A 53,753-nucleotide genomic window follows, 5' to 3' on the forward strand; every position below is an offset into this window, starting at 1 on the left:
TTGATGTTTCCGTAAGCCGTTTCATTCGGGATTTCATTCACATCATTATCTGCATCTTCTGGTGTTTCGTGATAGGTCACTGTTACCTGACCTGGCAATACACCTCCCGTGATTTCACTCTCAGCATTGGTCAAATCAAAGATTCCGATTCCATCATTGTCTGTGTCACAGTATTCTAATGGTGTTGCAGGGAAAACTGCCGGCGTATCATTGATATTTACCGTTAATTGCGTTACTACATGACATCCTGTATTGATATCTTCTACACGTACAAAAACAGTATAGGTTGTTGGTGTCGCTGTATTATCATAAGGCATTACAAGTGCGTTCATATCACCATCAGCATCTGCTGCTGTTAAGTGATAAGAAACATTTAAATCTGGATTCGATAAGGTAATCTCATCATTTTTAACCGTTAAATCTGTAAGTGCAATTCCATCGGCAGTATCATCATCACAGGCTTCTAAGTCTGTTGGAACAGCTATTAATGGCAAAGGTTGTACTTCCAAAGCAAAGCTTCCTACTTGCACACATCCTAATAAATTCATGGCACGAACCCAAATAAGCTGTCCATCCGTTCCTGTAAGATTTGTGATTGCTCCAGCATTTGCATCAGCGTCTGCTTCACTAAGGTGATAACTAATCGTTAATCCTACCTGCCCATTTTCCACCACAGTGGTATGCGTAGTCAAATCAAACATTTCCATCATATCACCAGGATTATCAACATCACAGGCTATTAATGAAGGAATATTGTCTAGGTTTGGAAGTGGATCTGTAATTAACGTTACTTGCACCACATCTGAACAACCTGTTATATTATCCACAACTTGAGCAAATATGACCTGAACTCCTGCAGTAGTTGTAGTGTATATCGTTGGTAATGGTGTCGCTAACGCCGTTGTTTCATAATATGTTACTGTAGCAGTTCCTGCTAAAGCACCTAAAATTTGAGCATCTAACGTTGATAAATCAAACGTTCCTAAACCATCTGTATCATTTCCATTGGTATCATCACAAACACTGTAATTTGCTGGTGTATTTGCAATAATCGCTGGGTTTACTTGTAAATTTAAGATTGAAGTATTTGCACATCCAGTCACTGTATTTTCAATACGAATAAATACCGCATCATTCACAGCCACCATATTCGTGTATGGAGAGACTAATGCCGTTCCAACACCTGATTGTGCTTCTGCTAATGTTTCATAGTATGTGATTGCCATTGCATCCGTAGATGTCTGACCTGCCAAGATTTCTGCATCTGCATTGGTTAGTGTAAATCCAACTAATCCATCTGTATCATCGTCACATTCTTCTATGGTTGTTGGTACAACTGGAACTGGTAATGGGTTTACAGATAACGTAAAGTTTGTTGTAGCAAAACAAGTGTTTCCTGGTTCCGTGCTATCTATTCTAACATGTATTATTTCCATGTCTGTTCCTGTATACGCTGCTGGAGTAAGTATTGGATTTACATCCATTGTCGCATCTTCTGGTGTATTGTGGAAAGTAATATTAAAATCAGCTGGATCTTGTGTATCTAATATTACTGCTTCTTGTGTTGTAAGATCAAAATTTTCATTCCCATCTCCATTATCATCACAAGCTGCCATATTGGTAGGCAGATTTGCAATAGGTTGCGTATTTATTTGAATATCAAATTGTCCAATATCGTTACAAGAAGTATTTGCGTTATTTTCAATCCTTACGTAGATTGTTTGAGGATTTGAAGTGTTTGTAAATGCAGGACCTAAAGGAGTTACATTATTTAATGCATCATCCATAGAACCATGATATGTTATTGTAAATAGTGTTGGATCTTGTGTCCCTAAAACCTGCACATCATAATCTGTCAATGTAAAGTTTGCTACATCATCATTTGAGTCATCGTCACAAATTATAACATTTGCTACTGGATTTGCTACAGCTAGTTCATAAACTTCTAAATCAAAAGTGGTCGTATCAAAACACATTCCAGATAAATCTTCTATTCTTACGAATATTGTTTCTGGGCTCACACCATTCGTGTAAAGTGTTGGCAATGGATTCATATCCATTTCTGCATCATCGAGTGTACTGTGATAAGAGATGTTAAACATTGTTGGATCTTGCATAAGCAATACATCATTATTCACTAATGACAAATCAAACTCTACACTCGTAACTCCAGCTGCCGCACATTCTAATAAATTACCTGGCTGATTAGCTACTGGAACAGGCGCAAATTCGATCACAATACTATCTTGCGTACTACAGTTTGAAGAGATTGAAACAGTTACTGAATAAGTTCCTGGTATAGTTACATCTAATGTTGGGTTTGTTTCTCCTGTAAGTTCGACACCATCTCTAAACCATGCATACGTTGCTGTATCTAAAGGTGATGTTGCATCTAATGTTATAGATTCTCCTTCACAAATTGGATTTCCCGTTGTTAACAATCTATCTTGACCTAGATCAAAAGCTCCAATATCAAAACTTCCTCCCTCTAAAAATACAGCAGAATCAAATGAAGAATCAATATAATCAGATATTACTAATTTGATTGTATATGTTTCTCCTGGTATTACCGTTGCTTCTGCTTTTAACGGAATTGTTTGTCCATCAAACGCTGTAGAACCATTATTACTTCCTGGCGTATCATAATATTGAGGAAATGCAAATTGTCCCAATCCTGGACCACAAGTAAATGTATGAATGTTTGTGATACTTGCAGGAATGTTTGAATTTGGTAATAACGCAATATTTCTTCCTCCTAAATCTATATCTAGATCTGGAGTTGCAGGGTTTGCATCATGATCGTACAAGTTTGAATCTGCAATTCCTGGTCCGCTTAATATAAACGCAAATGTATCTGCAAAACTACAAGGGTAGTTTGACGTTGTTGTATATTCTTCTGAAGCTAGTATGTATCGAAAGCTAATTTGATCTGATAAGGGCACAAATTCAAATTCGATAGCAGTCGCATTAAATGTATTTCCTCCTCCAGCAAGTAATTCTAAATTGGCATCTCCTTCCCAGCTTGTTCCTCCAAAACTCATAAAAGCACCGCCATTATCTGGAATTGCTACTATACTTGAACTACTTAAGATAATTCCTTCTGTAAATGGAAAGGCTGCTGCGCCAGTGTCAAAATAGCCATAACTTTCAAAACCTAGGTTAGCTCCATTTGTTTCTCCTGCTAGGTTATCTGCTCCACTATGGTTTGTTACTTGGATGTTAGTAGGTTCGTTTCCGCAAACATCTTGAAAAAGAACATTTACAACTAATTCTTCTGGAGTCATTGTATCATCTACGGTGATCGTCTGAGAATATGCTTGCTGCCCAATAAAAAGCAGTAGAACAAGTAATATTTTTGCCCTCATAAAAAAAGTATTTCTAGTTAGTTTAGGTATAGTTAATCTCAAATATATTAATAAGAAGATTAATCTTCTATTTATTTAACAACAAACAAGCAAAAAACCCTATCACTTGTTGATATTTTTAACGGTATTTACAACAAAGCCGAAGTTTTTATATACTTCGGCTTTGTTATTTCTATTCATATTTGCTTTTATTTCGATAATTATTTCAAATTACCTCTTTAAAGTAAAGTGATTGATAAATTCTTTTGGCGAACCATCAAACGGATCTACATATTCCACTCTAAACCAGTAATCCTGTGATGGCATTGGTGAACCATTGAAGGTTCCGTCCCAACCGATTCCCGCTGGACTGATCTGTTTTAATAGTTTTCCATATCTGTCAAAGATGTAAATCTTAGCACTTGGTTGGTTTCTAAGTCCTATGATGTTCCATGTTGGATGGTACTCATCTCCGTTTGGAGTGAAGAATTTCATATAATCAATCAGTTCAAAGGTTCTTACCAGTTCCCCACAACCATTGGTGTCTCTCACAGTAACCGTGTGTTCTCCTGGTTGTAAGTCTAAGAACTCTCCTGTCTCTTGCCACTCTCCATCATCTAATTGGTATTCATACACGCCTGATCCTCCTGTTGCAGTTGCTATTACATTGTGTGTGTCTGCAAAGGCTGGTGTGGTAATCTGTACATCTAAACTAGCTGGTGCTGAGGATGCTTCATACGTCACACTATCACTATAACTACAGTTTGTTGGGAAGTTGTTATCAGTAATCACTAAACTATAGGTTCCTGCCGTGGTTACTTGCACTGTTGCGGTGTTAAAGATTCCATTTGGAGTATTCCATAGATAAGTAAAGCCTGCTCCTTGATCTTCTCCGATGAATGGTCCATCTTGAGTAGTTCCTGTAGCTGCATCTACACATAAGATATCATCTGCTGGTAATGTGAAGACTGGTAATGGATTCACCTGTAAGTTCACTAGTACTGGATCAGATAGACAGCCTGTGATGGTTTGTCTTACCCTTGCATACAAGGTCTGTGGATTTGCTGTGTTGGTATAACTCGTTGCATTAGCAATCGCATTGATATCCGCATCTGCATCTGTTGCTGTTTCATAGTAAGAAACCGCCATGTTCAATTGTCCATTAATGATATCTGCATCTAAGGTTGTTAGATCAAACACTGCTGTATCTTGATCTGCCTCATCTACTGCACATAGTTGATACGTGTCTGGTGCTGTTGCCGTTGGGATTGGCTCTACACTGAGTTCTAAACTAGCAATATTGTTGGTGTTTACACATCCTGTTGCTGTATTCTCCACTCTGATAAAGATTGTCTGTGGATCACTCATATTCTCAAAACCGTTTACTAAAGCTCCTGTGCCTGCTAATGCCTCTGCCACTGTTAAGTGATACGTCACTGTAAAGTCAGCCACCATCTGTGGAGCAGTTAACAAGTCTAATGAAGCTGTCACTACATCCCATTCAAATTGTCCTACATTGTCATTGTCATACTCACAGAATACATAAGTAAATGCCGTTGCTGTAAGTTCTGGTAATGGATGTACAATTACAGGCAGCTCTACCACCTTGTAACATGGTAACATATTGCTATCAATCTGAATATCACTCTCTACTCTTACATAGATAATTACTTGTCCGTTCACATCTGCTGTTGCCATATCTACGGCATGCATCGTTGGGTCAGCTATTGGATTGGTATCTGCGTCTGCGTCTTCCTGTGTGGTATGGTAACTTACCGTTACATTACTCTCATTGTTGACAATCTCTGCTTCTGATTGTGTCAGATCAAAGATTAAGATTCCATTGGTTGCATCTCCATCTGTATCATCATCACAAGCCTCTAAGATTGCAGGCATTGTGTTTGGTGTTGGAATTGGAAGTACACGAAGTGTCATCGTGATATCGGTAGTACATCCTGCGGCATTGGCTGCTCTGATGTATAATACTTGTGGATTGCTAATGTTTTGATAAGCCGTTGGATCAGCTATTGGAGTATCTGCGTTTAAGTCTGCTAATGAAGCATAGTACGTAAGTGTTAAACTAGTATCTCCTCCTGTGATCTCTGTGTATTTATCCGTTAGATCAAAACTACTGATCTCATCACTCTCATCGCCACTCTCTAAATCATCACATAGTGAGAAAGGTGTTGGTTGTACCAGCACTGGTGGTGGCACAACTATGATATCAAAACTTCCGATAGCATAACATTCTGTAGCATTGTCTTCTAAACGTACCCAGATCGTTTGTTGATTCACTGTAATGTTGATATAATCCGTTAGATTCACTATTGGAGATACATCATCGATTGCATCTTGTTCACTCTCGTGATAAGTTAGTGTTAAAGCTCCTGGTGTTTGTGTGCCATAGATCTCCATTTGAGTCTGCGTCAAATCAAACATCGCAAAACCATCCAAGCTCGCTGCATCATCACATACTTCTAAATCAGTGATGTTGATTGGAACTTCTGGAATTGGAATCACATTGATCTGTAATGGTGTCACTGTAAAACAGCCTGTAACCGTATTGGTGGCTAACACATATAATGTTTGACTATCCATTACAATGTTTGTGTATGGACTTGTTAGTGCATTTAAGTTAGCAATCGCTTCTGCTTCTGTTTCATGGAAGCTATAGACTACATCCGGCTCCATGTTCACAATAGCAGTGACAAGTGCATCTAAATCTGTACCTACAAAACCATCATTGTCATCATCACAGGTATCTGCTAAAAGCAGTCCATTTGGATCTAAGGTTGGACTTGGTAGTGGATTTACACGAATATCAAAGGTAATGGTGTTTTGACAACCTGTCGTATCATTAGTAGCCAATACAAAGATCGTTTGTACTGCCACAACCGCATTTGGATAGGCTGATGGATTGAGGATTGGTGTATCACTTGCTAAATCTGCTGCACTTCCATAGTATATCAAGCTAATGCCTGGTACATTGTTCACTAAGTCTTCTGCTAATGAAGTTAAATCAAATACTTCGATTTGATCATCTAAAGTAATCGCATCACACAGTTCTAAGCCTGGTAATTGAATCAGCACTGGAAGTTCATTGACAATCAGTGTTAAATTCGTAATACTAAAACATCCTGTTACTTGATCTTCTACTCTTACCCAAATCACTTGTGGACTTGGTGGGATGTTGCTATAAGCATTTGGATTGTTAATCTCTCCAACAGTTGTTCCTACCACAGCATTGGCTTGCGTGTTATAGTAACGAACCGTGTGTGTGGTTGGATCTTCTCCGTTTAAGATATCCATCTCTGCTTCTGTTAAATCAAATTGTGCAATCTGATCAGCAGTTACATCATCACATTCTGCTAAACTTGTTGCATCTAAAGCAGCAATCTCTGGAGAATCATGTACGATTAAATCTAAAGAAACCACATTGAAACAACCTGTTAAGACATTTTCAACACGTACATAAATGGTTTGATTGTATGGATTGATGTTTCCGTAAGCCGTTTCATTCGGGATTTCATTCACATCATTGTCTGCATCTTCTGGTGTTTCGTGATAGGTCACTGTTACCTGACCTGGCAATACACCTCCCGTGATTTCATTTTCAGCATTGGTCAAATCAAAGATTCCGATTCCATCATTGTCTGTATCACAGTATTCTAGAGGTGTTGCAGGGAAAACTGCCGGCGTATCATTGATGTTTACCGTTAATTGCGTTACTACATGACATCCTGTATTGATATCTTCTACACGTACAAAAACAGTATAGGTTGTTGGTGTCGCTGTATTATCATAAGGCATTACAAGTGCGTTCATATCACCATCAGCATCTGCTGCTGTTAAGTGATAAGAAACATTTAAATCTGGATTCGATAAGGTAATCTCATCATTTTTAACCGTTAAATCTGTAAGTGCAATTCCATCAGCCGTTTCATCATCACAGGCTTCTAAGTCTGTTGGAACAGCTATTACTGGCAATTGAGGAACTTGCAATTCGAAGTTTCCTACCTGAACACATCCAAGAGGATTTACAGCACGAACCCAAATAAGTTGTCCATCCGTTCCTGTAAGATTTGTAATTGCTCCAGCATTTGCATCAGCGTCTGCTTCACTAAGATGATAACTAATCGTTAATCCTACTTGCCCATTTTCCACCACAGTGGTATGCGTAGTCAAATCAAACATTTCCATCATATCGCCAGGACTATTAAAATCGCAGGCAATCATTGGCGGAATATTATCTAAATTTGGTAATGGATCTGTAATTAACGTTACTTGCACCACATCTGAACAACCTGTTATATTATCCACAACTTGAGCAAATATGACCTGAACTCCTGCAGTAGTTGTGGTGTATATCGTTGGTAATGGCGTTACCAATGCTGCTGTCTCATAATATGTTACTGTTGCCGTTCCAGCCAACGCTCCTAAAATCTGAGCATCTAACGTTGATAAATCAAACGTTCCTAAACCATCTGTATCATTCCCATTCGTATCATCACAAACACTGTAGTTTGCTGGTGTATTTGCAATAATCGCTGGATTTACTTGTAAATTTAAGATTGAAGTATTTGCACATCCAGTCACTGTATTTTCAATACGAATAAATACCGCATCATTCACAGCCACCATATTCGTGTATGGAGACATTAATGGTGTCCCAACACCTGATTGTGCTTCTACTATTGTTTCATAGTATGTAATTGTCATTGCATCCGTAGACGTCTGACCTGCCAAGATTTCTGCATCTGCATTGGTTAGTGTAAATCCAATAAATCCGTCTGTATCATCGTCACATTCTTGCAATGTAGCTGGCACAACTGCAATAGGCAATGGATTTACTGTAACATCAAAACTTGTAGTTGTAGCACAGATATTTGTTGCATCTGTACTTGTTACACTTACATATATTGTATCTGTTCCATTTACATTTGTATATGAAGCTGGATTTAATATTGGATTTGAATTAGTATTAGCATCTGCTTGCGTTGTATGGAAATTGATATTTACATCTGCTGCGTTTTGCGTTCCTAGAATTACTGGAATTTGCGCTGTTAAGTCAAATGTTTCTGTTCCATTATTAGTAGCATCATCACAGACTACAATATTTGCAGGTTGTACCGCTGTAGGTTGATAATCTACACATATTTCAAAGTTCGTTGTATCAAAACATGTTGCATTGTTTATGGTTTCAATACGCACATATATTTGCTCACATGCAGCTGTATTATTGTATGGACTCGCCAATGGATTCGTTGCTGAATCCGCATCTGCTTGTGATAAGTGATACGTAATTGTAAAGAGTGCTGGATCTTGTGTTCCTAATACTTGAACATTTAACGCATTCAAATCAAAAGTTTCTGTTCCATCATTTGAATCATCATCACAAACCGTGATATCTGCTACTGGATTTGCTATTGGCAATGCATCTACTACTACATTGAATTGTACTGTAGAAACACAGTTTGTAGTATTATCTTCAACTCTTACTACAATTAAATCAGTAGAATTTACATTTGAATACATTGAAGGTAACGGACTTGCATTCGCATCAGCATCTGCTTGAGTCGCATGGAAACTGATTGTAAAGTCTGCTGGGTTTTGTGTTCCTAAGATAATTGGAATTTGCGTTGTTAAGTCAAAAATTTCCACTCCATCATTCGAAGCATCGTCACAAACTACCATATTTGGCGGCGTTGTTAACGTTGGTTCTGGATTTAACACCAAATTAAATGAAGTCACTGCAAAACAAGTTGCACTGTTATTATCTTGAACTCTTACATATATATCGTCTGTAGGGTTCGTTGTATTCATGTATAAACATGTAAGCGGACTAACATTGTTGTCTGCATCTGCTTGTGTATCATGATATGTTACTGTGTAATCTGCTGGATCTTGTGTTCCTAATACTAATAAGGTTTGTGCACATAGATCAAATTCTTCTACACCATCATTTCCAATATCACAAAGTACTAAATCTGGAACTACGTTTGCAGTAGGACTTCCAATGTTTAATGTGAAAGATTCTGTTTGAAAACAGTCAATTGCTGTTGTTCCTGTGTATGAGATTCTTATAAAAATTTCTTCTCCATCACTTCCTGTATACGCTTGTGCTTGTGCTAATGTTAATGCTCCTGTGTTTGCATCTGCATCAGCTTGTGATAAGTGATACGTAACCACCATATCAGTAGTATCTGCGATAGGCGCTAATACTTGTGCTGTATTTACAGTAAGATCGAAAACTTCTGTAGTATTCGCAGAACATACAGATAAGTTTGAAGCTGGTGCATTGTTGATTTCTGGAGTTACATCAATACAAACTGTTTCTGTATATGTACATCCTAAATCATCTGTCATTTCATACGTATAACAGTGCTGTCCTGCAGTTGTAGGCAGTACTGTAATTACATTTCCTGTAGTATTTGTGATAGATGCATCTGGCTGCCATCCTTCTGAAACTACAACTGGTGTAAATGATTCATCTGCAGGTAAGATTGATGGATCGAAATCTAATTTCCAATTAAATATATATCCATTATCAATTGCTAAGTTATCTGTAACTCTAATCGTCCAGTTTCCATTTAATGGACTTCCGATAAGGTCATCAAATCCATTTGAATCTACTGGTAAATATGTACCAGGTTGCCATGAGTTTCCTGGAGGATTTGAACCCGCTGTGATTGTTGGTGCATTTGCTAAAGTTACCGCTCCACTTAAAGAGAAACAGTAATCAGCTCCGACACCTGGTGTTGTTGATCCGTCATCATTGGCACCTCCAAAGTATGTTCCTCCACCAGCTTGCACAAATAAATCTGCTTCTTGTCCATTTGGACTGATGATGGTAATATCTAAATCTCCAGAGAATGAGTGCTCAATATTTAAACATACTTGCAATAATTCTGCTCCAGCTGTTAATACTTGATCAGACTCAAAACAATCTACAGGAATCGAAGTTTCATACGAAACTCCACTTCCATCTGGTAAGAATGTTTGTCCACTAACAGGCGGCGTACATTCTACGATAAATGGTACTGGATTTACAACTCCAGTTATTGTTGTATCATCTCCAAAACATATAAATGGATCTGTAGCTTCTGTCCCTGTAAAATCTGGTGTGGTAGAAACACGCACTACTTGATTAATTAAGTTGTCGTTGGTACAGTTATTTGTATCTGTTACATTAAGATTGACAATAAACGCTCCTGGATTGGCATACGTATGCGTTACGGATTGACCGTCTGCTGAATTTCCGTCTCCAAAATCCCATTGATATTGTGCGCCAGTACCATCGGAAGTAAATGTTGCACTTCCGTTAAACGTTACCGTATCACCTTGACATATTTCTATAATATTGTTTCCATCTGCAGCTGGCACTGAAGAATCTAATTGAGAAACAATGGTTTGACATGGTGTTACACACGAAATTTCTGCTGCCCATCCAATATTTACACCGGCGGCATCAGAGATAAATTCTATCGTAAGACAGCCTGAAGCATTATCATTGGTAGCAATTACAATTCCTGGACTCGCTGTTCCTGTAAATGTACCAAAAGCAGTTGCTGCAGTACTATCACCATTATATATGGTCATGTTATCAGACATGTTTTGTACAGCGAAAGAGGTAAAATCTAACTGTACTTTGTCTCCTGGGTTGTTTGGACAAATCGTCATTACGATATTTTCGTCATTTGAGTATTGTCCTGCTCCGCCACCTCCAGTATCTAGGAAAGTACCTTGACATATATTGAAGGTACCGTTTTCGATGAGAATATCTTGTCCGAAACAAAATATTGGGGCGATAAGAAGTAAGAGAAATATTTTTTTCATCTCTATATTTTTAGTTTTGTAATTTAGGTTGTGGTTGAATAATTAAAAGATATTCAGTGTTGTCTATTCGATACGCTCTGAGTGCATTGATATCAAAAAACTCAAGATTGTATTTTAAAGGATTGAATGTATTTTTGCTGGTAAAGCCTTCGTGCTTTAAACTTTTATTATACATGTTTAGCATTCCTCCATCAGTGATTTTTGGATATTTTTTACCACGTACTTCAGCTTGTCTCACGATTTGCATTCGCTCAACAATCAACTTTCTTAAAGTTTGGTAACGTTTCTGATTAGAAAAGACCAATTTTTGAGCTTGGTCTCCATAAACTTCCTTGATGAAGTTATCTACTTGATGTTCCTTAAATTTGTATGAATCCTTTTGAGATTGTGCATTCATACATAGCCCTATAAATAGGAACATCATACATACATAGATTTTACGCATAATAGTCATGTTTGTATCTAACATTATTAATTTGAAATGGAGTTGTTACTATTTTGTTAAATAAAACCTCCTTTTTCCTTACATTATATATAACAACAACATCTATAAAAATCCGACATTGTGTTAAAAAATTTATTTTGAATCGCGGAAAATTAAGAAAATTTTGTGATATACATAGTTCTTTAACACATTTATTTACGGCACGTTCAACCAATTCATATGCAATATTTAATTATCTTTGCAGTCTTGTTAAATTTTGAAAAAAATCAAGTCCCGATTCTTTAGTACAACGGAGTTTTACATCTTACATTATTGTTAAATATTTGGACTACATTTTTTTTAGATAAATGAAATACAAAATCGATGAAAATAGATAAAGCGCTTGAAGAAGAAATACAAACAATAGGAGACGATCACATCATGACTTCCTATGACACGCCATTGCGTGAAGATGCTTTTGACATAACTGATGAGGAGAAAATAGCAAGCATCAAAAAAGATGTTGCAAATATTATGGAAACTTTAGGATTAGACATGACTGATGATAGTCTTAAAGGAACTCCTAATAGAGTAGCCAAAATGTTTGTGAAAGAAATTTTTGGCGGATTGCATCCTGATAGAAAACCAAAAGCCTCTACTTTTGATAATAAGTATAAGTATAATGAAATGCTGGTAGAAAAAAATATTACCGTCTACTCTACTTGCGAACATCATTTACTTCCTATAGTTGGTAGAGCACATATTGCTTATATTTCTAATGGAACCGTGGTTGGACTTTCCAAAATGAATCGTGTGGTTGATTATTATGCAAAACGACCACAAGTACAAGAACGTTTAACGATTCAAGTGGTTAAAGAGTTGCAAAAAGTACTCGGAACCGAAGATGTTGCCTGTGTTATTGACGCCAAACACTTATGCGTCAACTCTCGCGGAATCAGAGATATAGAAAGCAGTACTGTAACCGCAGAATTCGGCGGAAAATTTAAAAATGAAAAAACTCGCCTAGAATTCCTAGATTATATTAAATTAGATACAAAATTTTAATACATACATTTTTTTATTAATTACCATGAAATTATATCAAGAACAAGAACTAAAAATATACAATTCCCTCACAAACCAAAAAGAAGTTTTTAAACCTATTAATGAAGGTCACGTTGGAATGTATGTATGTGGTCCTACGGTGTATAGCAATGTGCATTTAGGAAACGTACGAACGTTCATGTCATTTGATATGATTTTTAGATATTTAAAACATCTTGGATATAAAGTACGCTATGTACGAAATATTACCGATGTCGGTCATTTGGTAGATGATGCTGAAGAAGGTGAAGATAAAATTGCTAAGAAAGCACGTTTGGAACAATTAGAACCTATGGAAATTGTTCAAAAATATACACTTGATTTCCATGAAATTTTACAAAAATTCAATTTTATACCACCAAGTATTGAACCTACTGCTACGGGACATATTATTGAACAGATTGAAATCGTAAAAGAAATCATAGCTAATGGATATGGATATGAAGTGAATGGCTCGGTGTATTTTGATGTACATAAATTTAATGAAACAAATGAGTACGGCGTACTTAGTAAGCGCAACCTAGAAGATCTCGTTAATAATTCACGTGAATTAGATGGGCAAAGCGATAAAAAGAATCCACAAGATTTTGCTCTTTGGAAAAAAGCCGAAGAAACTCATATTATGCGTTGGCCTTCACCTTGGAGCGACGGTTTTCCTGGCTGGCATTTAGAATGTACAGCAATGAGCACAAAGTACTTAGGGAAACGATTTGATATTCATGGTGGCGGAATGGATTTAAAATTCCCTCATCACGAATCTGAAATTGCTCAAAATGAAGCTTGTTGCGGAACCACTCCTGTAAATTATTGGATGCACGCTAATATGCTGACAATGAACAGTAAAAAAATGGCGAAATCGACAGGAAATAATATTCTTCCTGGTGAAATTTTCACTGGAGACAATCCAAATATATCGAAAGGATTTGCTCCAAGTGTTGCTCGTTTCTTTATGATGCAAGCACACTATAGAAGCATTCTTGATTTTAGTAATGACGCGTTATTAGCTTCTGAAAAAGGTTTCAACAAACTCATGGAAGCTATTAAAACTTTAGATAATTTAAAACCTGTAGGCGATACAACTAGTTTTAATTTTGACGTTTGGAAACGCAATTGCTACAATGCGCTGAATGACGATTTTAACACACCAATTTTAATTGCAGATTTGTTTGAAGCTGTCAAGTACATCAATCAGTTAAAAGATGGAAAAGCAACTATTTTACCTGAAACTTTAGTTGAACTTAAAAAGTACATGCATACATTTGTATTTGACATTTTAGGTTTAGAGCAACAAACAGGTTCATCTGATGATGGCGATGCACTTACTGGCGTAGTTGAATTGTTGATCAATTTGAGAAATGAAGCGCGCGCCAATAAAGACTTTGCGACTTCCGATAAAATTCGTGATGAATTATTAGCTTTAGGCATTCAGTTGAAAGATGGAAAAGACGGAACTTCGTTTTCGGTTTCATAAATTTAAATAGATTCGATCTAAAAAAAACAGTCATAAAAAAGATTCTAACATATCCTTTTTTATTAATCATCCGTTTTTACCAAGCGGCCATTTCACCGTACACACCAGCAGCCTGTAGATATACACCTACTTGCTCGCATTATGCAGCAGAAGCCTTGCAAAAACACGGTTTGTTTCGCGGTGGAAAATTAGCTGTCAAACGTATTTTTAGCTGTCATCCTTTTGGTGGAAGCGGTCATGATCCTGTGCCTGACGAGCTGCCTAAAAAATAACATTCCTTTATAATTTACATCCTTTGATTTCCGTTTGGTTTGTCTATATTTACATTTTATAAACTATACCATTTATGCACCTACTAAGTATCAACTGGAATCCTAGTGAAGTTTTATTGAATTTAGGGCCAATTCAAATCAGATATTATAGCTTAATGTTTATCATCGCATTCAGCTTAGGATACTACATCACTAAAAAGATTTACGACAAAGAAGGCATTGAAACAAAGTTATTAGATTCCTTATTTATGTATGCCGTTATTGCAACGTTGTTAGGTGCGCGTTTGGGAGAAGTATTCTTTTATAATTGGGATTATTACCAAAACAATTTAATCGAAATATTACTGCCAATCAAAGCAGATGCAAACGCAACTTTATTTGGATTTATTGAAGGATATAAATTTACAGGTTTTGCAGGTTTAGCAAGTCACGGAGCAGCAATTGGAATTATTGTTGCCATGTATTTATACCGAAGAAAATACCAATATAAAAGTTTACTTTGGATTTTAGATCGAATTGTAATTGCAGTTTCGCTTGGTGGTATTTTTGTACGTATAGGAAACTTTTTTAATTCTGAAATTGTTGGAAAAACAGTAGCAGAATCATTTCCTACAGCTGTTCGTTTTATTCGAAATGCAAGCGACTTACATCCAAAAACTGCGATGAATATCACCAATTTACCAACAAGTGATGCCGCGTATGAAGCAATTGCCAATAACCCACAATTTGTCGATACATTAAACGATATACCTTTTAGACATCCTGCGCAATTGTATGAATCTTTTTGTTATGTTTTCGTGTTTCTGATTTTGTGGTATGTTTACTGGAAAACAGAAAAGAAAAACAAGCAAGGATATATTTTCGGATTGTTTTTAGTGCTTTTATGGACTGTTCGTTTCTTAGTCGAATTCGTAAAGGAAAGTCAAGGAGGATTTGAAGACAAATTTGGAAATATCTTAAGTACTGGGCAATGGTTGAGCATACCTTTTATCATTGCTGGATTCTACTTTATGTTTAGAAATACAAATAAGACAGATGTAAATACATCTAAAACGACTACTTCGTGATGAAAAGATTAATCATACTATTGTGCATTGCTACCGCACTTGTTTCTTGTGGAGAATCTAATAATAACGCAAAAGTTCAAACGGCAGATATTGCATTTACCAAAGAAGGTGAATTGACTTTAGCAAAAGTAAGCGGTGAAGATATTGTAACGCTCGATATTGAATTTGCAGAAACTGATTATGAAATTCAAACTGGATTGATGTACCGTAAGTCTATGAAAGAAAATCAAGCCATGCTTTTTATCTTTCCATATTCACGTCCGCAGAGTTTCTACATGAAAAACACATACATTCCTTTAGATATTATTTATCTGGATGAAAATAAAAAAATAGTGAGCTTTCAAGAAAACGCTGAACCTTTAAATGAAGCTGGATTACCGTCAGAAGTTCCTGCAATGTATGTTTTAGAAGTAAATGCTGGTTTGGCTGAAAAATGGCTGCTAGAAATTGGCGATACAGCTACGTTTGTAAAGTTTTAGATTCATCTTATTTTAAACTGACAATATTTCCATGCTTGGGATCAACTCTCCCATTCAACATATCGGAATATAGTTTTTCTAACTCTTGAATTCCTACGTATTCTTTAATCGAAATTGTTGATTGAATTGCCTTTATAGTTTGTTGCCAAGCGATGCCAATGTTTTGCTGAAATCCTGATATTCCCCATTCTTTTTTACGTTTTTCTGCATGCGATGGAGCAAAGAAAAATTCACCCTTTTTAGGAAGTGGATTTTCACCTTTTAGATGTTGCCAATCAACAAGTCCTACCAAACAATTATATACCAAATTTTCCTGTAATAATGTTTGCAATTGGAATTGAGTATTATGATTCCCAGCAAAGTCTATGACTATAAATTTTTCATTCGTATTTAATTGTGCTATTGAATCATAACTCATCACTTGATCATACCAACCTAACTGTTCCACAAATTCCATATTCTTTTCTGAGGTAAGTCCTATAAGATTCCACGACAAATCATTTTCTTTTTTACGATGCGCCAATAGACAGGCTAACACTTGCGCCGTTTTACTGGAAGCGCTTGTAATTAGTATTCGAGAAGCTTTATAAAAATGCTGTTCTGCTAAATATGCATCAATCAAAAAAGAGGTCACAAATAACGGACGAAATATAGAAATTAACTTTTCTGTTTCTGGAGTAAATACTGAATCTTGCGCTGTATTCGTATAAAAATTATAGATTGGAGGCAGCGCTTGTCTATGCGAAGAACTATCCACAAAACCTTTACTACTAGCCTTCTGAATGGTAACCAATACATGAGAACTCATAGGATAATAGCCATAAAATCGCTCCCCAACATGCACATCGGGATGATTGGAAGCCACAACATTGGCAATTCCCCAAGCAGGAATGATTCCATAACCAGGTTGCGTTGGAAAAAAGTCCCAATAATTCATTTGCGTTCCTACAACACCATAAGTAATATTATTAGAAGTAAATGAAAATTGATCAATTTCTAAAAGCACTTGATTCGCTAATAGTTCATCCGTATACATTTTTTCTACCAACTTCACCTGTTGAAGATTGTCAATTTTTACCGTAAAATCTAAAGCTTTAATAGTTATCACGTTGAAATGAGTTTTGATAAATATAAAAATTATCTAACAAAAAACGCTGCTCATATGAGCAGCGTTTTTCTATATTATACAAGAATTAAGAAATGCTTATGCTTTCGCTTCACCTTCTTCTAATCCTTTGTTGACATCTCCTTTTTTGATCGTATCATACATGATTGGAGTTGCAATAAACATCGATGAATATGTACCTACAATTACACCAATGATTAAGGCAAACATAAATCCTCTAATAGATTCTCCACCGAAAATAAAGATCGCCAATAATACCACTAACGTAGTTAATGATGTATTCAACGTTCTACTTAAGGTACTATTTAAGGCAGCGTTTACAACTTTGCTAAATTTCCAATTCGCATTTTCATTCATAAACTCACGGATTCTATCAAATACAACCACGGTATCATTCAGCGAGTATCCAATTACCGTTAATATCGCGGCAATGAATGCTTGATTGATTTCCATTGTAAATGGTAAATATTTCCATGCTAATGAGAAGATTCCTAATACGATTAATACATCATGGAATACTGCAGCAACTGCTCCAAGAGAGAACTGCCATCTTCTGAATCGTAATAAGATATATAAGAATACTACTACTAACGAACCTAATACTGCCCAGAATGATGCTTTCTTGATATCATCCGCAATCGTTGGTCCTACTTTGATAGACTTCATGATTCCGACTGCTTTGTCTTCTGCTCCATCAACAAATTTTTCATAATCCATTGCTGCAGGTAAGTAAGACGCTAAACCTTGGTGTAGCTTATTTTTAATTTCGTCATCAATATCAGTTCCTGTTTCATTTACTTTATAGTTCGTAGTGATTTTTAACTGATTATCATCTCCAAAAGTTTTTACTTCTAACGATACTGCATTTTCTCCATCTACAAATACATTTTGCAACGAAGCTTTAACATCTTGTGGACTTACTGTCTTTTCAAAACGTACTTGATACGAACGCCCTCCAACGAAGTCAACTCCTTGATTTAATTTATTTCCAAGTGTAATTGACCATAAACCAATAGCAATTATAACTCCTGAAACGATGTATGCAATTTTACGCTTCTTCAAGAACTCAATATTCATGTTTCTGAATAAGTTCTTTGTAACACCAGTAGAGAATGCTAATATTTTTCCTTTGGCAGTATACCAGTCAATTAATAATCTTGTGATAAAGATTGCAGTAAATAATGAGGTAGCAATACCGATTAATAAGGTAGTTGCGAAACCTTTAATTGGTCCTGTACCGAATAAGAATAAGATTAAAGCCGTTAAACCTGTTGTAATGTTGGCATCAAAAATAGAAGACATTGCTCCTTTCCAGCTAAATGCATGGTTGATTGATTCTTGTAACGATTTTCCTTTGGCAAGCTCTTCTCGAACTCTTTCAAACAAAAGTACATTCGCATCCACCGACATACCAATGGTTAATACAATACCGGCAATTCCAGGTAATGTTAATACAGCTCCTAAGTTCGCTAATACACCAAAGATTAATAAGATGTTAAACGCCAAAGCGACATCTGCAAAAAGTCCAGCTCTACCATAGTAGAATACCATCCAAACTAATACCAAAGCTAAGGCAATTAAGAACGACATTAAACCACTGTTAATCGCTTCTTGACCCAATGAAGGTCCTACTACTTCCGATTGTAAGATTTCAGCTTTTGCAGGTAATTTACCAGCTCTTAATACGTTTGCTAAATCTTGCGCCTCTGCAATTGTAAAGTTTCCAGAGATTTCAGTATTTCCACCAGAAATTGCTCCTCTAGTTACACTTGGTGCAGAGTATACAATATTATCTAATACTACCGCAATGTTTCCATTTTCTTCATGTACTTCTCCTGTTAGCTTTTCCCACTGCTTAGCACCAATACCATTCATTTGCATGTTTACGTTTGGCTTATTGTCATTTCCATAGCTTTGTGATGCTGCATCTACTACATCACCTTTCATTTGTGGCGTAGCTTCTCTTCCTTTACGCTTTCCGCTCAATGCATACATTTGTATTCTCCCGTTTGCATCTACCTCTTTTCCAAAGGCAAAACGCACATTACGTAAGTTTGCAGGCAATACTTGCTTTAAGATTGGATTTGCAAGTAATTTTGTAATTTCAGCTTTATCATCTTCTTTAATCGAAGCAACAACACCACCATTGTTTACTCCAACACGAGAAGGAATCATTTTACCTAATAATGGTCTAATTACATCAATAGAATCTTGCTCTGTAGAAGTAGTCAAATCTCCTAAGTCAACATCTGTAGTATCTTTTTCTTTTTCTACAGCAAATTCAGGAAGCTCCTTTAATTTTGCATCAGCTGCAGCTAAATAAGAAAGTAATTCAGCAGTATTGTTATTTGTTTTCCAAAACTCTAATTCTGCTGTAGTTTGTAATAATTTTTCAATACGAATTACATCTTTCGCTCCTGGCAATTCAATCAAGATACGTCCAGAAGTTCCTAAACGCTGAATGTTTGGTTGTGTTACCCCAAATTGGTCAATACGCTTGTTTAATACTTCTTTTGCAGATACTACTGATTGATCTACTTTTCTTCTAATTACATTCTGAACAACATCATCTGGCGTGTTGAATGTTTCTTTCTTTAATTCTTCTTGTAAAGATGCTGTATAGAAAATACTTGGATCCGCTAATTTTAAACCTTCTGGCTTTAATTCGTCAAAAGCTCTAAAGAAAGACTCTACATAATCTTCTTGCGCATCCTTTTGTAATTCGTCAGCTCTATCTAAAGCTTTATTGAATGTTTCATTTTCTGTTTTGTTTGCCAATCCAGAAAGGATGTCTCTTACCGAGATTTGAAGAATTACGTTGATTCCACCTTTAAGGTCTAATCCTTTGTTTAATTCTTTTTCTTTAGCCTCATCATAAGTAAACTTTGTAAATCCAAAGTTGATTGGCTCATTTCTGTTAATAGAATCTAAGTATGTTTTTTCTACAAGACTTCTAGCGTCTGCATTTTCTTTTGTGTCTGCACCTTCTGTCGGTTTCGGCACTTGCGATACCGCATAGGTTTTTGCATCTGTTTCAATTTTATTCGTGATAAATGTGAATGACAATTGGTAAATACTTACCAATCCGAATAAAATCGCAAATAATTTTACGAGTCCTTTGTTCTGCATTATTCAGTGTTTTTGGTCAAATTTTTTAAACGGGCAAATATATCATTTACCGTCATATTTGACAATTATTTTTTTTGTGATTTGATTGTGATTTTAAGTGCTTTTTCATCTATGACAAAACAACACTATTTGACATGTTTATACACTATTTTGAATAGTTTTTTGACATGTATATACGGTGAGATACTTTCGTAAATCGAAAATCAAAGTATGATTAAAAACTTAGGAAAGTGTAGTTGTAGAAGGTCCTGCGCGAACATCAGGAATTTCATAAGGTGTGTTTTCTTTAAAAATTACCGTATAGCCAGATTCGCTATAGGTTAATGCTATTGAAATGGTATTCACATCTCCAGCAATAAACGAATTGGCATTCGCAAATGAATTTGGAGATGGAGATTTATCGAATTCTTTTTGTAAGTCTAAAATGAATTTTCCATGCGTACCAAGAAATGAATCGGCAGTCGTTTTTAACTCGTAGATATCTAACTTATAGCTATCAACTGTAGCATACGCTTGAAAATTTTCTGTTTGATCTTCTGTTGGTATTTGTGGCAATTGCTTTTTGGAAGCAAAACCTTTTTCCACTAGAAGCTCTTTGATTGCTGATACATCTTCATTACTGTAATATGCAATGGCAAGCGTATCATTTGCTAATTGACGTACTTGAATATTTGCAACACCTAAAGTTTGCAACTGCTGTTTGATTGCCTGAATTACTTCCTCCGTTTGTTGAGAAACAGAAGCACCTTGCGCAAATTGAAGTTCAATTTCTTGATTTGGCGCAGGTGTTTGCTCCTTGTAAAAACCAAGCAGCGTTAAGAGGATTATTAAAGCACTAAAATACTTTTTTGCAATCATGCGCCAAATATAAAAATAAAGAAGAGACTTACGCAGTGTTTTGGTAATTAATTTTGATTTAAGTAATTGGATTTTATCATACTATCCTCAGAAAATTTTAGTTTTACTGCTTGTATGACTTCAGAATACTTTCTTGTAAAATTTTCATTTTTGGAATGGAACCTGAACGAATAACTGCTGCTAAAGTTGTCGCTTGCTCCTTACTTAGATTTGATGAAATTTGAGACATTCCTCCTGTAATTTTCCCAACCGATACAGATGGAGCACTATACACCAAATTATCAACTACCACTGCTATGTTTCCTTGATTCATATGAGCTTTCTCTGTCATTTTTTCCCAAATCTTTGCTCCTTCTTTATTTTTTTGGATACTTACCACATACGAATCACCATAATTTGACTCTTCAGCATACGCGTCAATTACATAACTGCCATCAATAGGCGCTTTATTTTCTGAGCTTACATATACCGCATATATTTCGTGCTGATTTTCACGATTACTTTTCCCAAGCAAAAATTTAACTCTTTGTTCTAATCCATGTATTGAAACTGGTTCTTTTTTTAATAATTTTTCAATTACTATATTTTTATTTTCTCTGGAAACCGTTGCAAAAACAGGACCTGCATAACCGCCTAACACCCTAATTCCCAGAATATCATCAACGGTTTTTATATCTTCTGTTACTTCAGAAAGCAAATCCCCTCCTTTTTGATTCCCGTGTATTTCACTCAAATAACGATAAAGGATTTCATGCTCATTACATACTTCAAAAAACTCTAATTTCCCTGAAACAGCAAAGCTTCTACGCAATTTTTGAGGTTTTATTTTCCCATGAAAATTAAACGTAACTTTTTGCTCTTCTTGCTCCGTAATAGTAATATCCTTTGCTCCGGCAGATTCCAAACGATTTTGAATATTTGCTATAGCACGCGTTTTTTCGTCTTGTGTCAAATTAGCTTCTTCTATTTGAATCTGAATACTATACGTAGGTTTATGAGAAACTGTTTCACAAGCCATTGTGATATAAATTAAGACTAAAAATAACGAACGAATAAGGTGTTTTTTATACATAACTAAGACTGAATTTAATGAAAAAAGAAAGGCTACAATGTAGTACATTGCAGCCTTGTATACTTTAAAGGATCAAATTTTATTGACCTTTCATGTTTTTGTATCCTTCTGGTGGAGTTGTACTAAATAACTCAGAAGAAACTGATTGTGGCTCAATTTTAGTCACTTCAGTAGTTACTGTCATGTCAATTCCCATTTGGTTCATTTTCATTTCAGCATATAAAGGAAATCCTTTTATTTTATCTCCTAATGCTGTTGTTTGTTGTGAAACTACTGGAATAGCTTCTGTTGTGTATAATATCATTTCTACTTTAACACCATCTTTCGTAATAGATGTTGTGTATTTTTGACATGTATATCCTAATACCGTTTTAGTATCACTTCCTTTGGTAACTGTAACACTTTTTAAATCTTCTTCGCTTAATGAAATATCATCTACACTATACATTTTTCCTAATGCTGGATTGTCCATTAAAACTAACATCTTTTTTGTATCAGCATTGATAACTGTTGTTACATTTCCAGACATTGGGTTGTCTAATTCAGATCTTGAACTTTGCCCTTTGAATAATGTAATTGTTTCCATATCACCAAGCATTGCTAATTGTGCTTGCATTTGCTCATTATCTGTAGATATTGTTTGCTTAGAAGTAATTTTTCCTTCTGTGATTGCTTTTTGAGCAGAAACCATTACACTGAATGTCAATGCTACAAGTACTAATATTTTTTTCATGTTTTTAGTTTTTGTTTATTTACAACTATTAAGGTTTGTATCTATTTGTGCAAATATGTTACATTTTTATGGATATAAAAAAACCTCAAAGTGATTAACGATGAGGTTTTAGGGTATTTTTTATAAATAACGAGTACTATAATTCTAGTAATCCGTTTGTTTTCTTAACACCTTCTGCACTTGCTTCTAAGTGTGCTTTTTCTGCTTCACTTAAGTCAATTTCTACGATGCTTTCGATTCCGTTTTTCCCTAAGATTACAGGAACTCCGATACATAAATCGTTTAATCCGTATTCTCCTTCAAGCAATGTTGAACATGGGAACATTTTCTTTTGATCACAAGCAATTGCTTGAACCAATCCTGAAACTGCAGCTCCTGGTGCATACCAAGCAGAAGTTCCTAATAATTTTGTCAATGTAGCTCCACCAACTTTCGTGTCTTCTTTTACTTGATTTAAACGCTCTTCTGATAAGAATTCAGAAACTTTGACACTGTTACGTGTTGCATGTGCCGTTAATGGAACCATACCTTTATCACTGTGTCCTCCAATTACCATTCCGTCTACGTCAGAAATTGGCGCTCCTAAAGCTTCTGCTAATCTGTACTTGAAACGAGCACTATCTAAAGCTCCACCCATTCCAATGATTTTATTCTTTGCCAATCCAGTTGTTTTGTGAACTAAATAAGTCATTGTATCCATTGGATTACTTACTACAATGATGATTGTATTTGGAGAATGCCCTATTAAGCTTGCAGAAACTGATTTTACGATTCCAGCGTTGATTCCGATTAATTCTTCACGTGTCATTCCAGGCTTACGTGGAATTCCAGAAGTAATTACACAAATATCGCTACCAGCTGTTTTTGAATAGTCGCTTGTACTTCCTGTGATTTTTGTATCAAAACCATTTAAAGAAGCTGTTTGCATCAAATCCATAGCTTTTCCTTCTGCAAATCCTTCTTTGATATCTAATAAAACGACTTCTGAAGCAAAATTTTTGATTGCAATATACTCTGCACAACTAGCACCTACTGCTCCTGCTCCTACAACTGTAACTTTCATATTTTTATATTTTTTTGATGTATTGTTTTTAAAGCTGCAAAGTTCATATTTTTTACAGTGAAAAACAATGTTATTTTGAATTATTTACACCAAAATTATTATCGAATACTTACAGCCAATCCAACACTTAATGTATTGAATTTCTGAAAAGTGTAGTCGCCAAAGATTTTTATTGGTCCCAAATTGAATCGTGCTCCCAAGGTTGTGCGAATTCCGTTGGCTTCAAAATCGAGATTCACTGGATTTGAAATGGTTTCACTTATCGTAGAGACTACATTTCCACTGGAATCTTCCACATCATAACTAAGGTTGTAATCTCCTTTGATGTTGATTTCAGATTTCCCTTGATTGTATCCAACGCCACCATAAAGTGTGATAACCGTAAAATCTAAAGAACCTAAAGCTTGAATTGTCCATGCATTCATGGTAAAGTCTGCTTCTCCATTTTGGATGCTTACATTGTCCGAAAAACTATCATCATTGATGGCATAGGTTGCATTTAATCGTGTAAAGGCTGCCAATACCGAAATATGTATAGGCAATCTATCAATTGGACCTAAGTACTGTGTGATGTCATGCTGCAATCCGACTCCAATAAGACTTGCCTCAACATCGTCGTCGAAACTTAATTTTGGCACATATCTTAGTTTTACATCTGTATTCGTTGGCAATCCAACTCCAACTTGAATCATTGGTGTTGGCACAGCATTGATAGGAAAATCTTCTGCAATTCCACCAGGCATTTCAAAGCTTCCTACTTTGAATGTATTGGTTCCATCAATGGGAATTCGGACATCAATGGTAGTTTGCGTACCGTTTTCACTCATGACTGTAGGTATTGATGTTTCGCCATTGGCTGTCGCTAAAAATTCATAATCTGCTGGATTGAATATAAAGTTTAAACTTGAATTCGGAACAAAACTCGCACTTGCTGAGATTGTCACATCAAAACCAAATTTTTTATGTGTTTTTGCGGTAGAATACCAACCTCCATTAATACTATACAACGCTCCTTTCATCAACGGATTCATGTAGTTCTCAGTAAGTTTACTTGCATCGTCGCCAGCCAGCAAGAGGCTTTCTAATTCTTGAGCTTGCAATACAGAAAAGCACAGCACAAGAAGTAATGTAATTGTTTTTTTCATTTTAAGTGTAGGTTTGTTTATTGTTCTAAAATAATGAAATCATATAAGATTATTTACAGGAAATAGCCCCTTTTTTTACTCTTTTCCCATAAATAATTAATAAAGTATCAGATAGTGCAAAGGCATAAAAAGCAGCTTGTCAACAATTATTTTTCCTATATTTATGTAAAAAATTTATGACATGAAGAAAATTACACTATTAATTTGCGCATTTTTCGCCTTTCACCTAGGGTTTGCGCAACAAGATTTACTGAACAATGAAAACAAGTGGCTCTTACATTACATGGTTATTGACGGAACTACAATTGATGTTCCTCAAGCACCGTTACCTATGTACATTCCAGGAATTCGATTTATAGGAACCGATGCTAGTAATTATAGTTTTACTGCTAATGTAGCTGGTATTAACAGTGGTTTTGATTTAGCGCCTCCACTTGTCATCTCTCCAACTTCGTTTACAATTCAACAACCAAGTATAACGCTAGGAGATTGCTCTCCAAATTGCCTTCTTGAAAGTCAATATTTATCTACAATTATCTTAGGAGATCTGAGTCCTTCAAGAACGTTAAATTATGAAATTGTAGATGAAGGCAATAATAGGAAGACGTTAACAATTACTTCACCAGAAGGAGACATTGCCGTTCATGGAAATTATATTTTATCTGTAAAGAAATTTGATAAGAAACGAATTCTTATGTATCCAAATCCTGTGAAGAAGAAATTACATTTTGACTTTAAAGGATATTCTATAGAAAAAATGAACGTTTTGTCATTAGTTGGTGCTAGTATTTTTGAAGCAAAAATTTCGCCTCAACAAAACTCCTTAGATTTATCATTTTTAAAACCAGGCATCTATTTTATGAAGACTACTTATAAAGATGGAGACACAATTCTTTCCCGATTTATCAAACAATAATATTATTTTGGACACTATAACGCATAAAAAAATGCCTCGTAAAAGAGGCATTTTTTATTTTTATGTATAACTTTTTATGCATCAATATTTGCATACACAGCATTCTTTTCTATAAATTCTCTACGTGGTGGCACTTCATCTCCCATTAACATTGAGAATACTCTATCTGCTTCTCCTCCATTATCGATCATTACTTGACGTAAGGTTCTAAACTCAGGATTCATTGTAGTATCCCACAATTGTTCTGCGTTCATCTCTCCAAGACCTTTGTATCGTTGGATTCCTGCTCCGCCTCCAAATTCGTCAACAATTGCATCACGTTCATCATCATTCCAAGCATATCTACGTTTTGCACCTTTTTTCACTAAGTATAATGGTGGCGCAGCGATATAAATATGTCCGTTTTCAATCAATTCTTTCATGTAACGGAAGAAGAATGTTAAGATTAAGGTTGCAATATGCGATCCATCGACATCGGCATCACACATAATTACAATTTTATGATATCTTAGTTTTGAAAGGTTCAATGCTTTGCTATCTTCTTCAGTTCCAATAGTAACACCTAAAGCCGTGAAAATATTTTTGATTTCCTCATTTTCAAATACTTTGTGCTGCATTGCTTTTTCAACGTTCAAGATTTTACCACGTAATGGTAAGATGGCTTGAAACATACGGTCACGACCTTGCTTTGCCGTTCCACCTGCCGAATCTCCCTCGACCAAGAATACTTCACATTTTGCAGGATCTTGCTCAGAACAGTCACTCAGTTTCCCTGGCAAACCTCCAATACTCATCACTGTTTTACGCTGAACCATTTCACGTGCTTTTTGTGCAGCGTGACGTGCTTGTGCAGCCAATACTACTTTTTGCACAATGGTTTTAGCATCTTCCGGATGTTCCTCTAAATAATCAGTCAACATTTCAGATACTGCCTGACTTACAGACGCAGATACTTCACGGTTTCCTAATTTTGTTTTGGTTTGTCCTTCAAATTGTGGTTCTGCAACTTTTACAGAAATAATAGCGGTTAGTCCTTCACGAAAATCATCACCCGAAACGTCAAATTTTAATTTATCTAACATTCCAGATCCTTCCGCATACTTTTTAAGTGTATGTGTTAAACCTCTTCTAAATCCTGATAAGTGTGTTCCTCCTTCGTGTGTATTAATGTTATTTACATACGAATGTAAGTTTTCAGAATATGAAGTGTTGTAGGTCATTGCTACTTCTACAGGAATTCCGTTTTTCTCACCTTCAAAGGCAACCACATCGGCAATAATTTGCTCACGGTTTCCATCTAAGTATTTGATAAATTCTTTCAGTCCTTCATCAGAATGAAATACTTCACCCACATACTCTCCTTTTTCATCTTTGTTACGCTTATCAGTAAGTGTAATTGTGATTCCTTTGTTAAGGTATGACAACTCACGCATACGATTGGCAAGCGTTTCATAATTATACTCTAAAGTTTGTGTAAAAATAGTAGCATCTGGTCTAAACGTTACTGCCGTTCCTCTTTTGTCAGAATCACCAATTGCTTTTACAGGATATAATGGTTTTCCACGTTCATATTCTTGTTCCCAAATTTTTCCATCTCTGTAAACAGTAGCTCTTAAGTGGTCAGATAATGCGTTCACACAACTTACACCAACTCCGTGTAATCCTCCAGATACTTTATAAGAATCTTTATCAAACTTTCCTCCTGCACCAATTTTCGTCATTACAACTTCTAATGCAGAAACACCTTCTTTTTCATGAATTCCTACTGGAATACCACGACCATTATCTTCTGTCGTAATAGAATTGTCTTCATTAATAACAACAGTAATGGTATCACAATGACCCGCTAATGCTTCATCAATAGAGTTATCAACTACTTCATATACCAAGTGGTGTAAACCTCTAATTCCAACATCTCCAATATACATGGACGGACGCATACGTACGTGCTCCATTCCCTCTAATGCCTGTATACTGGATGCAGAATATTGATTTTTATTTTCTTCGCTCATAAATGTTCTCCTTAATTTATATTTTTAAAACAGCGTAATGTGTTTTGATTTTTTAGTTGTAAAAAAACAAATATAAGATTTCAAAAATTCATTTTGATATACTTTTAAGCAGCTTTTCAAATAGTTATTAACATTTATCCTTTTTATCTAAAATTGCTTAGAGCGGCTTTAAATAGCCTTAAAAACATTTTTAAAGTATTTTTTTCCAGAAGTCTGATTCAAAATTTACAGAAGCGCTTAGAAGCCGTGTAAATACTTTTTATTTTTAGTGTAAAATACCACAAAACAGCTTTTTTGCGCCTAAAACAACCTTTTAGTAACATTGTTTTATTAGTTTTACATCACTAATAACTTTTTACTAAATATTTATCAATGAAAAAAAAATTACTCTTACTTGCTTCACTTTTTAGTATTGCAGGATTTTCTCAAACTATTTCAACCTACGAAAGTGATTCTGGGACGGACTTTTCTATCCTAGCAGCGTCTAGTGCTTTAGACCAATCGCCAACAGGAGCGAATGTTTTTTGGACATTTAACGGACTTACTCCAGGAGGAACAAATATAGATACGTATGCTGCACCAGATGCAACGCAGTTAACAACATACCCTGGAACTACAAACGTACAAACAATTACTACGCAAGGAACGCCTCCAGTGGCGAGCAATTTCTTTTTAAGAACTGATGGTACAGGAACTTATATTACAGGAGGTACGCAAGGAGATATTACATTAAATTATAGCACGACAAATGCTTTTATAGGTTTATTTCCTTTGAGTTTTGGAGCTAATAATTCGGGAACAGCCGCAGGAACATTTTCATTCATGGGTACAAGCGGAACATTTACAGGGACATTTACTGCCACTGTAGATGCTCATGGTACACTGACAATGACAGACGCCGTTGCTAATGATTATGTAGCGCCTGTTACACGTTTACGTGTTGATCAGAATTTGAGTTTTAGTATTCCTCCTATTTTTAATAATATTGGAACACTGACACAAACTACGTACTATTATTATGATAATAATGCAGATAATATTGCTTTTAGATATACAGATGCACATCTTGTTTCTGCCTTTTTAGGCATTGACCAAATGACAGAAACATACGAACGTAATACAACATTAACACTTTCTAGAAATACTGTTGATGCTTCTCAATTTCAGTTATATCCAAATCCTGCCAAAGATTTTATAACGATTGAGTCAAAAAATGGACAAGCCATTCAAACGGTTTCTATTGTAGATGTTCAAGGAAGAAATGTATTTACAGCTAATGAAGCTGTTTCAAGAATTCCAGTTACTAACTTGCAACAAGGAATGTATTTTGTAACACTTGAAACAGAAACTGGTGCCATCACCACAAAGAAGTTTATCAAGCAGTAAATATTTTTATAGTATACATCAAACGCTCAGAGTTTTTAATGAAATTCTGGGCGTTTTTTGTTTTTATGAATTGCAGAATCACAATGAATACACAATAGAACAACCATAACTTTAAACTTTTATTAACTCTAAAGGTCTAAGGTTTACACTACTTTTAAGTTTCACATATTTTTCAAGCAATGAAAAACTAGTATTATATATATTTATAGCTATCGGATTTCAACAAGTCAATGCCAAATGTGGCGTAGATTTTATGAAGTTTTATCCTATGGAAAAGATGATTTCTCAAAACGCAATGTTTGTGATTGAAGCTTCTGGCACGCGAACTATGGAAACGATTTCTTCTTTTAAGAATAGAATCGTGTACTTGCAAAGCGAATCTGGAGATATTGTAACATTAGCGCTGCAAGAAGTGTTGTACAGCAAGAAAAATCTAGCGCAAGCTATTTTTAAACCAACGCGTCCATTACAGCCAAAGACAACGTATTTTTTAAAATATGAGAATCAGACTGAACAGGAAACTATAGATATTAAAAAACGGCATCAAACAAGTCACAAACGTAAAAAGCTTTATTGGATTACTAACGCTACTGCTGATGTTATTGAATCATCTTCAAATCTTAAAATTACATATACAAAATCTAGAGTTACTGAGTTTGGTTGCGGACCTTTAGCTTTTGCTATTTTGGAAGAATGTGAAAAATTAGATCCGAAAAATTTCCTGTATCCTTACGAGAAAGCTTTTGCTTACGTTAAAAAGAAAGAATACGACAAAGCTATTAAAATCTTAAAAAAGACTTTAAAATACGAGAACATCAACAGTCAAGTATATCAAATGTTGGGCAACGCATATAGTTATTCTGGAAAAGAGAAAAAAGCGATTAAAACCTATGAAAAAGGCATGGAAAAGTTTCCAAATGCTGGAAATTTGCATTTAGAGAAAGGCAATGTTTTTTGGTTTAAAGAAGATTATAATGAAGCTGCTATAAATTATAGAAAAGGTATTGAAGCCGATCCAATGTTTCCTTCTAATTATTACCGATTGGCGTTATTATATTTGAGTTCTAGCGATAAATTGTCTGGATTGATTTATGCAGAGATTTTTATGAATTTAGAACGTACTACGCAGCGCACAAAGGAAATGAGTAAGCTGATTTACGATACTTATAAAGGCGCTATTACACTTGGAGAAGAAGAATCATCAATAGACTTTTGTGAAATTGTTATGGATGTAAAAGACTTGGAGAATGGTGAATTGACCTTGCCACTTTGCGCCATTTACGGAAAACATTTTATATTGGGAATGCTAGGAATGAAAGAAGTAAACTCGGAAACTATTGCAAAAATGCGCGCTAGTTTTATTGAACATTTTTTTGAAGAAGATTATAAAAAATATTCGAATGTCTTATTCGATTACCATAAGAAACTAGCAGATGCTGGTATGCTTGAAGCCTACACCTATTATATTCTACAAATTGGTGATGCTCACGGATATGAAGAATGGTCTACTTCCCATGAAAAAGAACTGAATGCCTTTTTTGATTGGTATGTAACTAAAGATAATTATATGGAAGTGACAAAGAAGAATATGTTCATTAACTAAAGCGTTACGACTTATATCACTTTCAATTATTGGAAATCTATTTTGTAAAAGGTAAAAATCATCAAATTTAATCTTAAAAACTTGAATTAGTTAGGAGTCCATATTTATATTTGCATTTTATTACTTAGCTACTCAAAAAAATAGTATATGAGACTCGATGATTTAATACTGAAATCTACGGAAACTTCCATTTCTTTGGATGAAATACACTTAAGTACTCATAATAAAGAGCAAGTGCAACAAATGCTTGATGAGTTCAATCATTTTGAAGCTTTAATGCAATATGATTTACCTATAGCAAATAAAGTGTTATTACACGGTCATACTGGTTGTGGAAAAACAGCAACAGCCAAAGCCATTGCACAGGAGCTACACAAAGAAATTATTATTTTAAATTTAGGAAGTTTTGTTTCATCAAAATTAGGAGAAACCGCAAGAAATATTACGAATATATTTAAAAAAGTAGCGCGTCAAAAAGCGGTGTTATTTCTTGATGAATTCGATTATATAGGCAAGGTTAGAGATTACGACAGTAAGGATTCTGGAGAAATGAAACGTATTGTAAATACCATCATTCAACTGATTGATTATATACCCAACGACACTTTATTAATTGCCGCCACAAATTATGTAGAAATTATAGATACTGCTTTGTTACGACGTTTTCAAGTAAGACTTCAATACAATTTACCCACAAAAGAAGCTTTAGACCGTTATTATGATGATATCCTAAAAAAGTACCCTAAACAGTATCAAAAGTTGACAAGAGTGTATGATATTTCATATGCAGAAGCGAAAGATATTGTAACTCATTCCATCAAAAAACAGATTATTACTGCTGAAAAGAATAAAGCATCTGAAAAGAAACATTATTTATTTTCATACGGAACATTGCAACTCGAAAAAGTACAACAAGAAACCTATAACCGTATTTTATCTGGCAGTAAAGATTCGTTGACCAATTATAAATTAGAATCTTTAGAAATTACAAATACTGAAGTGCTTGCTAAAAGTGAACAAAAGTTTCATCCAATTGCGGTGAAGACTTTAAATTCTGAGGATCATATTGAAGGTGTTATTTTTGAAATAACAGAACAAGAATTATTAGACACCGATACATACGAAGTTGAGGAATACAAACGCGTTTTAGAAACGTTCAATTCTGGGAAAGAAGCCTGGGTTTATGTTGCAAAGAATACTTAAACATTTTCTTTTTTTACATCAGAAAAGCTCCCGAACCATTTCCGTTGGCATATACAATTTTGCCATGATTGAAAGTGACTCCAGTGGCAATATCGTTTTGAAGTAACATGGCGCCGTCGGCATCGATATAATCTAGTAAAGGCGCTAATTGTGTGAGATTTGAAATTCCAATAGTAGATTCCGTCATGCAACCAGCCATGATTTGAAGTCCTTTTGCTTTCGCGATTTGTATCATTTGCAACGCTGGCGTAATGCCACCACATTTCATAAGTTTGATATTGATTCCGTGAAAAACTTCTGCACATTTAGAAACGTCTGCTAGTTTTTGACAACTTTCGTCTGCGATGATCGGTAATACACTTTCTTTTTTCAGTAGTTTCATCCCTTTCCAATTGTCGGCTTGCAAAGGTTGTTCTATGAATTCGACATTGAGTTCTCTAAGAATTGCTGCATTTTTGAGTGTTTCTTCCACCGTCCAAGCACAATTGGCATCAACTCTGAAAACAGAATCAGTCACTTCACGGAGTTTTTGTATGATTTCTACATCGTTTTTAGTGCCAAGTTTTACTTTATAGATCGGCCAAGGCGTTTCCTGAATCTTTGATTGCATCACTTGAATTGCATCAATTCCGATGGTGAAGTTTGTTTTTGGCAAATTCACATCGTGTTCACTCCAGAAGCGTCGCAATGGTTTTTGTTGTTGTTTTGCATACAAATCCCAATACGCAGTATCAATCGCGCACAACGCAAAATAGTTATCACGCAACTTGGGTTCTAATTGTTCCCAAAGCTTTGTTGGATGTATATTTTCGGGAATATTTTTAAGAATAGTTTTGACACTTTCGATAGCATTTTTCAAGCTTTCTACCGAACTGTTATAATACGGATTTACGGTTGCTTCTCCATAACCTGTGAATTGTCCATCAGAAATCTCAACTACAATCGTTTTTTGCACGGTAACTGTGTATCGAGAAATTGTAAACGGATGTTGAAGTGGAAGTTCAAAGTTATGTACCGTAATATTGAATTGCATGTTTTAAAGATACGCTTATGATTCTCTAAAATACAAAAACGCCATACAAATATATGCATGGCGTCTTTAGAAACTATAATTGAGAAAAATGTGTGTAATTGTTTATTTGTCATTCCTGTGTAGACAGGAATCCATTTGCTTTTCATAGTACTTCTCGATACAATTCGCTTGGGCGAATCACTCGAAATGACGTTTTAGGATTAATACGCTTCTTCATGCACATTTGCGACTGCTCTACCCGATGGATCGTTCATGTTTTTGAAAGATTCATCCCATTCTAAAGCAGTTACCGAGCTACACGCTACAGATGGTACTGATGGAACTGTTAATGAAGCTGTTTCCGATGGAAAATGCTCTTCGAAAATACTACGATAGTAATATTCTTCTTTAGCTCTTGGTGTTTGTACTGGGAAACGGAATTTTGCGTTTGCCAATTGTTCGTCAGATACTTCGCTTTCTACCAATTCTTTTAAAGTATCAATCCAGCTGTATCCAACGCCATCACTAAATTGTTCTTTTTGTCTCCAAGCTACGCTTTCTGGTAAGTACGATTCAAATGCTTTACGCAATACCCACTTTTCCATACGTTCACCGTTGATCATTTTATCTTTTGGATTGATGCGCATAGCAACATCCATAAATTCTTTATCTAAGAAAGGCACACGACCTTCTATTCCCCAAGCTGCTAACGATTTGTTGGCACGTAAACAATCGTATTGGTATAATTTATCGAGTTTACGCACGGTTTCTTTGTGCAATTCTTCTGCGCTCGGTGCTTTGTGGAAATATAAATATCCTCCGAAGATTTCATCAGCTCCTTCACCCGATAATACCATTTTAATTCCCATAGATTTGATGACTCTTGCCAATAAATACATTGGTGTAGAAGCACGAACTGTGGTGATATCATAAGTTTCTAAGTGATAAATTACATCTTTGATCGCATCCAAACCTTCTTGAATGGTAAATTTAACTTCGTGATGCACCGTTCCAATATGATCTGCTACTTTTTGTGCTGCAGCCAAATCTGGAGAACCTTCCAATCCAATTGAGAACGAGTGTAGTTGTGGCCACCAAGCTTCTGTTGTATCATCAGATTCGATACGCATTTGCGCATATTTTTTTGCAACAGCAGAAGTGATTGAAGAATCCAATCCGCCAGAAAGCAATACTCCGTACGGTACATCAGACATTAATTGCCTGTGAATAGATGCTTCTAAAGCTTCACGCAATTCATCAATACTAGTTTGATTGTCTTTTACCGCTTCATAGTCCATCCAATCGCGCTTGTACCATTGTTTTAACTCGCCTTCTTTGCTATCTAAATAGTATCCCGGGGGAAATACTTCTATTTTACTACAAACGCCTTCTAATGCTTTTAATTCAGAGGCTACATAGAAGGTTCCGTGTTTGTCCCATCCAATATATAAAGGAATAATTCCCATATGATCTCTTGCTACTAAATAGGCGTCTTGCGTTTCATCATACAAAGCAAAACCGAAGATTCCGTTCAATTCATCTAAAAACGTACTTCCTTTTTCTTTGTATAAAGCTAGAATTACTTCACAATCCGATTGTGTTTGAAAGTTATACGAACCTTCAAATTGTTTGCGTAATTCTCTGTGATTATATATTTCTCCGTTCGCAGCCAAGATGAGTTGTTTATCTTCACTAAATAAAGGCTGTTTTCCTGAAGCTGGATCTACAATTGCCAAACGCTCGTGCGTAAGGATTGCTTTTTCAGAACTATAAATTCCGCTCCAGTCTGGTCCGCGATGACGGATTTTTTTAGACATTTCTAATAGTTGAGGTCTTAATTCCTCTGATTTTTCTTTAAGCTCGAAAGCACATACAATTCCACACATAATTTCTTTTCTTTACAATTACATTACAAATATTGACGTAAACTTTCAATTTAAAAACATTAAACATGTTTATACTTACATATTGAAACCGTAAATACAATATTTGTTATTTATTAAAACTTTTTAGCTTCAAAAATCCTTATAAACTTTTGTTTTGTAAAATTGGCAGAAATTCCATTAGAAAAGAGCATACTTTTTGTGGTTGTATTTAATATTGGAAAAATATGTACTAAATGTCAAATCGAGCGCAGTCGAGATTCAATTGAAATTTTAGTTTTTCTAGTGTTCTCGACTGCGCTCGAACTGACAAGCATTTATTTTTCTGAAGATTACCTAGTAGTATAACGATTTTTCATGTCAAACTCACGTTATATTAAATATTGTAAAGATGATCCAAGATTTATGTTTAAAAAGAGAAGAAATATGGACTCACCTTACTTATTTACATGTAAATCATTTGTATTCTATACAATTTTAACATATTGATTGAAAGTTTAACATAATGCTAAGAAGAAGTTTTAGTAATTTTATATCGAAAAAATTGCACCATGGTAAAGCGCTTTATAGCTTCAGGATTGCTTATTGTTACATTATTATTCAGTATGGATGTTGCTGCACAAAAATTCAGTGATATTGATAAGAGTCCTCATGATATAAGTTATTATAAAGCTAAACGAAATGCACCGCCCGTTGTAAAGGTTGTGTATGGAAGGCCACAAAAGAAAGGACGCCGTATTTTTGGAAGTTTGGTTTCTTATGGCAAGGTTTGGCGTACAGGCGCGAATGAAGCTACGGAAATCACTTTTTTTCAAGATGTAAAATTAGGAGACCAAGAAATTAAAGCAGGAACGTATACTTTATTTACGATTCCGAATAAAAAAACTTGGACGATTATTATAAACTCAGATACAGACGTTTGGGGATCATATTATTATGATCAAGAGAAAGACATTGCTCGCTTGGACGTTCCTGTGAAAAAAACGGATGTGATAGAGTATTTTTCTATTGCATTCACAAAGGAAACTGATGGTACTCGTATGATACTTGCATGGGACAATATAAGTGTCGCGGTACCGTTTAGTTTTTAATTATTCTTTATTTATTGTTATTATTGGTTATTTGAAAACTCAGAAATCGTAGGATTTCTGAGTTTTTGTTTTTTAAAGGATTTTGCAGACAGACTTTATGATTCTAAGATAGCTCTGATTTCATTTATAAATTTGAACGATTCAGTTTCTATCTGCGCTATAAGCCCAGTTATATCCTCAAAATTAGGATGTTTTACGAGTGTATGATCAATGATTGACAAACTCTCTTCGATAGCTGTTACGATAGTATATGTATTCCAATTGCTCTCCTTGAAAAGTGTCCAATATTTTTTTCGGATGTCTTTATTTTGTCCGGACAGACATAGTTTAAAACACATATTTGTATGATCAAGAATGATCACAAACTTCAATTGTAGCTTTTTTAATTCTTCAGTAGTAAGCGAAAAATAAGAATAGTCTTTGTTTCCTTGATATATATTTCCAAATTTAAATTCGGCATTATATTCTTTTGCGAAAAATGACTTGATTTTTTTCATGAAGCCTATCAATTCATGATACTCATATGTTACTGGAATTTGCTTCGTTTTTGTTTTGTCATACTCTTCTATGGGAATATAAATTTCTAGTATATGCTTTTGTTGCGGATGTGTTTTGTAATCATTTAAATATACTTCAAAGTACGTTCCGTCTCTAAACGTATAGTTATTTTCAATAACCCAGACTGACATGCTCTTCCACGCTTTTGGAAAATCACTTGCATCAATCACAAAATTCCCTACTGCATAATTTCCTTTTTGGATTGTGACAGGCCTAATATCTCCATCAGTTTTTAGTTCCTTGTTTACGGTTATACATGCGCTATATCTAACTTTTGAAAGTTCCGTTACATTAGGATTGTCATGATATATTGTAAGTGCTTTAAAATCTTGTGCAGGTACGACCTCTTTTGCATGTCCCCATTCCATCAATCTTTGGTACATATTAGGAATTTGATCAAAGTTTCCAATATTCATGATGCTGGCAAGTTGTATTTTTTCGAGTTTCTTTAAGGTTATTTGTGCATTCATTTCAATCCATTTTTTAAGGTTATCAATGCTACAAATGTATTTTTCAGTTGAAAAAACTTCTATACCAATCTTGCTAAGTATTTCTTTTCCTTCAGTTTTAAATTGAGTAGGGCTTATTCCATAATATTTTTTAAACGCTCTTGAGAATGAACTATCACTATTAAAACCATATTTATAGGCAAGTTCTTTTATTCCTCTATCAGTATGTACCAACAAGATTGAAGCAATACGCTCAATACGTTTTCTGTTGATGTATTGATTTAGATTTTCTCCAACAATTGTTGAAAAAACTCTGTGAAAATGATAGGATGAGTAATGAGCTTTTGACGCCAGCAAGTCAAGCGATAAATTAGCTTCAAGATTATTTTCTATGAAATCCAGTACATCATTTATTCGCTTGGTGTATTCTTGCCTAATTTCCATGTATCGGAATTTGTATTTTCTCTGAACTTACTTCACTTTTTTTCCTGCGATGTATGTTTCTGAAACGTTCGTATTTAGGATTTCATTTTCAGGAATTTCCATGATGTTTTTATCCAATACGATGAAGTCTGCAAATTTCCCAACTTCAATACTTCCTTTTTCGTTTTCTTCAAAATTGCTAAACGCTGCCCAGATGGTCATTCCTTTGAGTGTTTCTTTACGCGATAATGCATTTTCTTTTTGATAACCACCTTCCGGGTAATGCTTAGAATCTTTTCGAGCAACTGCCGCATAGAATGTTTTGAACGGACTTACATGTTCTACCGGAAAATCAGTTCCCAATGCTAGTTTCCCTGATAAGTTTAACAATCTTTTGTAAGCATATGCTCCTTTCTCGCGATGTGCACCCAAACGTTCACCAACCCAATACATATCACTTGTAGCATGTGTTGGTTGTACCGACGGAATTATGTTTTCGTTTTTAAATACATCAAAATCTGGTTCGTCTATAACTTGCGCATGTTCTATTTTCCAACGACGATCTGTTTGTCCTTCCAATACTTTTGCATAGGTTTTTAATACTTGATAATTTGCAGAATCGCCAATAGCATGTGTGTTCATTTGGTATTTTGTTTTAGCAATACGCGCTGCTAATTTTGATAATTCATCGGGACTGATCACCATAGCACCAAAATGATTTTCTTTATCAGAATATGATTCTTTTAAAACGGCTCCTCGCGAACCTAAAGCACCATCGCCATATACTTTGAATGAACGCACATTTAAATAATCTGTTTTGTATGGTTCTTTATCAATATAATGTGCTACATTTTCTGGCGTGTTGCTAATCATTGCATACATGCGAATTTTGAGTGTTTCAGCTTTTTGCAAACTGTCGATTAAATGAATGACATCTTTGCTTAAACCTGCATCATTTACGGTTGTTAATCCGTACGACAAACATTCTTTTTGCGCTTCTTGTAACGCTTGAATTTGTTGTGCTCTGTTGGGTTGCGGAATTATCTTGTCAATTAAATCCATTGGATTGTCTATCAAAATTCCTGTGAGTTTTCCGTCTTTGAGCTGTATTTTTCCACCTTCTACTTTCGTTTCTGGTGTAATTCCTGCCAAATCCAACGCTTTCTGATTTACCAAGTATGCATGTCCGTCTACACGAGTTAGCGCAATTGGCGTATCTGGAAACAGCTTATCAAGACGTTCTTTCGTTGGAAATTCTTTTACTTCCCAATCGTTTTGGTCCCAGCCACGACCTATAATGAAAGGCATGTTTCTTTCTTTTTGAAAGTCATAGATTCGCTTTATGACTTCTTCATAGCTTTCCGTTCCAAATAAATTTACACTTTGTTTATATAAGCCCAATCCATAAAAATGGCAATGCGCATCTATAAAACCTGGAAATACTGTTTTTCCGTTGATGTCAATCTTTTTTTCTGCTTCATATTTTGCTAAGATGTCACTTGTATTTCCAACAGCTACGAATTTCCCTTCTTTGATGGCGAAGGCTTCTGCATTGGAAAAGTTAGTGTCTACGGTATAGACTTTTGCATTGAAAATAATGGTATCAACCGTTTCTTTTTGAGAACAAGAGAAACAGATGGTGATAAGCGATAGTAGGAATAATTTTTTGGTCATTTGATTTGTTATTTTTTGGTGGTTTTTTCATGGTACTGCTCCATACACTTCGATTGCCCTCAGTGTAAACAACAGCTTTTAGGAATTAAAAATACAACTTTTTAAATGGTTTGTATTCATGAAAAATTCATCTGGAGAAAATTCACAAAAAAAGCGTTCCATGTGATAGAACGCTCTTGCTTTGTTTTGTATGTTTTTTTTGATTTAGAAATCAAATTTATACGTTGCTCCTGCCATAATTTGAAATTGTTGCACCGGGAAATTTACCCAACGTTGGTAATCTTGATTTGCAATATTGTTTGCTTTTACAAACGCAGATAAACGATCATTGAAACGATATCCTAAGTGTGCATTTACATCAATAAAACTATCTAAAGTTACTATTTGTGTTGGTGCAATAGTCGTTCCTGGCGCAAACGTTACTTCGTCTGTACGTTCTCCAATAAAGAAGATATTAGCGCCTGCAAACCAATTTTCTGTAATTTGATAGTCTGCAAAAATTGAAGCTTCTAATTCCGGCAAGTTCCATGCTTCTTGCTGACGGTCTGTACTGTAGTTGAAGTATTCTGCTTTGGCTCCAAATTTAAAGTTACTTGTAATGTCTACATTAATTTCTCCAAATACTGAAAGCGTCGTTACATCGTCGTATACTGCACTGAAAGAGTTTCCATACGTATATCCGTTATCTGGCGCTGGATTGAAGGTATTTACTTTGAATAAAGCTTTGTTGTTTTCTGAAACATAGGAAGCTCTAGCGTTGTAACTTACACTTCCTGTTAGTTTTCCTTTGATTCCTAAATATCCATTGTATTGCTGATCAGTTGGAGCAATTGCTTGCGTTGGCGACATGAAAAAGTTCGTTTGTACAAAATCGTAGTACGAGTTTTGTTTTAAGTCACCTTCTAATCCCGCGTAAGCGATTACATTATCACCGCTTAAACGGTATTGCGCCGTAACTCTTGGATAAATAAAGAAATCATTTTCACTATTTTCTGTGTCCAATCCAACATAAATTCCTGCGCCTAAATTTACCGTTAAATCATCTCGTAAAATGACTAAACTTGGAGAGATTCCCGCTTTTAAAATGCTATAATCTAAACTTCCTGTACCTGCAAAACTGTTTTCAAACGTTCCGCCAACATAATCTATATCAACTAAAGCATTGATTAACTCTCCTGCAATTTCTACTTCAAATTCTGGTTGTACAATCAATCTGTTTTCTCCTGAACTTGAAGCATCAAACATTCTTCTGTACATGAGTTTTCCTCCGTTGAAGAATGAATTTTCCATATCAACATCAGCTCCTAAATATAAATTATGATAGGTTTGTTGTTCGTCAATTCCTGCTATTTGAGTTGGCGTTATTGCAATATCAGGCAAACCATACCAATTATAGACTTGATGTTGATATCCTGCTTTGGCTTTCCACGATAAGTCTCTACTGCGATTGATATAAGCTAAATCTAATTTTGTATCAAAAAAGTTATCATCCAACTCTACTCCATCAATTCCACCTTGCGATGAATGGTGGCGCAATGCAATGTCAAAAGTTTCATCTCTACTAATAGCTCTACTTGTATAAAAATCAAGTGCTGCCGTATTGTAGTTTCCTAAACCAAGAGAAACATACGAATTGTACAGTTTTACTCTTTTGGCTTTCTTTAAACCTGCCGCTCTACCTTTGGCTGGCGTAAACGTTGATGCTACTGGAAATGAAAAGATAGAATATTTGATTTCTTTCTTTGTTCCAGTTTCCTTATCGTTCAACGAAGGTGTTTGCTTTATTTTAAAAGCATCTGACACAGAAGGTGTATAGGGTTTTACCACATTTACGACTTCCGTACCAATATTTTCTTTGTCTTTATCCTTGTCTTTATCTTTATCCTGAGCAGTCGCCAAATTTGCTATAAAAAATATCGCTAGAATACAAGTTGATTTTAATATATGAGTTCGCATGTTGTGCTTGCTTTGTAAGTTTTTGTTTGATTTCAATGTGTCGTGCTGCTGATTAGTTTCCACCTTCTTCTTCTACAGGTGTTACTGACGAATTTCGCTTGGCTTCTGCCTTTTTGATTTTCGCCAATTCTGCTTCTGCTTCAGCAACTTCTTCTGGGAATTTCTTGAAGTTTTTAATGACACTTTCTAAGATGTATGTTGCTTGGAATGAATCTTCTAACGCATACGAGTTTTTCGCCATAAGAATTAATCCTTTGGCACCAAATTGTTTGTAACTAGAATAGTTTTTCACTAAGTTTTGGATGGCCTTGTTGGAGCCTTCATAGTCGCTCTCTTTGTTTTTGAAATACGCTTCATAATACAATGCTTCTGCTGCCAGTTTTCCTTTGGCAATTTTTTGCACTTCTACATACGCTGCTTTTGCTTTGTCTTCATCATTGGTAGCAATTGCCGAACGTGCAATTATGACATGCGCATCACTTCGAATACGATCGTCCACTTTGTCATTTGCCAATACTTTTTCTGCATAAGCAACTGCTTCGGTATAATTATCTTGTTCGTAATTTGCTTTCATTAAGTTAGACTGTGCAAAGGTTACGTTTTGCGGGAAATCGGCACTTTCTTCTAAACGTTTTAAGACCGGAATTGCCTTTGTATAATTATCCGTTTCTAACAATACTTGTGCTAATCTTGCCAACGCTTGTTCTGTATATTCGTTACGTTCGCTTTGTAATACATATTCATAATGTGGAATTGTTTTTTGCGTTTCTCCTTTGCTAAAGTATGATTGTGCTAGGTAGAAATTTGCTTTTACGGCGTTCATTCCGTTAGGGAATTGTTGCACATATTTTTCAAATCCTTCAATAGCTTTGTCTGTATTGTTTTGGATGAATTGCTTTTCTGCAGATTCATACGTTGCTTTGTCCAATTCAGCATCAGAAACATCTACAAAATCAAGATTCTTTACCCAATTCGCATATTCTTCTACTTTTCCTAATTCGATATAGATCAATTTAGCCGTAGCAACTGCTTGAATGGCTTCTTCTGTATTTGGAAATTTCGATACTACTGATCGGAATTTTGTCAAAGCAACCTGATTTTTCCCTGTGTTATAGTTGATCAATCCTTGCTTTAAGATTGTTTTTGGTACATACGAACTTTTTGGATATTCTTGAATCATTTTTGAATATGTATTCAATCCTTTTTCAGTTTCATCAATATTTATGTACGTATCACCAAGTTCATACAAAGCATCATCACGTAAAGACGATTTTTTATATTGCTTGATAAATTTATCTAACTCACTAATTTTCGTGTTTGTTTTTCCAGTAAAACCGTGGCTAATTGCTTTTTGAAAATATGCATAATCTTCATCAATACCTTTCATTGCAATGGCTTTGTCATAGGCTTTAATTGCATCTGCATATTTGCTCGTTACAAAGTGACTGTCTCCCAAACGTAAGTAACTATCATTTACACGTGCTTTATCGTCCGAATTGTTTGTGATAAACTTCTCAAAACTCGAAATAGCGCTTGCATATTCTTTTTGTTTGAAATATGTGTATGCTAAATTGTAGTCAATAGTTTGTGCTTCTTCGGTATCTGTGATATTTGCATTGGCAAAGGATTTAAAACCTTCCAAAGCAATATCATAATTATCTAATAAATAGTTGGTTTCGGCTTTCCAAAAAGTGGCTCTTGCTGTATATTCTGGAGATTCGTTTTCTTTCAGTGATTTTTCAAAGAATTCCAAAGCTTCTTGATATTTATTATCATTAAACAATTCAATAGCTCTGTAAAATGCTACTTTTTGATACGTAGTTTTGTCGCTGTATTTTTTACTTGATTCTAACAGATTCAAAGCAGCTTCGTAATCTTTTGAAGTAATATAAGAACTTACCAATAGCTCTTCCAATTCTGCTTGATGTTCTGTTTCAGGATATTTTTTTAAGTATGATGTTAATACCGATGGAACACTTTCGTACGGATTCCCAATTTCATAACTCAATCGTGCGTAGTTTAAACCTGCATCTTCTTGAATTTTTACATCAAAATCCATTTGAGAAGCATTACGAAACGCATTCAACGCTTGTTGCTTTTGATCGGTATTCAAATAACATTCTCCTAAATGATAATAAGCATTTTGCGCAACAAAATTACTTCCATCTACAATTTTATTGAATTGCTTGATGGCTTTTTTGTAGTCTTTTTGTTTGTAATACGCATATCCTAATTGATAGAAATCTGTATTATTCCATTTTCCTTTTTTTCCTTTGTATTTTTCTAAATAAGGAATGGCTTCTTCGTATTTTTTTAGGTTGAAATAACTTTCTCCAATAATTTTATTGAGTTCTGAAATTTCTTTTCGATCAGCATTGGGCAGTTCTTTCTTAGACAAATCGATTGCTTTTTGAAACTCTCCAATCTTAAAGTTCATATCTGCTTTAAAATACGATAGCTTCTCATTGTATTCTTCATCTTGTGAAACACCATCAAAATACTCACTTGCTTCTTTATAATTATCTTCCTGATAAGCGATGTATCCTGTATAATATTTTGCCTGTGAACCGTATTTTGGAGAATCTAATAATTTTTGAAAAAACTGTTTAGATTGATCGTACTTTTTAGAAGTAAAATAGGCATATCCTTTCTTAAAGTTATAATCTTCTCTTTGCGAATTTGTCAATCCTTTATCTCCCGATTTATCATACCATTTTAAGGCACGCGAATATTTCCCGTTCTCAAAATAATAATCGGCCACATCAATATAGGCTGAATTTCGTTTCGTGCTTGTTGGATATCTTTTTACAAAATCTTCCATCATATTATCCGCGCCTAGCTGGTTTAATCGCACGGCGCAATTGGCAATATAATAAGCACAATTGGCTTCGGTTTCATAATCGGAAGTTCCACCTTTTACTTTATCAAAAAGTGCTTGAGAAGCCTGATACTGTTTGCTATTATACAAATGTAAAGCTTCATTATACTCCTTTAAATCATGTGTGTATACTTTGGTTTTTTGTGCATGCGATAGTTGAAAACATACGAGCACAAAGCATAGAATGAATTGAAGATTTTTTTTGCTCATGAATCTTGTGGTTTTATGAGGTTTGCAACGCTTTGCGTATTGAATTTCTATTCCATCACAAACTTAACGTAAATATATCTGTTTCGCCAATTTTAACAGGTTAAGAAATTCTTTTACTAATAGAAATAACGTCTCTTTTTTGGTATAATTATATCAATCGCATATAAAAAGCAATTTCTAGGTCGTATTTAGTATTTTATTAACAATTGATTCATGTCTGACTTCTAAAAAATCGACAATATTGAGTATGCCTGCACTTTAAAAATTATAAAATTCTGAATTCTAAGCTATTAAAATTACAAAATTCGCAAAAAGAGCGAATATTCATATCGAAATGAACCTTTTAAGTCATGTTCTCCGTATCTTATAACTTATTAATTTTTAAACCATTACAATCATGAAAAAGAAGGAAATCAAGTCACTTGACCTTAACAAAGAAACTATTTTTACAATCCAAAAGCTGAAAGGTGGAACAGATTCAAAACCTCGATCTATTTGTCACTGTCCATCGTACGGTCATTGTCCAACAAAAGATGTTGATCAATAGTTTTTTATAAAGCGAACTTCATAGTTCGCTTTTCTTTTCTCCAAATTCAGCATTTATTACAATAAGTTTTCCGTATTGCGGTTTAATTCTTTACTTTGTGTAATCGATTTTTAAATCCCTTATAATTCATGGAACAAATTCTCAGTCTTAGAAACGTTTCTATTTTTCAACGTGAAAGCCTCATTCTTTCCGATATCAACCTCGCTATTAATAAAGGTGATTTTGTGTATTTGATAGGAAAAACTGGTTCTGGAAAGAGTAGTTTTATGAAAACATTGTATGGCGATTTGCCTTTGACAGATGGAGAAGGAAGTGTCGTTGATTTCGATTTAAAAACCTTAAAAGAGAAAGATATTCCTTTTTTAAGAAGGAAATTAGGCATTGTTTTTCAAGATTTTCAATTGTTACAAGATCGTACCGTAGCCGATAATTTATTGTTTGTTTTAAAAGCTACAGGCTGGAAAGACAAAGATAAAATGCAGGCCAAGATTGATGAGGTGTTGGATAAGGTTGGTATGAAAACAAAAAACTTCAAGTTTCCCCATCAACTTTCTGGTGGAGAACAACAACGTATTGCCATTGCCCGCGCACTTTTGAACGATCCTGAATTGATTATTGCCGACGAGCCTACCGGAAATTTAGATCCGCAAACAAGTGTAGAAGTCATGCAAGTATTGCAAGAGATTAATAAAAGTGGTCGTACTATTTTAATGGCTACCCACGATTACGCATTGCTTTTAAAATATCCTTCCAAAACACTAAAATGCGACGCAGGAAAAGTGTTTGAAGTCGTTCAGAAAAATGTATAAATCGCTCAAAAAAACCATCAAAAAGGTAATTCCGAAGCGTTTTATTTTCCAAAACGAACCTTTTTTCAGATTTTTTCACGGCATTTTTTATTTGGGAAATACACATCAGTGTGGTGTTTGCCAAAAGAAATTGCGATCCTTTATTCCTTTAGATAATGGAGATTTACTATGTCCTTTCTGCGGAAGCTTAGCCAGAAATCGTCGTTTGTGGAAAATTTTGAATGCTGAAAATTACCTTAAAGGTCATGTATTGCATTTTTCGCCTTCACGAAATATCTACAGAAAACTAAAAAAACGATCCGATATACAGTACCTAACTTCCGATTATGAAGATGAATTTATTGCGGATGTTCGATTTAATATTACAGACATTGATCAAAAAGATGCTAGTTTTGATACTATTATTTGCTTTCATGTATTAGAGCATATTCCAAATGATATCAAAGCTATGGAAGAATTGTACAGAGTTGCCAAACCCAACGCAAACGTGCTTATACAAACACCTTTTAAAGATGGTGCTATTTATGAAAACGAAAGCATTACAAGTCCGGAAGACCGATTGAAACATTTTGGACAAGAAGATCATGTACGTATATATTCTCCAGAAGGATTAAAAACACGCTTAACAAAGGTTGGTTTTACAGTAAAAACCTTATCTTTCTCCCCTGAAAGTGATGATGCCTATTTTGGTTATTCATCACCTGAAATTGTACTAATTGCTACCAAAAATGCTGTCGATACTCATTCCAACGTATGATTATGATATTTCTTCTTTAGTGGAAGAAATTCACAAGCAAATTACAAAGACAGCTATTGTTTTTGAAATTTTATGTTTGGATGATCATTCTAACGACCAGGAAACAATCAAAAAGAATGAGCGTATCAATACATTTTCAAATGCTTCTTATACCGTATTACCTGAAAATATTGGTCGTAGTAAAATCCGAAATTTACTTTCACAAAAAGCCACCTATGATTGGCTGTTATTTTTAGATGCAGATGTAATTCCTGTGGCTCCCGATTTTATTTCTAAGTATATAGAAACAATTTCTGATGAGAAAGAAGTGATTTATGGCGGAATTTTATATCAAGAAGAAAAACCAAAACAGGAAAATGTATTGCGTTGGATTTATGGGAAAGAGCGCGAAGCTTTAAACGTACAACAGCGCCAAGAAGCTTTGTATTTGCGCTTTTTAACTTTGAGTTTCTTGATTAAGAAAAATGTCTTTGAAAAAGTAAAATTCAACGAAGATATTCCAAATGCACGTCATGAAGATACCTTGTTTGCCAACGATTTGAAACATGCTGCTGTACACATGACACATATTCACAATCCTGTGTATCATTTAGGTTTGGACACGAGTAAAGAATTTATTCGCAAATCAATGGAATCGGTAGAAGTCTTGATTTTGTTTTTGAAAAACGGATTGATTGAATACAATGATATTTTGATTACCAAAGTGTTTGGTCGCGTAAAGAAATTTGGCTTCAATCATATTTTATCAATGATGTATCGTTGGTTTGGAAAACGTTTTGAGAAAAATTTGCTTTCCAACAATCCTTCAATGTTTATTTTTGACTTATACAGATTAACGTATCTTTGTTACTTAGATAAGCGTCAATAATGCCACTTTTTTCCGTAATTATTCCATTATATAATAAAGAAAAGTACATACAACAAACTATAGAAAGTGTGTTGCAACAAACATGCGCAGATTTTGAATTGTTGATTGTAAATGATGCAAGTACAGACAAGAGTGTCGCTGTAGTTTCGAAGCTTTCTGACCACAGAATTCGACTGATTGAAAACCCAAAGAATTTAGGACTTTCTGCAACTCGAAATCATGGAATTTCCAAAGCTAAAGGTGATATTATTGCCTTATTGGATGCAGATGATGTTTGGCTTCCTAACTTTTTGAAAACCATTCAAAATCTATACAATACACATCCAGAAGCTTCTATTTTTGGAACCGATTATATGGAAGTGTATACTTCTCATGACGATTTAATTCCTCAAAAAAATATAGATGCTGCTTTGAAAGGCACTTCCTTTTTGATTGCAGATTTCTTTGAAGCAAGCATGTTTCAACCTATTTTTTGCCAAAGTAGTCTTGCCTTTAAAAAAACGATTTGTACGGAAACCGCAGTTTTCAATCCGACAATTACCTTTGCTGAAGATATTGATTTCTATGTAAAATATGGTTCTCAATATCGTGTTGCGTATCATTATGAAGCCTTGTCAAAAGTACGCTTTGAAGTTCCTGATCAAATGAGCAAAACGTCCATCGCCACAAAGGTATTACCAAATTTGGATGCGTATGAAGAACGCGCAAAAGAACACAATTCCTTAAAAAAGTATCTCGATTTGTATCGTTATATTTTTGCTTCTCTGTATACTTTAGAAAATGCAATTCCCCAACGAAATGCAATGCTGAAACACCTAGACTACAATAATCTTACTTCCAAACAACGGTTATTATTGAAAAGCCCACGTTTTGTATTGGTGTTATTAAAAAAATTAAAAGGGTTTTTGCTGAAGTGTAATATTCGGGTAACTTCTTTTTAGACTTACTTAGACTTACTTAGATTGTTAGATTTTTAGACGCGCTTTGCTTTTAGATTTTGGGTCTTAAAAATACTTCTGAATTTTAAATATCCAAAAGTAATTATTTAGAAAGTTTCACATCTTCTTTGGTAATCACAAAATCCTGATAATCACGAATGTAATCAGATTCATCAAATTCATCAGAAGCTAATACCAAGCAAACCGCTCCAGAAGAAAAGTTTTCCAATTCACGCCAAATTCCATGTGGAATTAAACATCCTTGATTTGGTTTGTTGAGTTGAATGCGTCTATTGGTTGTTCCATCTTTAAAAATCACTTCAAAACTTCCACTCAAGGCTATTAAAACCTCGTGTTGTTCTACATGCGCATGTCCACCTCTTTTAGCGCCACTGGGAATATCATACAAATAATACACACGTTTACACTTAAACGGAATTGTATCTCCTTCAATGACAGAGATATTTCCTCTATAATCCTCAATTTTGGGAATTGTGATGAGTTGAATATCAGCAACAGTTGTAGACATATTTTTAGGTGGTTATTAGTTTAATCCATTTCTGGATTACTGGTTTTTCGGTGAATTTTTTTATGGAAGATAATGCATTTTGTTTACATATCGCATACAATCCCATATTTTCGATTAAAAGTAACATTGCCTCTTTTAACTTCGCAAAGTTTTGATCTTCAACGAGCAAACCGTTTATTTCATCTTGAATTATTTCACTTGGTCCTGATTTACAATCGAATGAAATTACTGGCGTTTGTTGTTGCAATGCTTCTATTAAAACCATTGGAAAGCCTTCTACCCTACTCGATAACACTAAAAATTTTGCATTTCGAATATATTCCGACACATTTTCCACAAATCCCAATAGCTTTACATGCGATTCTAACTGCAATGTTGAAATCAAATTTTCTAACGATTTTTTATCGCTTCCATCACCACAAATAAACAGTTTTATATTTCTTTCTGCCAATTTAGAGGCGTGATATGTTTCAATCAAACGATCAAATTGTTTGATGTCATTTTGCAAGCGTCCTACCGCAATGATGTACTCATTTTGCGTTTCGAAAGTAGTGATTTCTTCCCTTTTTTCAGCAGTAATATAGTTAGGAATGTGTAATTGGTTTTTAAAAGCGTATAAGCGGTTCAATTTTTCTTCAATTGCTTCAGAAACAGCAACTACTGCATGCGTATTATTATATATTTTTTTGAATATTTTTCCTTTTGGGATATGCCATTCAATCTGATAACTATGTACCATCATGATCATTTTTTTGGCATCAAAGATATATTTGTGCAATGCATATTCCATTAAAAATCTGCTCCGTGATCGAAAGTCAATATACATATCTGCATTGCATTTTTTATACGCTTTTTTAAAAGCAAAAAACTTCTGAAGCTGTTTGATAACTTTAATGGACGATTCACGTTGACCTAAGTTATACAACGTTCCTTCATACGCATACGTAACGGTATCTTTTAGAGAAATAATCGATACTTCAAATCCATATTCATGAAGCGATTTAGAAAAGTTTGCTGCCTGCTTTTCCGCGCCTCCGCCACTGAGACAATCAACAATTATACAGATTTTCTTTTTAGAATTTTGCAGCATAAAGTTTTCCTACTATCTTTCACGCAAATATACTGTTTATGCGAATATTATTGGTAGGAGAGTACAGTAGATTTCATAATTCGCTCAAAGAAGGTCTACTAGAGTTGCAACACGATGTTACATTGATCGGTCGCGCTGACAACTTTAAAAACTACCCAATTGATATTTCGCTCGAAGCTACTTTTTTTCATAAAAAGGTTCCGAATGCATTTCGCCAACTACTTTTTAAAATTTTTAATATCGATATTGCCTTTGTAGAAATTGCATATCGTTTTTACAAACATAGAAAGTCGTTTCGCAATTACGACGCTGTACAATTGATCAACGAGTTTCCATTTGCGACGATTCCATCCATAGAACGAAAATTATTAAAGTACATTTTTAAGCATAATAAAAATGTGTATTTGTCTTCTTGTGGTGATGACTTTCATTATGTGAATTATATTTTGAGTGCAGATTTACCATATCACATGTTAACGGCTTATCAAAAGGATAAAAGCACCAAAAAATGGTTTCGCTATTCGTTGCAATACTTATCAAAATCGCATGAAAAGTTGCATCATTTTGTCATTAAACATGTAAAAGGTATTATACCTGCAAACTTTGATTATGAAATGGCATATCGCGAACATGCAAAAGTACTACCATTAGTTCCGTTTCCGATCAATATCGATTCACTCGCTTTTCAACCATTGGAATATAATGGGAAAGTCAATATTTTTCATGGTGTAAATAAAGTCAATTATTTAAAAAAAGGAAATAATCTGATTGAAAAAGCCTTGAAAATTATTGAAGAAAAGTATCCAAATCGCGTCAATGTAAAGACAGCTTCTAATTTACCGTATAAGGAATATATTCAGACCTACAATGAAGCACATATTATTATGGATCAATTGTATGGATATGATCAAGGATACAATGCTTTGGAAGCGATGGCAAAAGGAAAAGTAGTGTTTTCTGGTGCTGAAAAAGATTTTCAAGCGTATTACAAATTGAAAGCTCCAGCCTTGATTAATGCCACTCCAAATGTGGACGATTTGGTTGAAAAACTAAGTCATTTGATTGAAAATCCTGAAGAAATGATTGCGATTGGTAAAAATGCACGTGCTTTTGTTGAGCAGTTTCACGAGTATGAACATGTTGCCAAACAGTATGTTGAACGTTGGCGCTCTTGATTTTGGGTCTTGGGTCTTGGGTCTTGGGTCTTGGGTTAAAAATACTTTTTCATTTTACATTTTTCAGTTTTACATTTTAAATTTCGTTTGTTCGTTTGTTCGTTTGAAAATAATTCGGTCTTATTGACAGTTCATAAACCATCAATAGCGTTTGTTTTTTATGATGATTTGTATGCATAGTTTTGATTCAATATCAATTTAAAACAAATTATCATGAAAAGAAGAAATTTTAAATTCTTAGAGTTAAACAAAAAATCAATTTCTAATTTAAATACGTTAGAAGTTAAAGGAGGAAGAAATTCGTACGACACGACTTGTCCAATTAATGGTTATAATTTAGGATGTAATGAAGCGGAAGAAGAAGCTCCAGACCTTTATACAAGCTATTTACCAACGGAAGAAGGTGGCGGCGTTCCTAGTCAATGTGGAGCAGACGCATAATAATATTACAGCGGACTTCGGTCCGCTTTTTTTTTACAATACTAGTGAAGTCTACGAATGCCTTCATACACTACAATACTTACCGCATTTGCTAAGTTCAAGCTTCTAATGTGTTCGCTAAACATAGGAATGGTGTACAAGTGCTCTTTGTTTGCTGCTGTGATTTCCGGAGCTAAACCTACTGATTCTTTCCCGAAGACTAAAAACAACTCATCTTCAAACGGAATTTCAGTGTATGCCTTTTCACTTTGACTTGAAAGATATACCATTTTTTTATCCGCATTTTTAGCGTAAAAATCTTCTATATTTTCATAGATTTTCACATCTAAATGTTGCCAATAATCCAGTCCTGCACGTTTGAGTCGCGCATCTGTGATTTCAAAACCAAAGGGTTTTACCAAATGTAAGTTGGAACCTGACGCCAAACTTAAGCGTCCTATATTTCCTGTATTAGTGTGAATTTCAGGTTCTACAAGTACGATATTATATGACATTTTATTTTATGATTATTTTTCTTCTTTCCCAATAAAAGTGATTGAAATCGCGATAAAACACATTCCACTAAGTACTCCTAAACCAATAGCTCCACCATTAGCTGCTGAATAAGTAATTGTTTGGTATTCATAGATTTCAACACTTCCGAAATATGCTGAACCAATTGCACTCAGAATTGCTATTAACAATAAAAAACCTCTGTAAATATTCATATTATGATTTATTAATCTTATTCCTTCTTTTTGGCAAGAATCAAAAATACTAAAAAGGAAGTCACTAAAGATAAGTATCTATTTGAATTTTATATAATCCACTTCTATTTTAAATGGACCTGCTTTTTTCTCGTTTGAAATGAATCCAATACGCAAGATATTCTTCAGTTCTTTTTGAGTTGGTTTTCCATCTCTTTCGCGTCCGATATTGTATCGAACAAAATCTGTGAAGATAATTTCTTTTTCAACCCATTTCCATTCTGTGCTTGGTAAGTTTACTTTATAATACGGAACAAACCAGCGTTTGTCCATTTCTAAGGTAAATCCCATGTCATACTGCTTGGAACGGTAACGAATGATTATTTTTTTATACGAAGAAAGATCGCGTTTTTTATATGGACTTCGATACGAAGAAAATCCGCCATTGTTTTCCAACGAAATTTTTCCACTAAAAACGACACCATCGTCTGAAAAACGATAATCTCCTTCAGAGAGTCCGCCCATGACACCATCATTCGTTATTTTCCAACGTTCACCATCTTTGTATTTTCCAAAATCAACAAGATCTTCTTGCGACCATAAAAATGTTGTGAATATCAGAAAGCATAATGTATAACGAATTTTCATGTGTTTTTTTCTTAAATATACGAAGTTTTTAGAAAGTTTAGTACGCTACAATTCATTTCTGAATTGTGATATTTTGATGAAGCATCTGCTTTTTAGTTTTATTTTTCTATTTTCGTTTTTCAATATGTATTCACCAATTCCCCGAGTATTCTATGGAGTTTAATTTTATATCTGAAAAAGCTACTATTGGTAAAAATGTTACCATTGGAAGGTTTTGTATTATTGAAGATGATGTTGTTATTGGCGATAATACGGTGATAAAGAATTATGTCGAATTGCGCAAAGGCACTGTCATTGGGAAAAACTGCTATATTGATTCCCGCGTGACTTCTTCTGGAAATTGTGTCATCAAGAATAATGTAACGGTTCGTTATGATTCTATTCTGGCCAGAGGTTTGGTGGTGGAAGACAATGTGTATATTTCTCCAAAGTTAATGACCAATAATTTAGATACCGAAAAGAAACAGATTGGCGGCGCGCATATTGGCGAGAATGTTTTTATTGGAACAAACTGTATTCTACATCACGGAATTACCATTGGTAAAAATAGCGTCATTGGTGCTTTATCTTTTGCAAATAAAGATATTCCGGAAGATGAAGTTTGGTTTGGAAATCCTGCTGTTTTTAAACGTAAAAAGTAGGTTTTTTAGGTCGCTTTTGCTGTTGGGTTTTGGGTTTTGGGTCGCTTCGCTTTTGGATTTGTTATTTTCAATGATACATGTTGAATTTTGAATTGCTTCGTAGTTAAACTCTTTAATTGATGAACTTTAGGGAATCCTAGTGGTTCTCGATACAACAAATCATAGATTTGCCACTCCTTTAGATTAGCATTCAATAAATCATTAACTTAAAAATGGAAAAGATACACTATCAAGTCACTCCAAGTTT

40 protein-coding genes are annotated in these 53,753 nt (G+C 34.8%); 18 read left to right on the forward strand and 22 right to left on the reverse strand.

Annotated features, from left to right (window positions below; genetic code table 11):
* From Q0845_RS26090 to Q0845_RS26100, 3 genes are all read right to left on the reverse strand, one after another.
* A partial coding sequence (locus Q0845_RS26090; RefSeq protein ID WP_298520485.1) for a choice-of-anchor L domain-containing protein occupies positions 1 to 3,365 on the reverse strand: 3,365 nt, incomplete at its 3' end.
* 210 nt (positions 3,366 to 3,575) lie between these two features.
* Positions 3,576 to 11,180 carry a T9SS type B sorting domain-containing protein gene (locus tag Q0845_RS26095; RefSeq protein WP_298520487.1) on the reverse strand — a complete coding sequence of 2,535 codons (7,605 nt, stop codon included), beginning with the start codon at positions 11,178 to 11,180 and terminating at the stop codon, positions 3,576 to 3,578.
* A 10-nt stretch (positions 11,181 to 11,190) separates the two neighbouring features.
* The gene (locus Q0845_RS26100) at positions 11,191 to 11,625 is read right to left on the reverse strand and encodes a hypothetical protein (protein WP_298520489.1); all 435 of its coding nucleotides are present in this window, start codon (positions 11,623 to 11,625) and stop codon (positions 11,191 to 11,193) included.
* A gap of 363 nt (positions 11,626 to 11,988) precedes the next feature.
* Here Q0845_RS26100 and folE point away from each other — a divergent pair, with 363 nt between their 5' ends.
* The 5 genes from folE (at position 11,989) to Q0845_RS26125 (ending at position 15,997) form a co-directional block, all read left to right on the forward strand.
* The gene (gene folE / locus Q0845_RS26105) at positions 11,989 to 12,669 is read left to right on the forward strand and encodes a GTP cyclohydrolase I FolE (protein WP_298520491.1); all 681 of its coding nucleotides are present in this window, start codon (positions 11,989 to 11,991) and stop codon (positions 12,667 to 12,669) included.
* 25 nt (positions 12,670 to 12,694) lie between these two features.
* Entirely contained in the window at positions 12,695 to 14,179 is a 1,485-nt protein-coding gene (gene cysS, locus Q0845_RS26110; RefSeq protein ID WP_298520494.1) for a cysteine--tRNA ligase, read from the forward strand.
* Positions 14,180 to 14,211: 32 nt separating this feature from the next.
* Entirely contained in the window at positions 14,212 to 14,451 is a 240-nt protein-coding gene (gene yidD / locus Q0845_RS26115; RefSeq protein WP_298520590.1) for a membrane protein insertion efficiency factor YidD, read from the forward strand.
* 74 nt (positions 14,452 to 14,525) lie between these two features.
* Entirely contained in the window at positions 14,526 to 15,518 is a 993-nt protein-coding gene (gene lgt, locus Q0845_RS26120) for a prolipoprotein diacylglyceryl transferase (protein ID WP_298520497.1), read from the forward strand.
* Positions 15,518 to 15,997 (forward strand): DUF192 domain-containing protein, encoded by a 480-nt coding sequence (locus tag Q0845_RS26125; protein ID WP_298520592.1) that lies wholly within the window; start codon positions 15,518 to 15,520, stop codon positions 15,995 to 15,997. Before lgt ends, Q0845_RS26125 begins: the two co-directional genes overlap by 1 nt.
* A gap of 7 nt (positions 15,998 to 16,004) precedes the next feature.
* On the opposite strand, the gene Q0845_RS26130 is transcribed toward Q0845_RS26125, so the two are convergent.
* From Q0845_RS26130 to Q0845_RS26160, 7 genes are all read right to left on the reverse strand, one after another.
* Positions 16,005 to 17,105: a DUF2855 family protein gene (locus tag Q0845_RS26130; RefSeq protein ID WP_298520500.1), complete on the reverse strand. Its 1,101-nt coding sequence runs from the start codon at positions 17,103 to 17,105 to the stop codon at positions 16,005 to 16,007.
* A gap of 96 nt (positions 17,106 to 17,201) precedes the next feature.
* Positions 17,202 to 20,252: a protein translocase subunit SecDF gene (gene secDF / locus Q0845_RS26135; protein ID WP_298520503.1), complete on the reverse strand. Its 3,051-nt coding sequence runs from the start codon at positions 20,250 to 20,252 to the stop codon at positions 17,202 to 17,204.
* A gap of 222 nt (positions 20,253 to 20,474) precedes the next feature.
* Positions 20,475 to 21,110: a hypothetical protein gene (locus Q0845_RS26140; RefSeq protein ID WP_298520506.1), complete on the reverse strand. Its 636-nt coding sequence runs from the start codon at positions 21,108 to 21,110 to the stop codon at positions 20,475 to 20,477.
* 103 nt (positions 21,111 to 21,213) lie between these two features.
* A complete protein-coding gene (locus Q0845_RS26145) occupies positions 21,214 to 22,182 on the reverse strand; it encodes a hypothetical protein (RefSeq protein ID WP_298520508.1) in 969 nt (322 codons plus the stop codon).
* Between the two features lie 79 nt (positions 22,183 to 22,261).
* On the reverse strand, positions 22,262 to 22,915 hold the full coding sequence (locus Q0845_RS26150; RefSeq protein WP_298520511.1) for a DUF4412 domain-containing protein: 654 nt from the start codon (positions 22,913 to 22,915) through the stop codon (positions 22,262 to 22,264).
* A gap of 136 nt (positions 22,916 to 23,051) precedes the next feature.
* Positions 23,052 to 23,978: a malate dehydrogenase gene (gene mdh / locus Q0845_RS26155; RefSeq protein WP_298520514.1), complete on the reverse strand. Its 927-nt coding sequence runs from the start codon at positions 23,976 to 23,978 to the stop codon at positions 23,052 to 23,054.
* A gap of 98 nt (positions 23,979 to 24,076) precedes the next feature.
* Positions 24,077 to 25,123 carry a DUF6588 family protein gene (locus Q0845_RS26160; RefSeq protein WP_298520517.1) on the reverse strand — a complete coding sequence of 349 codons (1,047 nt, stop codon included), beginning with the start codon at positions 25,121 to 25,123 and terminating at the stop codon, positions 24,077 to 24,079.
* Positions 25,124 to 25,304: 181 nt separating this feature from the next.
* Between Q0845_RS26160 and Q0845_RS26165 the strand changes: the two genes are divergently transcribed.
* Complete coding sequence (locus Q0845_RS26165; protein WP_298520519.1) at positions 25,305 to 26,039, forward strand: T9SS type A sorting domain-containing protein; 735 nt, start codon at positions 25,305 to 25,307, stop codon at positions 26,037 to 26,039.
* Between the two features lie 74 nt (positions 26,040 to 26,113).
* Here Q0845_RS26165 and gyrB read toward each other — a convergent pair whose 3' ends face one another.
* Positions 26,114 to 28,051: a DNA topoisomerase (ATP-hydrolyzing) subunit B gene (gene gyrB / locus Q0845_RS26170; RefSeq protein WP_298520522.1), complete on the reverse strand. Its 1,938-nt coding sequence runs from the start codon at positions 28,049 to 28,051 to the stop codon at positions 26,114 to 26,116.
* Between the two features lie 372 nt (positions 28,052 to 28,423).
* Between gyrB and Q0845_RS26175 the strand changes: the two genes are divergently transcribed.
* The 3 genes from Q0845_RS26175 (at position 28,424) to Q0845_RS26185 (ending at position 32,243) form a co-directional block, all read left to right on the forward strand.
* Complete coding sequence (locus tag Q0845_RS26175; protein WP_298520525.1) at positions 28,424 to 29,437, forward strand: T9SS type A sorting domain-containing protein; 1,014 nt, start codon at positions 28,424 to 28,426, stop codon at positions 29,435 to 29,437.
* Between the two features lie 253 nt (positions 29,438 to 29,690).
* Positions 29,691 to 31,040, forward strand: coding sequence for a hypothetical protein (locus tag Q0845_RS26180; RefSeq protein ID WP_298520527.1), 1,350 nt, complete (start codon positions 29,691 to 29,693; stop codon positions 31,038 to 31,040).
* A 147-nt stretch (positions 31,041 to 31,187) separates the two neighbouring features.
* Positions 31,188 to 32,243, forward strand: a complete 1,056-nt coding sequence (locus tag Q0845_RS26185; RefSeq protein ID WP_367180692.1) for an AAA family ATPase — start codon at positions 31,188 to 31,190, stop codon at positions 32,241 to 32,243.
* A gap of 13 nt (positions 32,244 to 32,256) precedes the next feature.
* On the opposite strand, the gene Q0845_RS26195 is transcribed toward Q0845_RS26185, so the two are convergent.
* Both Q0845_RS26195 and asnB read right to left on the reverse strand, forming a co-directional pair.
* Positions 32,257 to 33,276 (reverse strand): dipeptide epimerase, encoded by a 1,020-nt coding sequence (locus Q0845_RS26195; RefSeq protein WP_298520531.1) that lies wholly within the window; start codon positions 33,274 to 33,276, stop codon positions 32,257 to 32,259.
* A 200-nt stretch (positions 33,277 to 33,476) separates the two neighbouring features.
* Positions 33,477 to 35,141 (reverse strand): asparagine synthase B, encoded by a 1,665-nt coding sequence (gene asnB, locus Q0845_RS26200; RefSeq protein WP_298520534.1) that lies wholly within the window; start codon positions 35,139 to 35,141, stop codon positions 33,477 to 33,479.
* A gap of 548 nt (positions 35,142 to 35,689) precedes the next feature.
* Between asnB and Q0845_RS26205 the strand changes: the two genes are divergently transcribed.
* Complete coding sequence (locus Q0845_RS26205) at positions 35,690 to 36,229, forward strand: DUF2911 domain-containing protein (RefSeq protein WP_298520539.1); 540 nt, start codon at positions 35,690 to 35,692, stop codon at positions 36,227 to 36,229.
* Between the two features lie 95 nt (positions 36,230 to 36,324).
* Here the strand turns inward: Q0845_RS26205 and Q0845_RS26210 are convergent, their stop codons facing one another.
* From Q0845_RS26210 to Q0845_RS26225, 4 genes are all read right to left on the reverse strand, one after another.
* A complete protein-coding gene (locus Q0845_RS26210) occupies positions 36,325 to 37,680 on the reverse strand; it encodes a GyrI-like domain-containing protein (RefSeq protein WP_298520543.1) in 1,356 nt (451 codons plus the stop codon).
* A gap of 27 nt (positions 37,681 to 37,707) precedes the next feature.
* Entirely contained in the window at positions 37,708 to 39,333 is a 1,626-nt protein-coding gene (locus Q0845_RS26215; RefSeq protein ID WP_298520545.1) for an amidohydrolase, read from the reverse strand.
* 204 nt (positions 39,334 to 39,537) lie between these two features.
* Positions 39,538 to 41,289: a TonB-dependent receptor gene (locus Q0845_RS26220; protein ID WP_298520548.1), complete on the reverse strand. Its 1,752-nt coding sequence runs from the start codon at positions 41,287 to 41,289 to the stop codon at positions 39,538 to 39,540.
* A gap of 52 nt (positions 41,290 to 41,341) precedes the next feature.
* Complete coding sequence (locus tag Q0845_RS26225; protein WP_298520550.1) at positions 41,342 to 44,377, reverse strand: tetratricopeptide repeat protein; 3,036 nt, start codon at positions 44,375 to 44,377, stop codon at positions 41,342 to 41,344.
* A 397-nt stretch (positions 44,378 to 44,774) separates the two neighbouring features.
* Here Q0845_RS26225 and Q0845_RS26230 point away from each other — a divergent pair, with 397 nt between their 5' ends.
* The 5 genes from Q0845_RS26230 to Q0845_RS26250 all read left to right on the forward strand — a co-directional run bounded on the left by Q0845_RS26230 (position 44,775) and on the right by Q0845_RS26250 (position 48,299).
* Positions 44,775 to 44,924, forward strand: a complete 150-nt coding sequence (locus Q0845_RS26230; RefSeq protein WP_290681588.1) for a hypothetical protein — start codon at positions 44,775 to 44,777, stop codon at positions 44,922 to 44,924.
* A 128-nt stretch (positions 44,925 to 45,052) separates the two neighbouring features.
* Positions 45,053 to 45,733, forward strand: coding sequence for a cell division ATP-binding protein FtsE (locus Q0845_RS26235; protein WP_298520556.1), 681 nt, complete (start codon positions 45,053 to 45,055; stop codon positions 45,731 to 45,733).
* Positions 45,726 to 46,490 (forward strand): class I SAM-dependent methyltransferase, encoded by a 765-nt coding sequence (locus Q0845_RS26240; protein ID WP_298520559.1) that lies wholly within the window; start codon positions 45,726 to 45,728, stop codon positions 46,488 to 46,490. The genes Q0845_RS26235 and Q0845_RS26240 overlap by 8 nt, the downstream gene beginning before the upstream one ends.
* Entirely contained in the window at positions 46,462 to 47,358 is an 897-nt protein-coding gene (locus tag Q0845_RS26245) for a glycosyltransferase family 2 protein (protein ID WP_298520562.1), read from the forward strand. Before Q0845_RS26240 ends, Q0845_RS26245 begins: the two co-directional genes overlap by 29 nt.
* Entirely contained in the window at positions 47,358 to 48,299 is a 942-nt protein-coding gene (locus Q0845_RS26250) for a glycosyltransferase family 2 protein (protein ID WP_298520564.1), read from the forward strand. Before Q0845_RS26245 ends, Q0845_RS26250 begins: the two co-directional genes overlap by 1 nt.
* Positions 48,300 to 48,399: 100 nt before the next feature.
* On the opposite strand, the gene Q0845_RS26255 is transcribed toward Q0845_RS26250, so the two are convergent.
* Both Q0845_RS26255 and Q0845_RS26260 read right to left on the reverse strand, forming a co-directional pair.
* A complete protein-coding gene (locus Q0845_RS26255; RefSeq protein WP_298520567.1) occupies positions 48,400 to 48,825 on the reverse strand; it encodes an FdtA/QdtA family cupin domain-containing protein in 426 nt (141 codons plus the stop codon).
* Between the two features lie 4 nt (positions 48,826 to 48,829).
* Positions 48,830 to 49,915 carry a glycosyltransferase family 4 protein gene (locus Q0845_RS26260; RefSeq protein WP_298520570.1) on the reverse strand — a complete coding sequence of 362 codons (1,086 nt, stop codon included), beginning with the start codon at positions 49,913 to 49,915 and terminating at the stop codon, positions 48,830 to 48,832.
* 38 nt (positions 49,916 to 49,953) lie between these two features.
* Here Q0845_RS26260 and Q0845_RS26265 point away from each other — a divergent pair, with 38 nt between their 5' ends.
* Both Q0845_RS26265 and Q0845_RS26270 read left to right on the forward strand, forming a co-directional pair.
* On the forward strand, positions 49,954 to 51,090 hold the full coding sequence (locus tag Q0845_RS26265; protein ID WP_298520573.1) for a glycosyltransferase: 1,137 nt from the start codon (positions 49,954 to 49,956) through the stop codon (positions 51,088 to 51,090).
* A 213-nt stretch (positions 51,091 to 51,303) separates the two neighbouring features.
* Positions 51,304 to 51,531, forward strand: coding sequence for a hypothetical protein (locus tag Q0845_RS26270; protein WP_298520576.1), 228 nt, complete (start codon positions 51,304 to 51,306; stop codon positions 51,529 to 51,531).
* Positions 51,532 to 51,572: 41 nt separating this feature from the next.
* Here the strand turns inward: Q0845_RS26270 and Q0845_RS26275 are convergent, their stop codons facing one another.
* The 3 genes from Q0845_RS26275 to Q0845_RS26285 form a co-directional block, all read right to left on the reverse strand.
* Positions 51,573 to 52,025: a tRNA (cytidine(34)-2'-O)-methyltransferase gene (locus Q0845_RS26275; RefSeq protein ID WP_298520579.1), complete on the reverse strand. Its 453-nt coding sequence runs from the start codon at positions 52,023 to 52,025 to the stop codon at positions 51,573 to 51,575.
* A gap of 12 nt (positions 52,026 to 52,037) precedes the next feature.
* On the reverse strand, positions 52,038 to 52,238 hold the full coding sequence (locus Q0845_RS26280) for a hypothetical protein (RefSeq protein ID WP_298520581.1): 201 nt from the start codon (positions 52,236 to 52,238) through the stop codon (positions 52,038 to 52,040).
* A 78-nt stretch (positions 52,239 to 52,316) separates the two neighbouring features.
* Complete coding sequence (locus Q0845_RS26285) at positions 52,317 to 52,865, reverse strand: CIA30 family protein (RefSeq protein WP_298520584.1); 549 nt, start codon at positions 52,863 to 52,865, stop codon at positions 52,317 to 52,319.
* 152 nt (positions 52,866 to 53,017) lie between these two features.
* Here Q0845_RS26285 and Q0845_RS26290 point away from each other — a divergent pair, with 152 nt between their 5' ends.
* Positions 53,018 to 53,506 (forward strand): DapH/DapD/GlmU-related protein, encoded by a 489-nt coding sequence (locus Q0845_RS26290; protein ID WP_298520587.1) that lies wholly within the window; start codon positions 53,018 to 53,020, stop codon positions 53,504 to 53,506.
* The last annotated feature ends 247 nt before the right edge of the window (positions 53,507 to 53,753 follow it).

This window comes from uncultured Kordia sp. (genome assembly GCF_947489565.1).
Taxonomy (GTDB): Bacteria; Bacteroidota; Bacteroidia; order Flavobacteriales; family Flavobacteriaceae; genus Kordia.

Excerpts from the sequence above, each read along its gene's own strand:
- Q0845_RS26095 (WP_298520487.1), bottom strand. The coding sequence starts at position 11,180 with ATGAAAAAAATATTTCTCTTACTTCTTATCGCCCCAATATTTTGTTTC.
- Q0845_RS26100 (WP_298520489.1), bottom strand. The coding sequence starts at position 11,625 with ATGCGTAAAATCTATGTATGTATGATGTTCCTATTTATAGGGCTATGT.
- folE (WP_298520491.1), top strand. The coding sequence starts at position 11,989 with ATGAAAATAGATAAAGCGCTTGAAGAAGAAATACAAACAATAGGAGAC.
- cysS (WP_298520494.1), top strand. The coding sequence starts at position 12,695 with ATGAAATTATATCAAGAACAAGAACTAAAAATATACAATTCCCTCACA.
- lgt (WP_298520497.1), top strand. The coding sequence starts at position 14,526 with ATGCACCTACTAAGTATCAACTGGAATCCTAGTGAAGTTTTATTGAAT.
- Q0845_RS26125 (WP_298520592.1), top strand. The coding sequence starts at position 15,518 with ATGAAAAGATTAATCATACTATTGTGCATTGCTACCGCACTTGTTTCT.
- secDF (WP_298520503.1), bottom strand. The coding sequence starts at position 20,252 with ATGCAGAACAAAGGACTCGTAAAATTATTTGCGATTTTATTCGGATTG.
- Q0845_RS26140 (WP_298520506.1), bottom strand. The coding sequence starts at position 21,110 with ATGATTGCAAAAAAGTATTTTAGTGCTTTAATAATCCTCTTAACGCTG.
- Q0845_RS26145 (WP_298520508.1), bottom strand. The coding sequence starts at position 22,182 with ATGTATAAAAAACACCTTATTCGTTCGTTATTTTTAGTCTTAATTTAT.
- Q0845_RS26150 (WP_298520511.1), bottom strand. The coding sequence starts at position 22,915 with ATGAAAAAAATATTAGTACTTGTAGCATTGACATTCAGTGTAATGGTT.
- mdh (WP_298520514.1), bottom strand. The coding sequence starts at position 23,978 with ATGAAAGTTACAGTTGTAGGAGCAGGAGCAGTAGGTGCTAGTTGTGCA.
- Q0845_RS26160 (WP_298520517.1), bottom strand. The coding sequence starts at position 25,123 with ATGAAAAAAACAATTACATTACTTCTTGTGCTGTGCTTTTCTGTATTG.
- Q0845_RS26165 (WP_298520519.1), top strand. The coding sequence starts at position 25,305 with ATGAAGAAAATTACACTATTAATTTGCGCATTTTTCGCCTTTCACCTA.
- gyrB (WP_298520522.1), bottom strand. The coding sequence starts at position 28,051 with ATGAGCGAAGAAAATAAAAATCAATATTCTGCATCCAGTATACAGGCA.
- Q0845_RS26175 (WP_298520525.1), top strand. The coding sequence starts at position 28,424 with ATGAAAAAAAAATTACTCTTACTTGCTTCACTTTTTAGTATTGCAGGA.
- Q0845_RS26180 (WP_298520527.1), top strand. The coding sequence starts at position 29,691 with ATGAAGTTTTATCCTATGGAAAAGATGATTTCTCAAAACGCAATGTTT.
- Q0845_RS26185 (WP_367180692.1), top strand. The coding sequence starts at position 31,188 with ATGAGACTCGATGATTTAATACTGAAATCTACGGAAACTTCCATTTCT.
- Q0845_RS26195 (WP_298520531.1), bottom strand. The coding sequence starts at position 33,276 with ATGCAATTCAATATTACGGTACATAACTTTGAACTTCCACTTCAACAT.
- asnB (WP_298520534.1), bottom strand. The coding sequence starts at position 35,141 with ATGTGTGGAATTGTATGTGCTTTCGAGCTTAAAGAAAAATCAGAGGAA.
- Q0845_RS26205 (WP_298520539.1), top strand. The coding sequence starts at position 35,690 with ATGGTAAAGCGCTTTATAGCTTCAGGATTGCTTATTGTTACATTATTA.
- Q0845_RS26210 (WP_298520543.1), bottom strand. The coding sequence starts at position 37,680 with ATGGAAATTAGGCAAGAATACACCAAGCGAATAAATGATGTACTGGAT.
- Q0845_RS26215 (WP_298520545.1), bottom strand. The coding sequence starts at position 39,333 with ATGACCAAAAAATTATTCCTACTATCGCTTATCACCATCTGTTTCTCT.
- Q0845_RS26220 (WP_298520548.1), bottom strand. The coding sequence starts at position 41,289 with ATGCGAACTCATATATTAAAATCAACTTGTATTCTAGCGATATTTTTT.
- Q0845_RS26225 (WP_298520550.1), bottom strand. The coding sequence starts at position 44,377 with ATGAGCAAAAAAAATCTTCAATTCATTCTATGCTTTGTGCTCGTATGT.
- Q0845_RS26230 (WP_290681588.1), top strand. The coding sequence starts at position 44,775 with ATGAAAAAGAAGGAAATCAAGTCACTTGACCTTAACAAAGAAACTATT.
- Q0845_RS26235 (WP_298520556.1), top strand. The coding sequence starts at position 45,053 with ATGGAACAAATTCTCAGTCTTAGAAACGTTTCTATTTTTCAACGTGAA.
- Q0845_RS26240 (WP_298520559.1), top strand. The coding sequence starts at position 45,726 with ATGTATAAATCGCTCAAAAAAACCATCAAAAAGGTAATTCCGAAGCGT.
- Q0845_RS26245 (WP_298520562.1), top strand. The coding sequence starts at position 46,462 with ATGCTGTCGATACTCATTCCAACGTATGATTATGATATTTCTTCTTTA.
- Q0845_RS26250 (WP_298520564.1), top strand. The coding sequence starts at position 47,358 with ATGCCACTTTTTTCCGTAATTATTCCATTATATAATAAAGAAAAGTAC.
- Q0845_RS26255 (WP_298520567.1), bottom strand. The coding sequence starts at position 48,825 with ATGTCTACAACTGTTGCTGATATTCAACTCATCACAATTCCCAAAATT.
- Q0845_RS26260 (WP_298520570.1), bottom strand. The coding sequence starts at position 49,915 with ATGCTGCAAAATTCTAAAAAGAAAATCTGTATAATTGTTGATTGTCTC.
- Q0845_RS26265 (WP_298520573.1), top strand. The coding sequence starts at position 49,954 with ATGCGAATATTATTGGTAGGAGAGTACAGTAGATTTCATAATTCGCTC.
- Q0845_RS26270 (WP_298520576.1), top strand. The coding sequence starts at position 51,304 with ATGAAAAGAAGAAATTTTAAATTCTTAGAGTTAAACAAAAAATCAATT.
- Q0845_RS26275 (WP_298520579.1), bottom strand. The coding sequence starts at position 52,025 with ATGTCATATAATATCGTACTTGTAGAACCTGAAATTCACACTAATACA.
- Q0845_RS26280 (WP_298520581.1), bottom strand. The coding sequence starts at position 52,238 with ATGAATATTTACAGAGGTTTTTTATTGTTAATAGCAATTCTGAGTGCA.
- Q0845_RS26285 (WP_298520584.1), bottom strand. The coding sequence starts at position 52,865 with ATGAAAATTCGTTATACATTATGCTTTCTGATATTCACAACATTTTTA.
- Q0845_RS26290 (WP_298520587.1), top strand. The coding sequence starts at position 53,018 with ATGGAGTTTAATTTTATATCTGAAAAAGCTACTATTGGTAAAAATGTT.